At 73.4% G+C, this 55,337-nt stretch carries 53 protein-coding genes and 1 pseudogene (1 of these 54 only partly in view); 33 read left to right on the top strand and 21 right to left on the bottom strand.

Annotated features, from left to right (window positions below):
* Positions 1-1,029, bottom strand: the 5' portion of a protein-coding gene (locus ABZ444_RS25145; RefSeq protein ID WP_358001348.1) for a M14 family zinc carboxypeptidase. The gene continues 303 nt to the left of window position 1, outside the view; only the first 1,029 of its 1,332 coding nucleotides appear in the window; it begins with the start codon at positions 1,027-1,029; its stop codon lies off the left edge, out of view.
* A 69-nt stretch (positions 1,030-1,098) separates the two neighbouring features.
* On the opposite strand from ABZ444_RS25145, the gene ABZ444_RS25140 reads away from it, so the two are divergent.
* The 12 genes from ABZ444_RS25140 to menC all read left to right on the top strand — a co-directional run bounded on the left by ABZ444_RS25140 (position 1,099) and on the right by menC (position 15,990).
* Positions 1,099-1,710: a TetR/AcrR family transcriptional regulator gene (locus ABZ444_RS25140; RefSeq protein ID WP_358001345.1), complete on the top strand. Its 612-nt coding sequence runs from the start codon at positions 1,099-1,101 to the stop codon at positions 1,708-1,710.
* Between the two features lie 63 nt (positions 1,711-1,773).
* A complete protein-coding gene (locus ABZ444_RS25135) occupies positions 1,774-3,207 on the top strand; it encodes an MFS transporter (RefSeq protein ID WP_358001342.1) in 1,434 nt (477 codons plus the stop codon).
* A 2-nt stretch (positions 3,208-3,209) separates the two neighbouring features.
* Positions 3,210-4,064, top strand: coding sequence for a M55 family metallopeptidase (locus ABZ444_RS25130; RefSeq protein ID WP_358001339.1), 855 nt, complete (start codon positions 3,210-3,212; stop codon positions 4,062-4,064).
* A 59-nt stretch (positions 4,065-4,123) separates the two neighbouring features.
* Positions 4,124-5,680, top strand: a complete 1,557-nt coding sequence (locus tag ABZ444_RS25125) for a serine hydrolase domain-containing protein (RefSeq protein WP_358001336.1) — start codon at positions 4,124-4,126, stop codon at positions 5,678-5,680.
* 121 nt (positions 5,681-5,801) lie between these two features.
* On the top strand, positions 5,802-7,361 hold the full coding sequence (locus ABZ444_RS25120) for an ABC transporter substrate-binding protein (protein ID WP_358001333.1): 1,560 nt from the start codon (positions 5,802-5,804) through the stop codon (positions 7,359-7,361).
* Positions 7,361-8,308 carry an ABC transporter permease gene (locus ABZ444_RS25115; RefSeq protein WP_358001330.1) on the top strand — a complete coding sequence of 316 codons (948 nt, stop codon included), beginning with the start codon at positions 7,361-7,363 and terminating at the stop codon, positions 8,306-8,308. The genes ABZ444_RS25120 and ABZ444_RS25115 overlap by 1 nt, the downstream gene beginning before the upstream one ends.
* Positions 8,305-9,162, top strand: a complete 858-nt coding sequence (locus tag ABZ444_RS25110; protein WP_358001327.1) for an ABC transporter permease — start codon at positions 8,305-8,307, stop codon at positions 9,160-9,162. Before ABZ444_RS25115 ends, ABZ444_RS25110 begins: the two co-directional genes overlap by 4 nt.
* A complete protein-coding gene (locus ABZ444_RS25105) occupies positions 9,155-10,867 on the top strand; it encodes an ABC transporter ATP-binding protein (RefSeq protein WP_358001324.1) in 1,713 nt (570 codons plus the stop codon). The genes ABZ444_RS25110 and ABZ444_RS25105 overlap by 8 nt, the downstream gene beginning before the upstream one ends.
* 41 nt (positions 10,868-10,908) lie before the next feature.
* Positions 10,909-12,459 carry an amidohydrolase family protein gene (locus ABZ444_RS25100; RefSeq protein WP_358001321.1) on the top strand — a complete coding sequence of 517 codons (1,551 nt, stop codon included), beginning with the start codon at positions 10,909-10,911 and terminating at the stop codon, positions 12,457-12,459.
* Positions 12,456-14,063: a helix-turn-helix domain-containing protein gene (locus tag ABZ444_RS25095; RefSeq protein ID WP_358001318.1), complete on the top strand. Its 1,608-nt coding sequence runs from the start codon at positions 12,456-12,458 to the stop codon at positions 14,061-14,063. The genes ABZ444_RS25100 and ABZ444_RS25095 overlap by 4 nt, the downstream gene beginning before the upstream one ends.
* Before the next feature lie 53 nt (positions 14,064-14,116).
* On the top strand, positions 14,117-14,875 hold the full coding sequence (locus tag ABZ444_RS25090) for a GNAT family N-acetyltransferase (RefSeq protein WP_358001315.1): 759 nt from the start codon (positions 14,117-14,119) through the stop codon (positions 14,873-14,875).
* Positions 14,872-15,990, top strand: a complete 1,119-nt coding sequence (gene menC / locus ABZ444_RS25085; protein WP_358001312.1) for an o-succinylbenzoate synthase — start codon at positions 14,872-14,874, stop codon at positions 15,988-15,990. The genes ABZ444_RS25090 and menC overlap by 4 nt, the downstream gene beginning before the upstream one ends.
* Before the next feature lie 124 nt (positions 15,991-16,114).
* On the opposite strand, the gene ABZ444_RS25080 is transcribed toward menC, so the two are convergent.
* Entirely contained in the window at positions 16,115-16,570 is a 456-nt protein-coding gene (locus ABZ444_RS25080; protein ID WP_357981653.1) for a MarR family transcriptional regulator, read from the bottom strand.
* An 89-nt stretch (positions 16,571-16,659) separates the two neighbouring features.
* Between ABZ444_RS25080 and ABZ444_RS25075 the strand changes: the two genes are divergently transcribed.
* Positions 16,660-17,205 (top strand): YceI family protein, encoded by a 546-nt coding sequence (locus ABZ444_RS25075; protein ID WP_358001309.1) that lies wholly within the window; start codon positions 16,660-16,662, stop codon positions 17,203-17,205.
* On the opposite strand, the gene ABZ444_RS25070 is transcribed toward ABZ444_RS25075, so the two are convergent.
* A complete protein-coding gene (locus ABZ444_RS25070) occupies positions 17,192-17,965 on the bottom strand; it encodes a hypothetical protein (RefSeq protein ID WP_358001306.1) in 774 nt (257 codons plus the stop codon). The genes ABZ444_RS25075 and ABZ444_RS25070 overlap by 14 nt on opposite strands.
* Before the next feature lie 163 nt (positions 17,966-18,128).
* Entirely contained in the window at positions 18,129-18,482 is a 354-nt protein-coding gene (locus ABZ444_RS25065; protein ID WP_358001303.1) for a helix-turn-helix domain-containing protein, read from the bottom strand.
* A gap of 136 nt (positions 18,483-18,618) precedes the next feature.
* On the opposite strand from ABZ444_RS25065, the gene ABZ444_RS25060 reads away from it, so the two are divergent.
* Positions 18,619-20,055 carry an MFS transporter gene (locus tag ABZ444_RS25060; RefSeq protein WP_358001300.1) on the top strand — a complete coding sequence of 479 codons (1,437 nt, stop codon included), beginning with the start codon at positions 18,619-18,621 and terminating at the stop codon, positions 20,053-20,055.
* A 105-nt stretch (positions 20,056-20,160) separates the two neighbouring features.
* On the opposite strand, the gene ABZ444_RS25055 is transcribed toward ABZ444_RS25060, so the two are convergent.
* Positions 20,161-20,586 carry a MerR family transcriptional regulator gene (locus ABZ444_RS25055; RefSeq protein ID WP_358001297.1) on the bottom strand — a complete coding sequence of 142 codons (426 nt, stop codon included), beginning with the start codon at positions 20,584-20,586 and terminating at the stop codon, positions 20,161-20,163.
* A gap of 177 nt (positions 20,587-20,763) precedes the next feature.
* Between ABZ444_RS25055 and ABZ444_RS25050 the strand changes: the two genes are divergently transcribed.
* Positions 20,764-21,219, top strand: coding sequence for an SgcJ/EcaC family oxidoreductase (locus ABZ444_RS25050; RefSeq protein WP_358001294.1), 456 nt, complete (start codon positions 20,764-20,766; stop codon positions 21,217-21,219).
* Positions 21,220-21,275: 56 nt separating this feature from the next.
* Here the strand turns inward: ABZ444_RS25050 and ABZ444_RS25045 are convergent, their stop codons facing one another.
* A complete protein-coding gene (locus ABZ444_RS25045; RefSeq protein WP_358001291.1) occupies positions 21,276-21,896 on the bottom strand; it encodes a TetR/AcrR family transcriptional regulator in 621 nt (206 codons plus the stop codon).
* A 91-nt stretch (positions 21,897-21,987) separates the two neighbouring features.
* Here ABZ444_RS25045 and ABZ444_RS25040 point away from each other — a divergent pair, with 91 nt between their 5' ends.
* From ABZ444_RS25040 to ABZ444_RS25030, 3 genes are read left to right on the top strand one after another with little or no spacing between them, the layout of a single operon-like run.
* Complete coding sequence (locus ABZ444_RS25040) at positions 21,988-22,644, top strand: CatB-related O-acetyltransferase (protein WP_358001288.1); 657 nt, start codon at positions 21,988-21,990, stop codon at positions 22,642-22,644.
* A gap of 54 nt (positions 22,645-22,698) precedes the next feature.
* Positions 22,699-23,871: a macrolide family glycosyltransferase gene (locus tag ABZ444_RS25035; RefSeq protein WP_358001285.1), complete on the top strand. Its 1,173-nt coding sequence runs from the start codon at positions 22,699-22,701 to the stop codon at positions 23,869-23,871.
* A gap of 41 nt (positions 23,872-23,912) precedes the next feature.
* Positions 23,913-24,479 carry a YciI family protein gene (locus ABZ444_RS25030; RefSeq protein WP_358001282.1) on the top strand — a complete coding sequence of 189 codons (567 nt, stop codon included), beginning with the start codon at positions 23,913-23,915 and terminating at the stop codon, positions 24,477-24,479.
* 21 nt (positions 24,480-24,500) lie between these two features.
* Here the strand turns inward: ABZ444_RS25030 and ABZ444_RS25025 are convergent, their stop codons facing one another.
* Both ABZ444_RS25025 and ABZ444_RS25020 read right to left on the bottom strand, forming a co-directional pair.
* On the bottom strand, positions 24,501-24,896 hold the full coding sequence (locus ABZ444_RS25025; RefSeq protein WP_358001279.1) for an STAS domain-containing protein: 396 nt from the start codon (positions 24,894-24,896) through the stop codon (positions 24,501-24,503).
* Positions 24,896-25,279, bottom strand: coding sequence for an STAS domain-containing protein (locus tag ABZ444_RS25020; protein WP_358001276.1), 384 nt, complete (start codon positions 25,277-25,279; stop codon positions 24,896-24,898). Before ABZ444_RS25020 ends, ABZ444_RS25025 begins: the two co-directional genes overlap by 1 nt.
* Before the next feature lie 229 nt (positions 25,280-25,508).
* Here ABZ444_RS25020 and ABZ444_RS25015 point away from each other — a divergent pair, with 229 nt between their 5' ends.
* Genes ABZ444_RS25015 through ABZ444_RS25005 form a run of 3 tightly spaced genes read left to right on the top strand, consistent with a single transcriptional unit; the run spans position 25,509 to position 26,624 of the window.
* Entirely contained in the window at positions 25,509-25,826 is a 318-nt protein-coding gene (locus ABZ444_RS25015) for a winged helix-turn-helix domain-containing protein (RefSeq protein WP_358001273.1), read from the top strand.
* 51 nt (positions 25,827-25,877) lie between these two features.
* The gene (locus tag ABZ444_RS25010) at positions 25,878-26,450 is read left to right on the top strand and encodes a dienelactone hydrolase family protein (RefSeq protein WP_358001270.1); all 573 of its coding nucleotides are present in this window, start codon (positions 25,878-25,880) and stop codon (positions 26,448-26,450) included.
* A gap of 51 nt (positions 26,451-26,501) precedes the next feature.
* On the top strand, positions 26,502-26,624 hold the full coding sequence (locus ABZ444_RS25005; protein ID WP_357981576.1) for a hypothetical protein: 123 nt from the start codon (positions 26,502-26,504) through the stop codon (positions 26,622-26,624).
* A gap of 19 nt (positions 26,625-26,643) precedes the next feature.
* Here the strand turns inward: ABZ444_RS25005 and ABZ444_RS25000 are convergent, their stop codons facing one another.
* A complete protein-coding gene (locus ABZ444_RS25000) occupies positions 26,644-27,066 on the bottom strand; it encodes a DUF4232 domain-containing protein (RefSeq protein WP_358001267.1) in 423 nt (140 codons plus the stop codon).
* Between the two features lie 170 nt (positions 27,067-27,236).
* A complete protein-coding gene (locus ABZ444_RS24995) occupies positions 27,237-30,242 on the bottom strand; it encodes a M4 family metallopeptidase (protein WP_358001264.1) in 3,006 nt (1,001 codons plus the stop codon).
* 232 nt (positions 30,243-30,474) lie between these two features.
* Here ABZ444_RS24995 and ABZ444_RS24990 point away from each other — a divergent pair, with 232 nt between their 5' ends.
* Both ABZ444_RS24990 and ABZ444_RS24985 read left to right on the top strand, forming a co-directional pair.
* Positions 30,475-31,536, top strand: a complete 1,062-nt coding sequence (locus tag ABZ444_RS24990) for a protein phosphatase 2C domain-containing protein (protein WP_358001261.1) — start codon at positions 30,475-30,477, stop codon at positions 31,534-31,536.
* Positions 31,536-33,674 carry a hypothetical protein gene (locus ABZ444_RS24985; protein WP_358001258.1) on the top strand — a complete coding sequence of 713 codons (2,139 nt, stop codon included), beginning with the start codon at positions 31,536-31,538 and terminating at the stop codon, positions 33,672-33,674. The genes ABZ444_RS24990 and ABZ444_RS24985 overlap by 1 nt, the downstream gene beginning before the upstream one ends.
* 15 nt (positions 33,675-33,689) lie before the next feature.
* On the opposite strand, the gene ABZ444_RS24980 is transcribed toward ABZ444_RS24985, so the two are convergent.
* Positions 33,690-35,105 carry an amino acid permease gene (locus tag ABZ444_RS24980; protein WP_358001255.1) on the bottom strand — a complete coding sequence of 472 codons (1,416 nt, stop codon included), beginning with the start codon at positions 35,103-35,105 and terminating at the stop codon, positions 33,690-33,692.
* Between the two features lie 89 nt (positions 35,106-35,194).
* Positions 35,195-38,485 (bottom strand): PDZ domain-containing protein, encoded by a 3,291-nt coding sequence (locus tag ABZ444_RS24975; RefSeq protein WP_358001252.1) that lies wholly within the window; start codon positions 38,483-38,485, stop codon positions 35,195-35,197.
* Positions 38,486-38,771: 286 nt separating this feature from the next.
* Here ABZ444_RS24975 and ABZ444_RS24970 point away from each other — a divergent pair, with 286 nt between their 5' ends.
* The gene (locus tag ABZ444_RS24970; RefSeq protein WP_358001249.1) at positions 38,772-38,999 is read left to right on the top strand and encodes a hypothetical protein; all 228 of its coding nucleotides are present in this window, start codon (positions 38,772-38,774) and stop codon (positions 38,997-38,999) included.
* Positions 38,996-42,112 carry a tetratricopeptide repeat protein gene (locus ABZ444_RS24965; protein WP_358001246.1) on the top strand — a complete coding sequence of 1,039 codons (3,117 nt, stop codon included), beginning with the start codon at positions 38,996-38,998 and terminating at the stop codon, positions 42,110-42,112. Before ABZ444_RS24970 ends, ABZ444_RS24965 begins: the two co-directional genes overlap by 4 nt.
* Positions 42,113-42,228: 116 nt before the next feature.
* Here ABZ444_RS24965 and ABZ444_RS24960 read toward each other — a convergent pair whose 3' ends face one another.
* The 4 genes from ABZ444_RS24960 to ABZ444_RS24945 form a co-directional block, all read right to left on the bottom strand.
* Positions 42,229-43,227, bottom strand: coding sequence for a CU044_5270 family protein (locus ABZ444_RS24960; protein ID WP_358001243.1), 999 nt, complete (start codon positions 43,225-43,227; stop codon positions 42,229-42,231).
* Positions 43,220-43,810: an RNA polymerase sigma factor gene (locus ABZ444_RS24955; protein ID WP_358001240.1), complete on the bottom strand. Its 591-nt coding sequence runs from the start codon at positions 43,808-43,810 to the stop codon at positions 43,220-43,222. Before ABZ444_RS24955 ends, ABZ444_RS24960 begins: the two co-directional genes overlap by 8 nt.
* Positions 43,811-43,985: 175 nt before the next feature.
* Complete coding sequence (locus ABZ444_RS24950) at positions 43,986-44,411, bottom strand: hypothetical protein (RefSeq protein WP_358001237.1); 426 nt, start codon at positions 44,409-44,411, stop codon at positions 43,986-43,988.
* A gap of 95 nt (positions 44,412-44,506) precedes the next feature.
* Positions 44,507-44,737, bottom strand: coding sequence for a hypothetical protein (locus ABZ444_RS24945; RefSeq protein WP_358001409.1), 231 nt, complete (start codon positions 44,735-44,737; stop codon positions 44,507-44,509).
* Between ABZ444_RS24945 and ABZ444_RS24940 the strand changes: the two are divergent.
* The 7 genes and pseudogenes from ABZ444_RS24940 to ABZ444_RS24910 form a co-directional block, all read left to right on the top strand.
* Positions 44,682-44,879: pseudogene (locus ABZ444_RS24940) on the top strand (DUF998 domain-containing protein); the annotation flags it as partial. The gene ABZ444_RS24945 and the pseudogene ABZ444_RS24940 sit on opposite strands and share 56 nt — an antisense overlap.
* A gap of 115 nt (positions 44,880-44,994) precedes the next feature.
* The gene (locus tag ABZ444_RS24935; RefSeq protein WP_358001406.1) at positions 44,995-45,210 is read left to right on the top strand and encodes a hypothetical protein; all 216 of its coding nucleotides are present in this window, start codon (positions 44,995-44,997) and stop codon (positions 45,208-45,210) included.
* 40 nt (positions 45,211-45,250) lie between these two features.
* Positions 45,251-45,622 (top strand): YciI family protein, encoded by a 372-nt coding sequence (locus ABZ444_RS24930; RefSeq protein ID WP_358001234.1) that lies wholly within the window; start codon positions 45,251-45,253, stop codon positions 45,620-45,622.
* The gene (locus tag ABZ444_RS24925) at positions 45,619-46,857 is read left to right on the top strand and encodes a DUF6596 domain-containing protein (protein WP_358001231.1); all 1,239 of its coding nucleotides are present in this window, start codon (positions 45,619-45,621) and stop codon (positions 46,855-46,857) included. Before ABZ444_RS24930 ends, ABZ444_RS24925 begins: the two co-directional genes overlap by 4 nt.
* Positions 46,858-47,079: 222 nt before the next feature.
* Positions 47,080-48,204: a winged helix DNA-binding domain-containing protein gene (locus tag ABZ444_RS24920; RefSeq protein ID WP_358001229.1), complete on the top strand. Its 1,125-nt coding sequence runs from the start codon at positions 47,080-47,082 to the stop codon at positions 48,202-48,204.
* Positions 48,205-48,318: 114 nt separating this feature from the next.
* Complete coding sequence (locus ABZ444_RS24915) at positions 48,319-48,945, top strand: PAS domain-containing protein (protein ID WP_358001226.1); 627 nt, start codon at positions 48,319-48,321, stop codon at positions 48,943-48,945.
* Entirely contained in the window at positions 48,942-50,072 is a 1,131-nt protein-coding gene (locus ABZ444_RS24910; protein ID WP_358001223.1) for a pyridoxal phosphate-dependent aminotransferase, read from the top strand. The genes ABZ444_RS24915 and ABZ444_RS24910 overlap by 4 nt, the downstream gene beginning before the upstream one ends.
* Here the strand turns inward: ABZ444_RS24910 and ABZ444_RS24905 are convergent.
* From ABZ444_RS24905 to ABZ444_RS24890, 4 genes are all read right to left on the bottom strand, one after another.
* The gene (locus ABZ444_RS24905; RefSeq protein ID WP_358001220.1) at positions 50,059-50,868 is read right to left on the bottom strand and encodes a TetR/AcrR family transcriptional regulator C-terminal domain-containing protein; all 810 of its coding nucleotides are present in this window, start codon (positions 50,866-50,868) and stop codon (positions 50,059-50,061) included. The genes ABZ444_RS24910 and ABZ444_RS24905 overlap by 14 nt on opposite strands.
* 132 nt (positions 50,869-51,000) lie before the next feature.
* On the bottom strand, positions 51,001-51,351 hold the full coding sequence (locus ABZ444_RS24900; protein ID WP_358001217.1) for a hypothetical protein: 351 nt from the start codon (positions 51,349-51,351) through the stop codon (positions 51,001-51,003).
* A gap of 168 nt (positions 51,352-51,519) precedes the next feature.
* Positions 51,520-52,155, bottom strand: coding sequence for a GNAT family N-acetyltransferase (locus ABZ444_RS24895; RefSeq protein WP_358001214.1), 636 nt, complete (start codon positions 52,153-52,155; stop codon positions 51,520-51,522).
* A gap of 66 nt (positions 52,156-52,221) precedes the next feature.
* Positions 52,222-52,611 carry a MerR family transcriptional regulator gene (locus ABZ444_RS24890; protein ID WP_358001211.1) on the bottom strand — a complete coding sequence of 130 codons (390 nt, stop codon included), beginning with the start codon at positions 52,609-52,611 and terminating at the stop codon, positions 52,222-52,224.
* A 55-nt stretch (positions 52,612-52,666) separates the two neighbouring features.
* On the opposite strand from ABZ444_RS24890, the gene ABZ444_RS24885 reads away from it, so the two are divergent.
* Positions 52,667-53,926, top strand: coding sequence for an MFS transporter (locus tag ABZ444_RS24885; protein ID WP_358001208.1), 1,260 nt, complete (start codon positions 52,667-52,669; stop codon positions 53,924-53,926).
* On the opposite strand, the gene ABZ444_RS24880 is transcribed toward ABZ444_RS24885, so the two are convergent.
* Positions 53,850-55,301 (bottom strand): LLM class flavin-dependent oxidoreductase, encoded by a 1,452-nt coding sequence (locus ABZ444_RS24880; protein ID WP_358001205.1) that lies wholly within the window; start codon positions 55,299-55,301, stop codon positions 53,850-53,852. The genes ABZ444_RS24885 and ABZ444_RS24880 overlap by 77 nt on opposite strands.
* Positions 55,302-55,337 lie beyond the last annotated feature (36 nt).

The raw sequence follows: 55,337 nt of genomic DNA, 5'->3' as shown, positions 1-55,337 counted from the left end.
GTCGGTGCCGGCCAGGCCCTCCCACTCCCCGATGAACTCGTCGTGGGTGCCGACGAAGTCCTCCAGCGCCCGGCGGAAGGGGGAGGACACGGTCAGGTCGCCCTTGACGCGGGCGAGCGAGGCGGCCAGCTCGCCGATCAGGTCGCGCTGCCCGGCCAGGCAGTCGCGGATCGTCTCGTGGTACTTCTGCCCCGTCGGGGTCTCGTCGGCGACGCGGGGGTCGGCCCAGTAGGGCAGCTCGGCGACCAGGTGCAGGGCGCCGAAGCGCTCGGCGTAGTCGACGCTGCCGCCGCCGATGCCGTACGTCGCGGCGATGTCGGCGCCCCGCGGGGTCAGGTAGGCCGCCGGCGCGATCTGGACGGCGCCGGGCAGCTCCGGCGGGCCCATGTGCAGGGGCAGGCCCTCGGCCGTGGCGACGGCGGTCAGGCGGGCGGCGAGCGCGGGGTCGTTCCGGCTGAGGTAGTAGAAGGCGCCCTGGAGCTCGCCGTTGTGCAGGGAGTAGACGAGGGCGGGCCGGACCTCGTCCATCAGCCGCATCAGCGCCTCGGTCTCCGGCAGCGTGCGGTCGAAGAAGTAGTCCTCGCCGGTCAGCGGGAAGGTCCATTCGACCTGGTCGGCCTCGGCCGGGCGGTAGAAGTGCTCGGCGTAGGCGCGGCGGTCGCTCGGGCGGGCGTACCAGCCCTCGTTGAGCCGGGCGCCGTCGGGGTCGACGCAGGGGATGAGGTGCCAGCGGAAGCCGAAGTCCTCCCGCAGCGCGGCGTCCTCGACGAGCTGACGCAGCAGCGTGCTGACGGTGAGGGCGCCGATGGGCTCGTTGGGGTGGGGGCCGCCGATGATCACGGCGTCGTGGGGGCCCGCGCCGATGGTGGCCACGCGCAGCGGCTCGCCGAGGCGGGAGGTGCCGATGCGGCGCAGGCGCACCAGGTCGGGGTGGGCGGCGGCGAGGTCGTCGAGCTCGGCGTGCATCTGGTCCACCGTCGGGAACGCGGTGAAGTCGGGCACGCGGCTCATGTGGGGGGCGACGTCCATTTTCGGGCCTCCTGATAATCTGGATTATTCTAGTAAATCAGATTATCGTTACGGCATGCAGGAGATGTCATGCGGCTGACCAGAGCGGAAAGCAAGGCCGCCAACAGGCGCGCGCTGATCGAGGCCGCCCGCGAGATCGTCGGCAGGGACGGCTCGAAGGCCAAGCTGGAGGACATCACCGAGCTGGCCGGCCTGACCACGGGCGCGGTCTACTCGTTGTTCGGCGGCAAGAACGGGCTGATGGCCGCCATGGTCGACGACTACGTCGGCCCGCTCGACCTGCGCGCGGCCGAGCCCGGGGGGTTCGGCACGCGGCTGGCGGAGGTCGTGGCCGAGATGGCCCGCCGCTTCCTGCGCATGTCGGCCGACCCACAGGCCGCCGGCCGGATGTTGTTCGAGACCCGGGTGCTCGACCTCGTGCTCAACGACCCCGACCTGCACCGCAGGCTCAACACCTCGATCAGGTCGACCGAGGTCGAGCTCGCCGCGCTGTTCACCGGCCGCGAGCACGGCGGCACCGCCGTCACCGCGGAACAGGCGCGCCGCCTGGCCCGCGCGCTGAAGGCGCTGCTGTCAGGGCTCGGCCAGAACGTCGTGCTGGGCGCCCACGAGGCCGACGAGGAGTTCTTCGTCGAGACCGCCCTGGCGCTGATCACGCCGAAGGTGCTCGGACCGGCCTAGATCACGGCCTGGGTTCGGGGGGACCACACGGCCGCACGTCACCCCACCCCGAAAGGCAGAACCATGTCCAGATCCGGCTTCGGCGTCATCGGCGCACCGGTGTTGTTCATCGGCGTCCTCCAGACCATGGAGATGACGCTCTCTCCCGCGCTCCCGCTCGTCCAGCAGGACCTGGGGGCCTCGCCCGGCGCGCTCGCCTGGATCTTCACCGGCTCGCTCATCAGCTCGGCGATCGCCACTCCCATCGTCGGCCGCCTGGCCGACATGTACGACAAGCGGCGCGTGCTGCTCGCGCTGATGGCGATCAGCGGCGCCGGGGTCCTGCTCGCCGCCCTGGCGCCGAACATCACCCTGATGATCACGGGCATGGCGATCGAGGGCGTCTGGCTGGGCGTGCTGCCCCTGACCGTGGGGCTGTTCCGCGACACCCTCACGCCCGAGCGCGCCGCCACCGGCAACGGCCTGATGGTCGGCGTCGCCGCGCTGGCCAGCGCACTCGGACTCATCCTGGCCGGGCCGATCACCTCGGCCCTCGGCTACCGGTCGCTGTTCCTGCTGGCCGCGGCCGGCGTGGCGGCGGCCGCCCTGCTGGCCTGGTTCACCGTGCCGTCCACCCCGCGCGCGGCCGGCGGCCGCGTCGACTGGGCGGGCGGGCTGCTGCTCGGCGGTGGCGTGGCCCTGCTCATGCTGGCCCTGACCGCCGCCTCCAGCTGGGGCTGGACGGCCCCGGCCACCCTCGCGCTGTTCGCCGCCGCCGTGCTGACGCTGGGCCCGTGGGCGGTCGTCGAGCTGCGCGTCGCCGACCCGCTCGTGGACCTGCGGCTGCTGGCCGGACGCACCCCGGCCGGGGTGACCGCCATGGGGGTGCTGCTCGGGTTCGCCTCCTTCGGTCTCGTCGTCGCGCTGCCGATGATGCTGGCCGCGCCCGCCGGCACCGGGTACGGTCAGGGCGCCGACACCCTGTGGATCGGCATCTACATGTTCCCCATGGGCGTCGCGGGCACCGTGATCGCGCCGCTGGTCGGGCCGATGACCAGGCTGCTCGGCCGGCGCGCGGTGCTGGTGCTGGGCAGCGTGCTCGTCTGCGCCGGGACCGGCGGCCTGGCCCTGTGGCACTCCTCGGCGTGGCAGGTCATGGCCGCGGTGACGGTCATCGGGCTGGGCGCCTCCATCGGCCTCACCGCCGGGCTCAACGCCGTGGCCGCCGACGTGCCCGGCGACCGCGCGGCCGGGGTCAGCGGCGTGGTCTTCGTCGCCAAGAGCATCGGCGGCACGTTCGGGGCGCAGTTCGGCGCCATGGTGCTGGCCTCCGGCGCCGTCGCCGGGGTGCCCACCGAGCAGAGCTTCGTCGACACGTACCTGCTGTCGGCGGCGCTCGGCCTGCTGGCCGTCGCCGCGGCCTTCGTCATCCCCGCCACTGTGCGGAAGACGCAAGAGGGGGAGGCGGTTTCTGCCCTGGCGACGAAGCCGTCCGTCCTCCCCGGTGAAAGCCTGTGACGATGACGAACGTCTACATCTCCATCGACATGGAAGGCGTGGCGGGCATCGCCACCATGGACCAGGTCTCCCGCGCCGGCCACGGCTATCCGCGGGCGCAGCGCCTGATGACCGCCGAGGCCAACGCCGCCATCGAGGGCGCGTTCGCGGCCGGGGCCGCCGGCGTCCTGGTCAACGACAGCCACGGCACCATGGACAACCTGCTGCACGAGGAGCTCGACCCGCGTGCCCGGCTGATCTTCGGCACGCCCAAGCTCGACTGCATGGCCGAGGGCATCTCGGCCGAGCACGACGTGGCCATGTTCCTCGGCTACCACGCCGCCGCCGGCTCGCCCGGCGTGCTCGCCCACACCTACTCCTCGCACTTCTACGAGGTGCGGCTCAACGGCGCGATCGTCTCGGAGGCCGAGGTCAACGCCCTTCAGGCGGCCGCCGTCGGCGTCCCGGTGGGGCTGCTCACCGGCGACGACGTCATCTGCGACGTCGCCGGCAAGGCGTTCCCCGGGGTGCGCACGGTCGCCGTGAAGATCGCTCACGGGCACACCGCGGCCGACAGCCTCTCGCCGGCCGAGGCGCGGCGGCTGATCAAGGAGGCGGCCGCGGAGACCGTGCGCTCGGCCGGGGAGCTGCGGCCGGTCGAGCTGCCCGGCGTGCTGGAGCTGGAGATCGACATGCCCACCACGCCCGCCGCCGAGCTGGGCGAGCTGGTGCCGGGCGTGCGCCGGATCGCCGACAAGACGCTCGCGGCCACCTTCACCACCCCGAGGGAGGTGCTCGGATGCGTGACGACCTGCTACCACCTGGCGGCGGACGCCATGATCGCCAGGATGGCTCTGTACGGCAGACCAACCAGGTAGCCTCCAGGTTTGCCGCTCCGGACAAGCGTTTCGAACCAGGACATCCAGATACTTGAACGATGGAATTTGAGCAGGTAGAACGCGCGCTCGACGCCCTTCCCGGCCTCCGCCCCGGCGGGCCGGGTCTGGCGGTCGGGGTCTACGCCGACGGCAAGGTGCTGCACACCGCGGCGAGAGGCATGGCCACCGTCGAGTTCGGCGTCCCGATCGACTCCCGTACCCGCTTCGACATCGCCTCCATCAGCAAGCAGTTCACCGCCGCGTGCCTGCTGCTGCTGGCCCGCGACGGCAGGCTGAGCCTGTCGGACGACGTCCGCGAACACGTCCCCGAGCTGCGGCTCGGCGTGCCCGTCACGCTCGACCAGTGCCTGCGGCACACCGGCGGCCTGCCGGAGTGGTACGGCCTGCAGGCCGTCACCGGCGTCCCGTTCACCCTGATGGACGAGGAACGCCTGATGAAGCTCGTGGCGGGCATGCGCCGGACCACGTTCGAGCCCGGCACCCGCTTCTCCTACTCCAACACCGGCTACGTCCTGGCCGCCGTCGTGATCCGGCGGCTCACCGGCCGGTCGCTGGCCGACTTCGCCCGCGAGCGGCTCTTCGCCCCCCTCGGCATGGACGACACCGCCTTCCGCGACGACGCCTCCGTCCCGCTGCCGCGGATGGCCTATGGCTACGACGGCGCCGGCGCGCGGGCCGACACGCAGGAGAGCGCGGTCGGCGACGGCGGCCTGGTGACCAGCGTCGCCGACCTCGCCCCCTGGTTCGGCTTCCTGGCCGACGGCCGGGTGCTGGGCGCCGACGTGCGCGCCGCGCTGCTGGAGCGGACCACGCTCGCCGACGGCGCCGTCCTGCGGTACGCCCGCGGCATCTGCCACCTGACCGTCGGCGAGTCGGCCGGGTACGGCCACGCCGGCGGCATGCACGGCTACGTCGGCAACCTGCTCCACCTGACGGAGTCCGGGCTCGGCGTGGCCGTGCTGACCAACCACAGCGGCCTGGACCCGGTCGGCCTCAGCCTCGGCCTGGCCCGCGCCCTCACCGGCCAGGACCCGGCCCCCCGTCCCGCCCCCGCCCGCCCGGCCGACGCCGAGGCGGCCCGGCCCGCCCTGCTGGGGCACTGGCACGACCCGGAGACCGACGCCACGCTCACGCTCGAACCCGCCGGCGACGGCCGGATCTCCGCGACCGGCGCCATCGACATCGAGCTCGCCCTCGACGACGACGGCCGCTGGTACGCGCAGGTTCCGGGCGGCCGGATCTGGCTCGTGCCGGAGGACGGGCGGCTGCTGTTCGGCCACGACGGGTCGATCCGGTGGCCGCACGTGTACGAGCCGTGCGACCCGCCGGGGGAGGAGCCCGCCCCTCGGGGCGCCTGGCTCAACGACGAGACGGGTGTGCTCGCCGTGATCGACGAGGGGACGCTGCGCGTCGGCCTGACCTTCCAGGCCCCCGTCGGCCCCGCACCCGCCGGGACGTGGCGGGCCGGCCCGTTCACCCTGCGCCTCGACGGGGACGGCGACCTGCTGCTCAGCGGCTTCGGCCTGCTCGGCCTGCGCTTCGCCGCCCAGCCCGAGGGCACCGCGCCCGTCGGCGTCCCTCCTGGTCTGGTCTAGGACCGTGTTGGCCTGCAGCACGAGCCGGGGCGCGCAGAGTTTGGCTGCCGGGTCAGTGAACGAGGGGGGCCGGGCTTCTAGCGTCCGACTATTCCCCCCGCTCACTCCCCGAGGTGGTTCCATGACATCCGCAACCGCGCTCGCCAGGCTTGCCACGGGCGCCCTGCTCCTGCTGGCGGCGGGCTGTGCCGGAGCGCAGAGCTCCGGCGCGGCCCCCGACACCCTCCGCTGGGCGACGGGGTTCGCCCCCAACAGCCTCGACATCGCCCACGGTTTCAACGACGCCTCCACGACCGTGCAGTTCGCCGTCCTGGACACGATGGTGAGCATCGGCCCCGACGGCCGGGTCGTTCCGCGCATCGCCGCCTCCTGGACGCACCCCGACCCGCGCACGTACGTCTTCACGATGCGCGAGGGCCCGAGGTTCAGCGACGGCACGCCGGTCACCGCCGAGGACGCCGCCTACTCCCTCACCCGCCACCTCGACCCCGCCGTGACCTCCCAGGCCGCCAGCTACGTCACGCAGGTCAAGAAGGTCGAGGTCACCGGCCCGCGCACGGTGAAGGTCACCCTGAGCAAGCCCAGCCCCACCTTCCTGGCCACCGCCGCGCTGGCCTGGCAGATCGTCCCGAAGAAGCTGGCCGCCGCGCACCCCAAGGACCTCGGCTCGCCCGAGGTCGGCACCCTCGGCTCCGGCCCGTTCAAGGTCACGAAGTTCTCGCTCACGTCGGGGGTGACGCTGGAGCGCAACGAGCTGTACTGGGGGCCGAAGCCGGCGCTGCGCAGGATCGAGCTCAAGGCGATCGGCGACCCCGAGACGCTGCGCCTGGCCGTCTCCTCCGGCGAGGTGGACGGCACCAACGACATCCAGGCCAGCGAGGCGCGCAAGTGGAGCGCCCTGCCCGGCGTCACGACCGCCTTCTACCCGGCCAACAACATCGCCTACCTGTCGCTCGGCGTGCGCGAGGGCCCGCTCAAGGACGTGCACGTACGCCGCGCCATCGCCCACGCCCTCGACCGGGACGCGCTGGCCACGCTCATGACCAGCGGCCACGGCGGCATCGCCGAGCTGATGCTGCCCAAGCCGCAGATCGCCGCCCTGTACGGCGGCACGCCGCCCAAGCTGCCCGCCTACCCCCACGACGTGAACGCCGCCAAGGCCGAGCTGGCCAAGTCGGCCCACCCCGAGGGCTTCACCCTGACCGCGCCGTACGACAGCGGCAGCGACGACGTCAAGGCGCTCCAGGCCATCGCCGCCGACCTGGCGGTGATCGGCATCAAGCTCGACCTCCAGCCGCTGCCCACCGAGCAGTACCGGCAGCGCATGTTCAGCCACCAGGACACCCCGCTGCAACTCGTCGACCTGCTCTACGGCACCCCCGACCCCGGCGAGGTGCTGCCCGACCTGGTCAGCCGCGCCTCGGCCGGCCCCCAGGGCTTCAACTTCAGCGGCTACGGCTCGCCCGAGATGGACGCCCGGCTCGACGACCTCGGCAAGCACGAGGGCGCCGCCCGCGCCGCCGCCGTCACCGAGGTGCTGGCCGAGATCGCCGACCAGGTGCCGTACGTGCCGCTCTACACCAAGGAGGCCGCCGTCGCGCTGCGCAAGCGGTTCACCGGCCAGTTCGGCACGTGGACCGCCGACGTCTTCAGCTCCATCCGCCCGGCGGCCGGTGTCTGATGGCCTTCGTCGCCCGCCGCCTGGCCGCCGCGCTGCTCCTGCTCGGCGTGCTGTCCGTGCTCACCTACGCGCTGCTGGCGCTCGCCCCGGGGGATCCGGAGCAGGTCCTGCTCGGGCCGCGGCCCTCCACCGCGGAGTCGCGCGCCGCCGTCCGCGCGCAGTACCACCTCGACGACCCGCTGCCGGTCCGCTACGCCACCTGGCTCGGCGACGCCGTGCGCGGCGACTTCGGCGCCTCCCTCTACAGCCGCGAACCCGTCACCAGCGTCATCGCCGACCGCCTGCCGGTCACCGCCGGCCTGGCCGCCTACGCGATCATCCTCACCCTCGCCGTCGGCCTGCCCGCCGGGCTGGCCGCCGCCATGCGCAGGGGCGGCCCGCTCGACCGGGGCATCACGCTCTCCGCGCTGGTCGGCCTCGCGATCCCGCCGTTCGCGATGAGCATCCTGCTGCTGTACGGCTTCGCCGTCACCCTCGGCTGGTTCCCCGTCTTCGGCGCGGGCGAGACGTTCGCCGAGCGGGTCGCGCACCTGACGCTGCCCGCGATCGCGCTGGCCACCGGGCAGGCGGCGGTCGTCATCCGGCAGATGCGGGCCGCCGCGCTCGACCTGGCCGGGCAGGACTACATGACCTTCGCCCGGGCGCGCGGGGTCGGCCGCGCCCGCTACTGGATCGGGTACGCGCTGCGCAACACCGCGCTGCCCGTCCTCACGGTCGGCGGCCTGCTGCTGGCCGCCAACCTCACCGGCGCGCTGTTCGTCGAACGGGCCTTCGGGCTGCACGGCGTCGGCGAGCTGCTCGTCAGCGCCGTCGGGCAGAAGGACCTGCCCGTCGTCCAGGCGCTCGTCCTGATGGGAGGCGCCGTGGTGGTCGCCGTCAACCTGCTGATCGACCTGGCCTACCTCGCGGTGGACCCGCGGGTGCGCCACGGGGCGGTGGCCGCGTGAGCGTCGTGACGGGGACCGTGCGCCTCGGCGGACGGGCGCGGCGGCTGCGCCGGGCCAGGCCGGGGCCGCTGACGCTGCTGTCGGGCGGGATCCTCGCCCTGATGGCGTTCGCCGCCCTGTTCGGAACGTGGATCGCGCCCTACGACCCGGCCGCGCAGGACCTCGCGCTCGGCGCGACGATGCCCAGCTGGGCCCACTGGGCGGGCACCGACGAGCTGGGCCGGGACGTGTTGTCGCGCTGCCTGGCCGGCGCCCGCTCGGCGCTGCTGTGGCCGCTCGTCGTCGCGCTGGGCACGTGCGCGATGAGCACCTCGCTCGGGCTGCTGGCCGGCTACCGCCGCGGCTGGATCGACGCCGTCATGATGCGCGTGGTCGACCTGCTCATCGCGATGCCGGGGCTGCTCATGCTGATCGTCCTGGTGGGCGTGCTGGGCGGCGGCATCGGCTGGGCGGTGCTGGCGATGGCGGTGCTGTTCACGCCCGGCGACATCCGGGTGGTGCGCAGCCTCACCATGGCCCAGCGCGAGCTGGCCTACGCCGAGGCGGCCCGCACGCTCGGGCTCAGCCGTACCCGGATCATGTTCAGGCACCTGCTGCCCAACATCGCGCCCACGGTCGTCGCGGGCGCGCTGCTCAGCTTCGTCGCCGCGCTGGTCGCGCTGTCCGGTCTGTCCTTCCTGGGCATCGGCCTGCCGGCCGGCACGCCCGACTGGGGGCTGATGATCGAGGAGAACCGCGGCCTGCTCGACCTCAACCCGTGGGCAGCGGTGGTGCCCGCCGCGCTGGTCACCGTCGCCGCCACCGCCGCCACCCTGCTGGGCGACCAGCTCTTCGAGAGGCTCTCCGATGCTTGAGACACGCGGCCTGCGGGTCGTCGGCGACCGGGTGCTCGTGGACGGCGTGGACCTGACGGTCGCCGCGGGCGAGACCGTCGGGCTGGTCGGCGAGTCCGGCAGCGGCAAGTCCCTGACCGCCCGCGCCCTCGTCGGCCTGCTCCCGCGTGGCCTGCGCGCCGAGGGGTCGGTCGAGGTCGGCGGCGCGCAGCTCGTCGGCGCGTCCGAGCGGCTGCTGCGCGGCGTGCGCGGACGGCGGATCTCGCTGCTCATGCAGGACCCCTTCGCCATGCTCAACCCGCTGTGCACGGCCGGCGCGCACATCGCCGAGACCCTGCGCGGGCGTACGTCCCGGCAGGAGATCGCCCGCAGGCTGGCCGAGGTCGGCATCGACGACCCCGCCGTGGCCGGGCGCTACCCGTTCCAGCTCTCGGGCGGCATGCGGCAGCGCGTCGCCCTGGCCGCCGCGCTGGCCGGCGACCCCGAGCTGCTCGTCGCCGACGAGCCCACCACCGCGCTGGACGCCACCACCCAGCACGAGATCCTGGCGCTGCTGCGCCGCGTGCAGGAGGCACGGGGCATGGGCGTGCTGCTCATCACCCACGACCTGCGCGTGGCGTTCGCCGTCTGCGACCGGGTCGCCGTGATGTACGCCGGGCGCGTCGTCGAACAGGGGCCGGGCCCTGAGCTGGCCGCCACGCCCGCGCACCCGTACACCGCGGGGCTGCTGGGCGCGCTGCCCTCGGCGGAACGCACGCTGGAGCGCCTGGTGGGCATCCCGGGCGCCGTGCCGCGGGCGGACGCGGTGGCCGGCGTCTGCGCCTTCGCCACCCGCTGCGACCGCGTCGCCGACGCCTGCACCGCGGCCCGGCCGCCGTTGCGCCCGATCGGCGGTGACCGGCTGACCGCCTGCGTGCACGACACCGCCGGGGCTGCCCGTCCGGCGCTGCGCGAGGCCGCGCTCCCCGCCGCCCCGGCCGCCGGCGAACCGCTGCTGCACATCGAGGACCTGCGCAAACGGTACGGCGCCCACACCGCCCTCGGCGGCGTCAGCCTGCACGTGAACCCGGGCGAGACCGTCGGCCTGGTGGGGGAGTCGGGCTCGGGGAAGACCACGCTGGCCCGCTCGGTGCTCGGCCTGCTCACCCCCGACGGCGGCCGGATCCGGCTCGCCGGCCTCGACGTCACCGACCGCGCCGCCCTGGACCCGCGCGAGCGGGCCCGCGTGCACCGGCTCGTCCAGTGCGTCTTCCAGGACCCCTCCACCTCGCTCAACCCCGCCATGACCGTCGGCGCGACGCTGGCCGAGGCGATCGCCAGGGCCGCGCCCGCCGACCGGATGGGCGTGGGAGAGCTGCTGGAGCTGGTGGGCCTGCCCGCCGCGTACGCCGCCCGCCGCCCCAAGGCGCTGTCCGGCGGCGAACGCCAGCGTGTGGCCATCGCCCGGGCCCTGGCCGTCCGGCCCGCGCTGCTGATCTGCGACGAACCGGTCGCCTCCCTGGACGTGTCGGTCCAGGCGCACGTGCTCGAACTGCTGCGCGGCATCGGCCGGGAGCTGGGCACCGGGATGTTGTTCATCACCCACGACCTGGCGGTCGTCCGCCAGGTCGCCGCCAGGACCGTGGTGCTGTTCAAGGGCGCGGTCGTGGAGGAGGGGACGACCTCGGCCGTCCTGGACGCTCCGGGCCACGACTACACCAGGCGCCTGGTGGCGGCCGTCCCCTGACATGACCGACGAATCTCGTACCCGGGAAAGGTAAGACCTTCATGCACGACCTCATCCTGCGCGGCGGCACCCTGCACGACGGGTTCGGCTCGCCCGGCCGTACCGCGGACGTGGCGATCGGCGGCGGACGCGTCACCGCGACCGGCCGCGACCTCGGCCGGGCGGCCCGCGTGGTGGACGTGGACGGCATGGTCGTCGCGCCCGGATTCGTCGACCCGCACAGCCATTCCGACACCGTGCCGTTCATGGCCGAGGCGCAGCCGTTCAAGCTGTGGCAGGGCGTCACCACCGAGATCATCGGGAACTGCGGTTTCTCCTGCGGGCCGGACAATCCGGAGTCGGCGGACTTCACCCCCGGGATCTTCGGCGAGCACGCCTTCACCACCTTCGGCGGCTACCTCGACGCCGTGGAGCGGGAGGGCACGACCAACAACCTGGCCGCGCTCGTCGGCCACAACACGCTGCGGACGGCCGTCTGCGGCATGGACGCCGCGCCGCCGCCCGGCGCGCTGGAACGGATGACCGAGCTGGCCGAGGAGGCGTTCGCCGCGGGCGCGTGCGGGCTGTCCAGCGGCCTGGAGTACGTGCCGGGCGCCTACGCCGGCACCGGCGAGCTGATCGCGCTGGCCCGCGCGGCCCGGCGCTGGAACCTCGTCTACGCCACCCACCTGCGCAGCGAGAGCGAGGGGCTGGCCGGCGCGCTGGACGAGGCCGTCGAGGTGGCGGCGGCGGCCGGGGTGCGGCTGCAGGTCTCCCACTGCAAGGCGTCGGGCCGGGCCGTGCACGGCTCGTCGGCCATGCTGCTGGACAAGCTGACCGCCGCCCGGGCCAACGGGGTGGACGTGCGGGCCGACGTCTACCCGTACCGGGCGTTCTGCACCGGGCTGGTCGCGCTGCTGCCACCCGCGGCGTGTGAAGGCGGCGAGCCGGAGCTGCTCAGGAGGCTGGCCGACCCCGAGGACCGGCGGGCGCTGCGCGCGCTGGCCGAGGACCCGGAGCGCACGACCGGCGTCGGCCTGTGGCGGGAGACGCACCCCGAGGACGTGCGGCTGCTGCGGCACGCCTCCGCCGGCGTCACCGGCCGCTCGCTGGCCGACCTGCTGGACGGCCGCGAGCCCTGGGACGCGCTGTGCGACCTGCTCATGGCCGACCCGCACGCCGACGGCGTCTTCCACACCATGCACGACGACGACGTCACCCGGATCATGCGGCACCCCCTCGTGTCGATCGGCTCGGACGGCGGGCCGCCCGACGGGCCGAGCCATCCGCGCACGTACGGCACCTTCCCCACCTTCCTCGGCGAGTACGTGCGCGAGCGCGGGCTCGTGCCGATGGCCGAGGCGATCAGGAAGGTCGGCTCGGCCACCGCGGCCCAGTTCGGCCTGGCCGACCGGGGCTGGCTGGGCAGGGGAGCGGTGGCCGACGTGTGCGTGTTCGACCCGGCGGCCATCCGCCACGACGGCACCTACGACGAGCCCGACACCCGCCCGGCCGGCGTCACCCACGTGCTGCTGGGCGGCCGCATGGTGATCGACGACGGCGAGTTCACCGGCGGCCGGCACGGACGCCTCCTGCGCGGGGGGCGGGCGTGAGCGGCCAGGGCCGGGTGACGCTCGGCGTGCTGCTCGACAGCCTCGGCGCGGAGACGGTGAGCGCGCTGTGCCTGCCGGCCGGCCGCCAGGCCATGGTGGGCGCGCCGGTCATCCACGGCTCCGACGAGCCGATGGCCGCCTACGCCGGAGCGCTGCTGCTGGCCACCGGCCGGCCGGAGCCGTCCCTGCTGGAGAGCGCGGCCGGGGCGGGCGTGAGCGCGGTCGTCGTGCGGGCCGGGATCGGCGACGCCGCCGCGCTGACCGAGGCGGCCCGCGGCGCGGGCGTGGCGCTGCTGGCCGCGGCGCCCGGCCTGGCCTGGGGTCAGCTCTACGCCCTGGTGGACGCCCTGCTCGCGCTCGTCGCCCCGGCCGGGGACCTGGGCGGCGGCCAGGCGGGCGACCTGTTCGCGCTGGCCAACCAGGTCGCCGCCCGCGTCGGGGGCGCGGTGGCCATCGAGGACCTGGCCATGCGCGTCCTGGCCTACTCCACGATCGGCCAGCCGATCGACGACCTGCGCAGGGAGGGCATCCTCGGCCGGCGCGTGCCCGAGCACCCGACGAACGCCGAGGAGTACGCCGCCGTCCTGCGCTGCGAGGAGGCCGTGTGGAGCCACGAGCCGCGCGAGTACCTGCCCCGGCTGGCCATCGCGGTCCGCGCCAGGGGTGAGGCGCTCGGCACGATCTGGGCCATCCAGGCGGACGAGCCGCTCGTGCCCGACGCCGCCGCCGTGCTCGCCGAGGCCGCCAGGACCGCCGCCCCGCACCTGGCCCGTCTCAGCCTGGCCGCCGACGAGGCCCGCCGGGCCAGGGACGAGTGGGTGGGCCGGCTGGTGCGCGGCGTCGGCCCGGCCGGCGAGCTGGCCGCCTCCTTCGGCCTGCGCCCGGACGAGCCGATCAGGGTCGTGGCCACCGGGGATCCGGCCGGGCGGACCGACGTCTTCGCCGCCACGCACGCCGCCGACCTGCTGCGCACCGCCTACGCCGTCTACCGGATCAGGGCCGCCGTCGGCGCCGTGGACGGCCGGACGTACGCGATCGTGGCGGCCGGCGCCGGGACCGCGCTGCTGCGGCGCGTCACCGCCGAGACCCTCGGCCGGATCACCGACCGGCTCGGCGGGCACTGGCGGGCGGGCGTCGGACGGGTCGCCGCTTCGCTCGGGCAGATCCCCGCCGCCGCCCGGCAGGCCGACGAGGCGCTGCGCGCGATGGGCGGCCCGTTCGCGGGCGGCGAGGTGGGCCTGCACGAGGAGCTGGCCGCCGCGCTGTTCCTGATGGACGCGGCGGCCTCGATGCGGTCCGGTCCGGCGCCGGCGGGCGAGCCGCTGTCCCTGGTGGCCGAGCACGACGCCGGGCACGGCACCGACTACGTCCGCAGCCTGCGGGCCTGGCTGGCCGCCCACTACGACGTGCCCAGGGCGGCGGAGGCGTTGTCGCTGCACCCCAACACGCTCAGGTACCGGCTGCGCCGCATCGGCGAGCTGATCGCGCTCGACGACCCCGACGTCCGGCTGGTGCTGGGCCTTCAGCTGCGGCTGGCCGAGATCGGGGCGTCCGGTACGAGCAGCGGCCGGAGCCCGGCGTCCGGCACAAACGGCGGCGGCTGAAGTTGGGCTTGCGCGCCAACGATCCGGCGGCGGTCCGGCGGAATGCTGGTGCCATGCTCGAAATCCGCATCCTTCACGGGACCTCCGAGTTCCAGGCCGCCGACCAGCTGCTGCGCCGCGTCTGGAACACCAGGGCGGGCGACGACCCGCCGGTGGCCGTCGACCTCATGTGCGCCCTTGAGCACACCGGCGGCTACGTCGGCGGCGCCTTCCTCGACGGCTCGCTCGTCGCCGCCGCCTCCGGGTTCCTCGCCGAGGGGGGCAGCCTGCACTCGCACGTCGTGGGCGTGGCCGCCGAGGCGCGGGGCCGGGGGATCGGCCAGGCGATCAAGGCGCACCAGCGCGCGTGGGCCGCCGAACGCGGCCTGAACTCCATCTCCTGGACCTTCGACCCGCTCGTACGCCGCAACGCCTTCTTCAACCTCGCCAGGCTCGGCGCGCGGGCCGAGCGGTACGTGCCCGACTTCTACGGGCCGATGAACGACGGCATCAACGGCGGCGACGTCACCGACCGCCTGTTCGCCCACTGGCCCGTGCACCCGGCCCCGGCCCCGGAGTCGTACGCCCCTGGCGGGACGGAGAAGGCCGAGGTGATCCTCGACGAGACCGGGGCGCCGCGCGAGCCGGGCGGCGCGTCCGTGCTGCGCTGCGCCACGCCCGCCGACGCCGAGCGGCTGCGGCGCGAGCAGCCCGGGGAGGCCGCGCGGTGGCGGACCGCCCAGCGGGCCGCCCTGGGCGGCGCGCTCGGCCGCGGCTACCGGATCGCCGCCTTCACCAGGGACGGCTGGTACGTGCTGGAGCGCGCGGCATGAGGATCGCCGAAGCCGAGCTGCGCACGGTCGCGCTGCCCCTGATCACCCCGTTCCGCACCTCGCTCGGCACGCAGACCGTGCGCAGGGCGCTGCTGGTGCGCGTGCGCGGCGCCGAGGGGGAGGAGGGCTGGAGCGAGTGCGTGGCCGACGACGAGCCCACCTACAGCCCCGAGTACCTGGCGGGCGCGGCCGACCTCATCAGCCGCTTCCTGCTGCCCGCCCTGTTCGCGGTGCCGAGTCTCGACCCGGCCGGCGTCGCGCCCGCGCTGGCGCACCTGCGCGGCCATCCGATGGCCAAGGCCGCCGTCGAGACGGCCGTCCTGGACGCCGTGCTCAAGGCGCGCGGCCTGTCGCTCGCCGCCCACCTGGGAGGGGTACGGTCCAGCGTGCGCGTCGGCGTGTCCGTCGGCATCGCCGCCAGCCTCGACGACCTGCTCGACACCGTGGACCGGCACATCGGCGCCGGGTACGCCCGGATCAAGCTCAAGATCGAGCCCGGCTGGGACCTGGAGCCGGTGCGGCTGGTGCGCGAGACGTTCGGCCCCGGCCTGATGCTCACCGCCGACGCCAACACCGCCTACACCCCCGCCGACGCCCGCCACCTGGCCCGCCTGGACGCCTACGGCCTGGCCCTGCTGGAGCAGCCCTACGCCCCGGACGACCTGGACGGCCACGCCCGGCTCGCCGCCCGCATGGACACCCCCATCTGCCTGGACGAGTCGATCACCTCGGCCCGCGCCGCCACCGCCGCGATCAGGGCGCGCGCCTGCTCGATCATCAACATCAAGCCCGGCCGGGTCGGCGGCTACCTGGAGGCCCGCCGGATCCACGACCTGGCCCTGGCCGCGGACGTGCCGGTGTGGTGCGGCGGGATGCTGGAGACGGGGCTCGGCCGGACGGCGAACCTGGCGCTGGCCAGCCTGCCCGGCTTCACGCTGCCGGGCGACATCTCGGCGACCGCCCGCTACTACGAGCGTGACATCACCGCGCCGATCGAGCTGACCGGCGACTCCATCACGGTGCCCGACGGCCCCGGCGTCGGCGTCACGCCGGACCCGGACGCGCTGGCGGCCTTCACCACCGACCCGCCCGTCCGCGTCACCCCCGCCCGGTGAGGTGACCGAGCAGGAACCGGCCGGACGCTTTGCTCCCGCCTGGTGAGGTGACGGAGCAAGGACCCGGCCGGACGTGTCACCCCCCGCCCGGCGAGAGGGTCGGGCGCGGGCTGACCGGACGCTCTCACTCCTGCTCGGTGAGGTGATCGAGCAGGACCTGGCTGATGTCGGCGAGTTGCCGCAGTTGCTCCTCGGTGAGCAGGTCGACCAGGTGCTCGCGGACGCTGGCCACGTGCTTCGGGGCGGCCGCCCGGAGCGCGGCGAGCCCGTCGTCGGTGAGCACGGCCAGCCACCCGCGCCGGTCGCCGGCGTAGTGCTCCCGGCGCACCCAGCCCTTCTGCTCCAGCTTGTTGACCGCGTGCGAGATGCGGCTCGGCTTGGAGTTGGTCCACTGCGCCAGTTCGCTCATGCGCATCGTGCGCCCAGGGGCCTCAGACAGCAGGACGAGCAGCTCGTAGTAGGTGGGCGGCATGTCGGCGGCCGCCATCAGGTCGCGCTCCAGGCGGTCGGTCAGCAGGCGGGTGGCCAGCCCGAACCTGCGCCACGCCTGCTGTTCGTCGTCGTTGAGCCAGCGGGTCATGCTCTGATCGTACTGGAAGGTTGCGTGCTGAAATAAGTCTATGTACTGTCGTGCCGAATATTCCAGTGCTGAACTAATTGGAGCGCGACATGTACCCCAGCGAGCTGAGCGGCGACTACACCTTCGACCCGGCCCACAGCCGGTTCGGGTTCGTCGCCCGCCACGCCATGGTGACCAAGGTGCGCGGCAGCATCCCCCTCCAGGAGGCCACCGCCCGCCTGGACGCGGCGAACCCCGCGGCCTCCGCCGTCCGCGTGGTGCTCGACGTGGCCGGCATCCAGACCGGCAACCAGATGCGCGACGGCCACCTGCGCACCGGCGACTTCCTCGACGCCGCCGTCCACCCGCACATCACCTTCGAGTCCACGTCCGTCAAGCACACGGGCGGCGACACCTTCGAGGTCACCGGCGACCTGACGATCCGCGGGGTGACCCGGCAGGTCACCGTCCCGCTCGACCACACCGGCACCGCCGTCGACGCCCAGGGCGTGACCAGGGTGGGCTTCGAGGGCGGCACGGCGATCAACCGCAAGGACTTCGGCATGACGTACAACGCCGCGCTGGAGACCGGCGGCGTGATGATCTCCGACCGGATCACCCTGGAGTTCGACATCTCCGCCGTCAGATCCGCCTGACCGCGCGCCGGAGGTTGCTCAGCGTCCCAGCCAGGCGTCCAGGCGGGACGGCAACTCCGCCGTGGGGATCCTGGTGCCCGTCGATCCGGCGTACACGGCCCGGCAGGGCGCGCGCCAGACCCGCACCTCGGCGATCGCGCCGGTGGTGTCGCCTGCCCACACCATGTCGAGGGCGGCCGGGCGACACGGGCGCCGGCCGCGCCTCCAGTTGCGCCCGGTAACGGCGGAGGAAGGCGTCGCTCGGATCGCCGAACCGCGTCCGGCCCGCGTACCGGGCGGTGCCGCAGTTGCGGTCGACCAGCACGACGGCGGGCCGGCGCACGTCCCCGTACTGCACGACGAAGGACAGGCTCGTGCCGTGGCCGACCAGGGTGCAGACCTCGCCGAGGTGGAGGTCGTCGCCCAGGACGCGCCCCTTGGCCGACTCGCGCCGGCGCAGCTCGGCCTCCAGCACGTCGCGCGTGGGCAACGCGTTGAGCTCGGAGACCATCGCGCCGACCCCGGCGGTGAGCCTCCTGACCGGCACTGCCGCCTGCCCTTGTGACGACGGCAGGGGCAGCTCGCACATCGTCACCGACACCGCGCCGTCGGCGGGCACCAGCTCCCCGGGCCGGTCACCGCGCTCCCACCCGCCGGCGGCCGAGATCGGGCAACCGCCGGCTCCGAGCCGCGGCCCCAGGGCGTTCACCGGAAAGGCGGCGGAAGCCGCCAGCACCAGCGCGACCACACCCGCGACCACCCGGCCGACGCGCAGCAACATGCCAGCAATGTACGCGCCGGAACCCGGTCGCACCGCCCCTCCGGAGGACTGCTCCCCGGTAGGGCTGCTCCCCGGTAGGGCTGCTCCCCAAGCGCGCGTCCGCCGGCCGCGGTGACACCTCCGGCCGCCCGGCCGGTGCGAACGCGCGGGCAGGGTCGGTGGGTCAGGTGGCCGGGGCGGTGTTGTCGTGCTGCTGGGCGGCGGCGTCGGTGCGGGCGCCGGACAGGATGGCGTCGAGCAGGCCGGGGTAGCGGGCGTCCAGGTCCTCGCGCCGCAGGACGAGCAGGTTCTCCCGGCCCGACGGCTGCTGCCAGATCACTCCGCTGTCGCGCAACACCCGCCAATGGTGGGTCATGGTCGACTTCGCGGTGATCCCCAGCGTGTTGAGCACGCTGGTGCAGTTGTGCTCACCCCCGGCGTCGAGGATGCGGACGACGGACAGCCGCACGCCGTTCCCCAGCGCCGACAGCACGTCTTCGACCCGGATCTGATCACGGTCGGGATGACGGAAAGCCATGGTCCAACTGTACCGCGACTGTCGAACAATCCTCTTCCGGTCTGGCATAGTACGACCGTACGTTAATCCTCGTACGATCGTTTCGTGCGACGGGCTTCCGCGTGCCCGCTCACCGGCTCCCTCCGAAGGGCGTTCCATGTCCACACCATCCACGCTGCCCGCGTCCGTCGCGGACGGCGTCAAGCCTCGGCTCGGCTGGACCCTGGCGCTGCTCGCCCTGGCCCAGCTCATCTACGCGCTCGACCTCAACATCGTCTTCGTCGCGCTCCCGCGGATCGGCGCCGACCTGGGCTTCCCCGGTCAGACCCAGCAGCTCGTGGTCAGCGCGTACGTCGTCTTCGCCGGCGGCTTCCTGCTGTTCGGCGGCCGGGCGGCCGACCTGCTCGGCCGCCGCCGCGTCTTCGTGCTCGCCCTGGCCCTCTACGCGTTGTCCTCGCTGGCGGGCGGGCTGGCCACGGGCCCCGTCGTCATCATCGTCGCCCGCGCGGTGCAGGGCGTCGGCGGGGCGCTGCTGCTGCCCTCGACGCTGGCGCTGCTCAACAGCCTGTTCGCCGAGGGGCGGCAGCGCAACCGGGCGCTGGCCGTCTGGGGCGGCGCGGGTGCCAGCGGGCTGACGATCGGCGCGCTGCTCGGCGGCGTCCTCACCGAGAACTTCGGCTGGCCCGCCGTCTTCTTCGTCAACGTCCCCCTGGCCGGGCTGGTCGCGCTGGCCGCCCTGGCCGTCGTCCCGCGTGACCCGGCCAGGCGGGAGCGGCGCAGGTTCGACATGCCGGGGGCGCTCACCGTGACCGGCGGGTCCACGCTGCTGGTCTTCGCCCTGGTCGAGGGGCCCGAGCTGGGCTGGAGCAGCCCCCTGGTCGCGGGCACCTTCGCGGTGGCCGCCGTGCTGCTGGTGATCTTCGCGCTGGTCGAGGCCCGCAGCGCGGATCCGCTCATGCCGTTCCGGCTGTTCCGCAACCGCAGCCTGACCGTCGGCATGCTGGTCACCTTCGTCTACATGGCCACGTTCGGCGTCCTGCCGTACTTTCTCACCGTGCTGCTGCAGAGCGTCCACGGCTACAGCGCCCTGCAGAGCGGGCTGGCCTTCCTCGTCCCGTCGCTGGCCATCGCCGCCGGCACCCAGGGCGGCGAACGCCTGGCCACCCGGATCGGCACCCGAGCCACGCTGCTGATCGGCTTCGCCGTCGGCGTCGCCGGGACCGCCGTCCTGGCCCTCGGCTTCGACGCCGACGCCGGGTACGGCCTGCTGATCCCCGGTCTCGTCGTCTCCGGCCTGGGTCAGGGCGTCGTCTGGACCGCCATGTGGATCGCCGCCGCCACCGGCACCCCCGCCCACGAGCAGGGCGTCGCCAACGGCATCGCCTCCACCGCGCTCAACATCGGCAACGCCATCGGCCTGGCCGTCTTCACCGTCATCGCCGACCTCGGGACCGCGGGCCGGACCGGCCAGGCTCTGCGCGCCGCCACGGCGGACGGCGAGTTCCTGGTCGTCCTGCTCACCGCGGCGGTGATGATCGCCGGCCTCCTGGTCACCCTCACCCTGCCCCGCTGCACCCCCGACCCGACCCCCTGACGGTCCGCCCCCTTACCCCCTGCCCCCTGACACGGGCCTGGGCCGCCGCGAGCCCCCCTTGGGTGCGTGCGGCGGTCACGGCGTCCGCGCCCGCAGGGCCGCCGTTCAGTGCTGGTGCGCCTCTTCCAGGGACGCCCCCGCCAGCCGCGCCCTGACCGCTCCGGTGAAGACGGGACACTCGAAGACGTTCTCGTGCGGGCAGGCCATGCCGTGCGCGATGGCGGTGCGCGCCACCTGGGCGCGGGCGATGCGCTCGTCCAGCTCGGCGAGTTTGCGCCCGTACAGCTCCCGCCATCCGTCGCCCGGCTCGGACCGGGCCGCGATGAACGTCCTGATCTCGCGCAACGTGAGGCCGACCTCGCGCAGCAGCAGGATCACCGCGACCAGCTCGGCCGCCGACGGCGGATACCGCCGCTGCCCCGAGACGCGCTCGGGCTCCGGGATCAGCCCGAGCTCCTCCCAGTAGCGCAGCGCGGAGGTGGCGACCCCGGTGCGTTCGGCCAGCTCGCCGATCGTCAACTGCTCACTCATGGGACCGCAAGCATACGTGAGCCCGCCGTCCTGGATCATGCCCCGGCAGGCGGCGCGGCGATTGGCGGCACCCCGTGTTGACAGTGGCCGACCCCTCTCCTAATCTCTTCTTCGGAGAAGATAAATCTTCACAGAAGAAACTGCTTCCGTGAAGTTACCTGGGGAAGGGCAACGACCATGAGCGACACCCTCACCGCCGCCGACGCCGCCGCCATCACCTCCGTGCTCGACCGTCTCGCCGACGCCTGGAACCGGGCCGACGGCGGCGCGTACGGCGACCTGTTCACCGAGGACGCCACCTACATCACCTACGTCGGCACCCTCTACACCGGCGCCCGCGAGATCGGCGACGCCCACCAGGTGCTGTTCGGCAGCTTCGTCAAGGGCACCAGGCTGGCCAGTGAGACCGTCGGCATCCGTCTCGCCGGCCCCGACACCGCCCTCGTCATCACCCGCGGCGACACCTACAAGGGCAGGCCCGGTAGGCTGCACAAGATCCAGACCTACACGATGGTCCGGCGGGCGGACGGCGACTGGAAGATCGCCGCCTTCCAGAACACCAAGCACCAGGCCCTCATGGAAGCCGTCTCCTTCAGGTTCCAGCCGGCCAGCAAGCCCGCCGCCCACGCCTGAACCCTCGCCCGCACCTTCACCCATACTGCCCGGCTTGTCCTGACCGCGACCCGACCTCACTGCCCCGGCGGAGGGGCGAAGGCGCCGGCCGTGGCGGCGAGCGCCGCCGTCCGTGCCGCCTGGTCCGGCAGGTCCGGGTCGGGGGGCGTGCGGAGGAGCACCAGGTGGTGGTAGAGCGGCGCGGTCGCGGCGACGAGCAGCCGCCGCGCGTCGGTGCCGGCCGGCAGCTCGCCCCGCTCGACCGCCCGCCTGACGATGACCTCGCAGCGGGTGTACCGGTCCTCCCAGAGCCGCCGCAAGCCACGAGCGGCCTCCTCCGAGCGGAACGAGGCGGCGATCAGCGCCGCCGCGATCGACGGCTGCGCGGTCATGGCCGCCTGGTTCTCGTGGTTGAGCGCCGCCAGGTCGCCCAGCAGGGAGCCGGTGTCCTGGGGCTCCCAGTCGTCGTCGCCCGTCGCCTCCAGGACGTCGGCGAGCAGGCCGCCGACGTCCCGCCAGCGCCGGTAGACCGTCGCGCGGTGCACGCCCGCGCGGGCCGCGACGGCGTCGAGGGTCAGCCCGTCGAAGCCGCGCTCCCCGAGCTCGGCGCGGACCGCGTCGAGAACCTGCGCGCGGGTGCGGCCGGTACGGCCACCCGGACGGCGGCGCGGGCCGGGCGACGGGCTCTCGGGCGTCATCGGTCCCTTTCCCGTTTGCGGGGCGGACGGCGGCATGCCACCATCTTAATGTACAAGTTGTCGCATTAGCAGTGGCGGAAGGAAGAGATCCATGAACGCCCGCGTCCCCGCCGACCCCACCGTCCTGCACCCGATGCCCGCCCAGCCACGGGTGGTGCTGCTGCGGCCGCTGGTCACGTCCCCGCTGATCGAGGTGGGGGAGTTCTCCTACTACGACGACCCCGACGACCCGGCCGCGTTCGAGACCCGCAACGTGCTCTACCACTACGGCCCGGAGAAGCTGGTCATCGGCAGGTTCTGCGCCCTGGGCACCGGGGTGCGGTTCATCATGAACGGCGCCAACCACCGCATGGACGGCCCCTCGACCTTCCCCTTCCCCACCATGGGCGGCTCGTGGTCCGACCACTTCGACCTGCTCACCGGTCTGCCGAACCGCGGTGACACCGTCGTCGGCAACGACGTCTGGTTCGGCCACGGCGCGACGGTGCTGCCCGGCGTGCGCATCGGGCACGGCGCGATCATCGGCGCCGGCTCCGTGGTCACCTCCGACGTGCCCGACTACGGGATCGTCGGCGGCAACCCGGCCCGCCTCATCCGCACCCGCTACCCGGCCGACGACGTCGCCCGCCTGCTCGCGGTGGCCTGGTGGGACTGGCCCGCCGAGCACATCACCGAACACGTGCGCACGATCATGTCGGGCAGCGTCGCCGACCTGGAGGCCGCCGCCCCGGGCGCGCGTCGCGCCTGAGCCGCCGTCCAGCACCCGTCCCGCCGCGCAGAACCCGAAATGAGTGATTCGCCCATGTCTCGCCGCCGCGCCCACATCGCCATGGTCGGCATCCCCGCCGTCAGCCACGTCCTGCCGAGCCTGGAGATCGTCCGTGAGCTGGTGGCCCGCGGCCACCGGGTGACGTACGCCAACGACCCGGCGGTCGGCGACCTGGTCGCGGGCACCGGCGCCGAACTGGTCCCGTGCTCCTCGACGCTGCCGGTCGCCGACAACGACTGGCCCGACGACCCCATCGCGGCGATGAGCCTCTTCCTGGACGACGCCGTCCAGGCGCTCCCGCAGCTGCGCGCCGCCTACGACCACGACCCCGCCGACCTCTACCTGTACGACATCGGCGCCTACGCCGCGCGGGCCATGGCCGAGGCGCAGGGCCGTCCCCTGCTGCAGCTGTCGCCGACGTTCGTGGCCTGGAAGGGCTACCAGGAGGAGGTGGCGGCGCAGCTGTGGCGGCTGCCGGGAGCCGACGCCTACCGGGCCAGGTTCGCCGGCTGGCTCGCCGGATCCGGCGCCACCACCACCGAGGTCGACGCCTTCTCCGGCCGTCCGCCCCGCGCGCTGGCCCTGATCCCGCGGGCGATGCAGCCGCATGCCGACCAGGTCGACACCGCCACCGTGACCTTCGTCGGCCCCTGCCACGACCTGCGCGGGCAGGGCGGCTGGACCCGTCCCGGCGACGCCGGGAACGTCCTGCTGATCTCCCTGGGGTCGGCCTACACCCGTCAGCCGGAGTTCTACCGCCGGTGCCTGGCGGCCTTCGGCGACCTGCCCGGCTGGCACGTCGTGCTGCAGATCGGCAAGTACACCGACGTGGGGGAGCTGGGCGAGATCCCGTCCAACGTCGAGGTGCATCCGTGGGTGCCGCAGCGGGCGATCCTCGACCAGGCCGACGCGTTCGTCACCCACGCGGGCATGGGCGGCTGCTGCGAAGGGCTGCTGGCGGGCGTGCCGATGATCGCCGTCCCGCAGGGCGCCGAACAGTTCGCCAACGCCGACCGGCTCGTGGAGCTGGGCGTGGCCCGCCGCATCGACACCCCCGACGCCACGGCCGAGGCCCTGCGCGCCGCGCTGGCCGAGCTGACCGGCGACCCGGAGGTGGCCCGCCGCCTGACGCGCCTGCGGGCCGAGGCGCGGGCCGAGGGCGGCACCACCCGCGCCGCCGACCTCGTCGAGCAGATGCTCGGCTGAGCCGCCGGGCCGTGCGACGGTTGTGACCGGGAGGAGGTCACGTGGTAGGTACTCTCGGCATGGAGTTCTTCTGCTACCACCGTGACCGTCCCGGATCGGGCCCCCTGCGCGGGGAGTTGCTGGAAGCGCACTGGTCCTACATGGACCGGTACGAAGCGGAGCTGATCGCCCGCGGCCCGACCTTCGACCGCGACACCGACGCGGCCACCGGCAGCGTGCACGTCGTCGACCTGCCCGACCTCGCCGCCGCTCGGGCGTTCGCCTTCGACGAGCCCAACTACCAGGCCGGGGTCTACCGCGACGTGCTGCTCCGCCGCTGGCGCAACGTGCTGGGGCGCACCATGTGGGAGTTCCCCGGCGGCCGGCAGGGCGGCAACCGGTACCTGGTGCTGGGCCTCGGCTCCGGGCAGCCCGCCGACCTCGTCCCGCCGGCCGACGGCGACGAGCTGATCGCGTACGGGCCGCTGCTGTCCGACGACGGCGCCACCTGGGTCGGCACCGCGCTGCTGGTCCGGGCGCCGGACGCGGACGCGGCCCGCGCGGTCCTCACCGCCGACCGGTACGCCGGGATCGAGGTGCACGACTGGGAGTTCGGCGGCCGTCGATGACGACCGGCGGCCACGCGACGATCAGACGGCCTCGGAAGGCTCGGCGGGCTCGCCGGGATCACCGGACCCGGCGTCCCGGAGCGCCTCCACCGCGGTGACGGCCTGGGAGACGCGGTCGTGGATCGTCACGAGCTCGACGGTGCCGGTGATCTCCAGCAGCCGGGCCACCGTGGCCTGGAGACCGGCCAGGTGCACGTCGACGCCGTGCGCGCGGGCCAGCGTGGCGGCCGCGAGCAGGACGGACAGGCCGGAGCTGTCGAGGAACGTCAGCCGGTGCGCGTCGATGATCAGGTGCTCGTCCAGGCTGCGGCGCACCTGGTCGAGGTAGGTCTCCAGGTGGCCGGAGGCGGTGGCGTCCACCTCGCCGGCCACCGTGATCACGGTGATTCCCGGCAGGTAGCTGCTGGCCAGGTGCATCACAACCGCTCCACATCATCCGGCAGCAGGTCAGGCTGGGCGTCCGCGGCCGCTCCGACGGCTTCCTCCACAACGGCGTGGATGTGCAGTCTGTCCCACACCCCGGTGATCTGCAGGATCCGGGCCGGGATGTCCCGCACGGCGGCCAGGCGCAGGCTCCCGCCCGCGTCGCGGACGTCGTCGTGCGCCCGCAGCAGCACGTGCAGGCCGCTGCTGTCCATGAAGGTCAGCTCGCCCAGGTCGAGGACCACGGAGCGGCCGGGGCGATGGGCGTCGCGAATGGCGGACTCCAGGCGGTCGGCGTTGGTGGCGTCGAGCTCACCGGAAACCGTGACCAGCACGCCGGCCGGAACCGGCCGGCAGCTCATGTTGAGCACTGACATGGCGGCCTGGTGGTGGCGCTCGACGTGGCGGCAAGGTGCGTCTGGGTGGCGGACATCTGTTGTTCCCCAAGTGGGCCTGGCCGGTCGGGACGGCGTCGGGGCCGCCCCACGCCCCAAGGTTAGGGGCGAAGAGGGTTACAGGAAAGAGGTTTCGTCATAGGATCTTCACGTAAGCATTCTCGTCCCGCCCCGCGGATCCGGGACGTCCAGGCAGAAAGCGTCAGAGGCTGTGCCCGACCCTGAAGACCATCCGGCGACGTGGACGTTCCTGACCCATCACGCCCGCGTGCTGGTGGAGATCGCCCGTGACCCCGACGTGCGGCTGCGCGACATCGCCACCCGCATCGGCGTCACCGAACGCACCGCCCAGAACATCGTCTCCGACCTCTACCAGGCCGGCTACCTGACCCGCGAGCGGATCGGCCGCCGCAACCGCTACAGCCTCGACCTCGACCGGCAGTTCCGCTACCCGACCGAGGCCGGGCTGCCCGTCCGCCTGCTGATCGACATGTTCACCGCCCACGACCTGCCCGCCCAGGACGGCTGACCCGCCGCGGCCGGGCCGGGCGCACTCGCCCACGGCCGCTAAGCTGCGCGTATGGCGCGGATTCTCCTCCTGCACTCGATGTACGGCCTGCGGCCCGCCGTCCACCAGGCCGCCGACAGGCTCCGGGGGGCGGGGCACGAGGTGCACGTCCCCGACCTCTACGACGGCCGCGTCGTCGACACGCCCGAGGACGGCATCGCGATCAAGGAGGAGATCGGCAGCGAGGAGCTGCTGAAGCGGGCCATCACCGCGGCGGCCCCGCTGTCCGGCGACGGCCTGGTCTACGCGGGCTTCTCCCTCGGCGCGGCCATCGCCCAGAACCTCGCGCTGGGCGACGAGCGTTCCCAGGGGCTGCTGCTCATGCACGGCACCTCCGACATGGCCGAGAGCGCCGCCGCCGACGACCTGCCGGTGCAGCTGCACGTCGCCGACCCCGACTTCTACGAGCCGGTCGACTGGCTCAACGCCTGGTACCTCCAGATGCGCCGGGCGCGGGCCGACGTGGAGGTGTTCCGCTACCCGGGGGTCGGCCACCTGTTCACCGACCCGGGCCTGCCCGACTACGACGCCCCGGCCGCCGAACGCGCCTGGGCGGTCGCCCTCGACTTCGTCGCGGGCCTCTGACGCCTGCCCCGGCCCGGGTACGACCCCGGCCGCCCCGGGTAGGGGCCGGGGATGAGGTTCGGGAACTGGGACGTGCGACCGCTGGGCGGCTGGCCGGGCTGCCTGGCGATGATCCTGATCTCGCTGCTGCTGTCGGCCGTGCTCACGGTCGTCGTCAACGTGCTGCTGCGCTGACCTGCCCCCCGCGAGGGGGTCAGGCCAGCGGGGTGACGTCGAGCCGTCCGCCGTCGCACACCCGGCCGGCGTCGAAGGGCACGTTCAGGTACGACCGCTCGTCCGGCGGGATGACCAGCAGCCGGGTGGGGCTCGGGCAGGCGGTCTCGTCGCCGGTCTCGACGACCGTCCAGTGCAGCGTCGCACGGGCGCTGCCGCCCGGCCGGACCGTCACCCGGTGCTTGGGGCCGGCGGCGCGGCAGCCCTGCACCGCGCCGACCAGCACCAGCATCGGCACCATCCACCACGAGGCGGCCGGGGCCGGCCCCCACCAGCGGACGACGGCGAACCAGAGCAGGGACACCTCGCCGGTGACCAGCGCGAAGACCCCGAGGCCGGCGACGAGGGCCACGTAGGCCACCGCGACGGGCATCGCGACCAGGCCGAAACGGTAGCGGCGCACGGGCACTCCCACCCAGAACAGGCGACCGAGGCGCTCACCCTACTGAAGGGCCGCGAACATGATCAAACCATGCCGGAGCGTCCGGAAACCAGAACGGAGGGGGTCCGGTGGGACCCCCTCCGCTCCGGCCCTCAGTCACCCCCCGGGTACGTGGGGCACCGGGCGGACCGTCATCCGATCCGCTGCCACAGAGCCGGTACGACGTCGGGCGTCCAGTCCGGCTGAGAGGTGTGGGCGATCACGCAGCGATAGCGGACACCCTGGTAGGTGACCTCGTCGCCGGCGTTGTAGGCGTGCCATTCCTGCCAGGTGTCACCGCCGCCGCCACCGTTCACCGTCAGCGAGAACGACGTGCCGTGGCTGGCGGCGCCGTTCGCGTTGAGGGTGATCGTGTACGTCTGCGCCGGCGTGCTCGACGACGTGGTCACCGTCACCGTGGACGACTCGCCCGAGTTGATGGACGACGGGCTGAAGGTCACGGTCGCGCCCGGCGGCACGCCGTCGGCCGCCAGCGTGAGCGGGATCGGCCGGCCGGTGGTGACCTGCGTCTTCAGCGTGGTGGTCCCCGTCGCGCCCGCCGTGACGGTGGCCGACGACGGGTCGGCGGCGACGGTGAAGTCGCCCGCCGGCGTGCCGCCGGTGACCGTGAGCGCGTAGCTCACCGTCTGCGTCTGCGCCGTGCCGGTGGCCGTCACCGTGATCGGGTACGTGCCGTTCTTCGCCGTCGAGGCCACCGTGAAGGTCAGCCTGGACGACTGGCCCGACTGGATCGTGGCCGGGTCGAAGGCCACGGTGACGCCGTTCGGCAGCTTGGCCGCCGACAGCGTGACCTGCTGGGGCTGCCCGCCGGTCGTCGCCGTGTTCACCGTGGTGGCCACGGTGCCCCCGGCCGTCGCGGTGCCCGCCTCCGGGTCGAGCCGGACGGAGAACGAGTCCGGGTCACCGGGCCGGGAGACGGTCAGGGTGTAGTTCTGCGTCTGCGTCTGGGCCGTGCCCTGGGCGATCACCTGGACGGTGTACGTCCCGGCCGGCACGGAGGACGCCGTCGCGAGCGTCAGCGCCGACGACTGGCCCGACTGGATGGTGGCCGGGTTGAACTGGGCGGTCACGCCCGCCGGGAGCGTGCCCGTCCTGAGCTGGATCTGCTGGGCGTTGCCGCTCGTGGTCGTGGTGGTCAGCGTCGAGGCGGTGCTGCCACCCGCGTCCACGGACCCCGACGTGGGGCTGAGCGTCAGCGAGAACTGGTCGGGGATCGGCCGGTTGACGGTGAGCGAGTAGTTCTGCGTCTGCGTCTGGGCCGTGCCCTGCGCGATCACCTGGACGGTGTACGTCCCGGGAGCCGCGTTCGCCGCCACGTTGAGGGTCAGCGTGGACGACTGGCCCGACTGGATGGTGGCCGGGTTGAACTGGGCGGTCACGCCCGCCGGGAGCGTGCCCGTCCTGAGCTGGATCTGCTGGGCGTTGCCGCCGGTCGTCACCGTGCTCAGGGTCGTGGCGGCCGAGCCGCCCGGGTCGGCCGCGCCGGAACCGGGGCTCACCTGCAGCGAGAAGGTGTCCGGGTTGGCCACGCAGGTCGGGTCGCTGGTGCCCCGGACGCTCACGGCGTCCCAGGCGGACTTGACCGTGTTGAACTCCACGCAGCTGTTCGGGAACAGCGCCTTGGCGGCGTTGAGCGAGGCCACCCGCGCCTTGGCGTGGGTCCACGGCTGCGTCTTGGCCTGCAGCGTGCCCATGAAGATCTTGCCGGCCTTCTGGATGCCGACGCCGGTCACCGAGGACGGTCCGCCCTGGCAGATCGGGCTGCTCGGCTTGCCGCCGCCGGGGTTGTTGCCCTCGGCCAGCAGGTAGAACCAGTGGTTCTGGGGCCCGGCCGCCGCGTGCACCTCGGTGGTGGGGATCGCGGTGCTGTAGCAGTTGGGGTCGCCGACCTGGGACGGGTTGTACATGTACCGGATCGGGCCGTTCCCGACGAGGTTGACCTCTTCGCCCACCTGGTAGTCCGGCGGGTCGTTCGGGTTGTTGGCGTAGGCCTCGGTCAGTGCGCCGAAGATGTCGCCCGTGGACTCGTTCAGGCCGCCGACCTCGTTGTTGCCGTTGTCGCCGCCGGGGGTGTTGGTGAAGACGGAGTGGCCGAACTCGTGGCCGACGACGTCCATCGGGGTGGCCTGCTGGTTGCCGGCCTGGTTGTGGCCGAAGGTGGTGTACGAGCCGTTCCAGAACGCGTTGACGTCGTTCAGCCCGACCCGGATGGGGAACGAGCGGCCCGTCCCGCTGTGGCCGTTGCGGCCCAGCCAGTCGCGCAGCATGTTCCATTCCATCTGGGCGGCGTACAGCGCGTCCACGCAGGCCGTCTCCAGGTCGGTGCCCGAGCCGTTGCCCCAGGAGTCGCTGCTCTTGGTGTAGGCCGACCCGTTCTGGCCGCCGCACTGCAGGCCCGGCCTGGTGGTGTCCACCATCCGGTACGAGCCGGCGGAGCCGCTGGTGTCGATCGTCACCGTGCCGTTGTAGAAGCCGCGGCCGGTGCCCTCGTGCACCTTGTCGAACTTGTCGATCAGCGAGCCGGAGCGCGCGTCCACGAACACGTCGAGGACGCTGGGCCTGCCGGTGGCCGTCCGCCCGGCGACCTGGACCCGCCAGGCCAGCTTGGGGGTGGCGCTGGTGGCGTGCACGACCAGCTTCGCCGTGGTCACCTCGTCCACCTGCGGCAGGAGGGCTCTGGCGGTGGCCGCCGCCTGCCGGCCCGTGACCGAGGGCTCGGTGCCGACCTTGATCTTCGCGGTCTGGCCGGTGACCACCTGCTGGATCACCTGGCCGGCCCGGTCGGTGCCCACGACGACCTCGCCGCCGTAGACGGGCAGGCCCTTGTAGGTGCGTTCGTAGGTCAGATATTGCAGGCCGTAGGTTCCGGCGACGTTGGACGAGAGAGTGAAGGCGTCGCCGGAGCCCTTGTGCAGGCGTTCGGCGCCGGCGGCGAGTGCCGCGTCGGCGTTCACTTTCGCGCGGTCGCGCGATTTGGGGTCCGCCGGCGCGAACGCCGGGGGTTCGGTCCTGGCGACGGTGGTCGCCGCGGTGGATAAGTGCGCCTTCGAGGTGGCGCCGGCGGCGCCTGTCATCGAGGCGGTAAGGGCCGCCGCCGCTAATACGGCGATCGTGCCCGACTTGAACGTGCTGTTCACTCTGGGTGACTCCTCTCACATGTCCCCGGGGGTGTGGGGATCGAAGGAGCCCTTTGGCTGGGGCTTGCTTAAAGTTGTCACCCAGGGTGGTCAGGCGAACAGCTCACAAATTTCCATAACGCCACGGTATGCCGGGGGAACCGGCACATCCGGGTCCACAAGTCCTTGATCTTCAGCAAATGGACGCTGATATCCTCCGAAAAAGGGCGGGCTCGAAGGGCGGGGAGCGTACGTGCGGCACGCACCGGAGCAGGCAGGCCGGATCCGCGCCTGGGAGCGGGTCGTGCTCGACGCGCCCGGCCTGGAGTTCGAGCCGGCGCGCCCGGAGTTCGAGCCGGCGCCGCCGCGCCCGCAGGGAGGCACGTGTCCCGACGCCGAGTGCGACGGGTGGTCCACCCCGCAGGTGACGCTGCGGTCGGCCTCGGTCCGGGGCGAACGGCACCGCCACCACCGTCGTCCCCGCCAGGACGCCAGCTGCGCCGTGCTCCACGAGGGGACCGGCACCGTGGTGTTCGCCGTGGCCGACGGGCTGTCCGGCGCCTCCGCCTCGACGGTCGGGGCCTCGGAGGCGTGCCGCGCGGCGGTGTGGGCCGTCCATGCCCAGCTCGACGAGGGCGGTTCGGCGCCCGACCTCGTCGCGGCCCTCCGGCACGCGGCCGGGACGCTGCACCGGCAGGCCGCGGCGATGCTGCGGCGCGAGCCCGGCGCGGCGGAGGTCGAGGAGCTGCTGGCCACCACGCTCGTGATCGGCACGGCCGGGGCCGGTGCGCGCGGGGTGGAGGTCTCGCTGGCCCGCGTCGGCGACTCGGGCGCCTGGACGCTCGACCTGGCCGGGCCCCGGTTCCTCCCGCTGTTCGACCTGAAGGCGGACGACGCCGCGGCCCCCGCTTCTGTTCCTGCCGCGGCCTCTGCATCGGCCCCTGCCGCGGCCTCTGCATCGGCCCCTGCCGCGGCCTCTGCATCGGCCCCTGCCGCGGCCTCTGCATCGGCCCCTGCCGCGGTCTCCGCTTCGGCCCCTGCCGCTGTCTCCGCATCGGTGGCTGCGCTGCCGGGTGTGCCCGAGCGGCCCGAGCGGTGGTCCGGCACGCTGACGACCGGGCAGGTCCTGCTGGTGGGCACCGACGGCTTCGGTGATCCGCTGGGCGACGGGGACGGCCGGGTCGGCGCGCTGTTCGCCGAGCACCTGGCCGCGCCGCCGTCCCCGCTGTGGCTGGCGCACCTGCTCGACTTCTCCGGGGAGGCGTTCGACGGCGACCGCACGCTGCTGGCCCTGTGGCCGAGGGACGCGGCCTGATGAGCGACCCGATGAGCGACCCGACGAGCGGCACTGAGCGGGCGGACCTCGTCCTCGGCCGGCTTCTCGGGCAGGGTGGCAGGGGCGCGGTCCACGAGGTGCCCGGCCGCCGGATCAACGGCCAGTTCGAGGTCGCGTACAAGGAGTACGACCCCGCCGTGCTGCCTGGCATCGACGTCGGCGTCCTCACCGAGATGGCCGGGCTGATCGGCCGGCTCCCCGGATGGGACGCGGCCTGGTTGTGCGACAAGGCCGCCTGGCCCGCCGAGATCGTCGTGTCCGGCGGCGCGGTCCGCGGCTTCCTCATGCGGTCGGTGCCCCACCGGTTCTCCTTCGACCTGCGGACGCCTGCAGGAACCGAACGCCGACCAGCCACGATGGAGCTCCTGCTCAACGACGACGCCCACGACGACGCCCACGACCACGCTCATGACGGCGCTCATGACGGCGCTCATGACGGCGCTCATGACGGCGCTCATGACGGCGCTCGTGACGGCGCTCACGTCGGTGGCGTCGGCCGGCGGGTCGGCGATCGCGACCGCCTGCTGCTGCTGGCCGACCTGGCCGACACGCTCGCCCGCCTGCACACGATGGACGTCGTCGTCGGCGACCTGTCGCCCGAGCGCCTGCTGTTCGCCACGGAGGGCTCGCCGGAGTGCTTCCTCATCGGCTGCGACGCGATGCGGCTCGCCGGGGCGGCGGCGTTACCCCAGGTGGAGGCGTCCGGCCGGGAGATCCCCGCCGACGAGCCCGAGGGCACCCCGCAGGGCGACGCCTACGGGTTCGCACTGCTGGCCGTCCGGCTCCTGGCCCGCGACCGGACCTCCACGGACCCCGGCCGGCTGGCCGCCGTCGCCCCGGCGGCGGCCGACCTCGCGGCGGCGGCGCTGCACGGGCCCGCGGACGAGCGGCCGCGTCCGGAGCGGTGGGCGGAGGAACTGCGGCAGGCCGCCTCGTCGGCCACGACCACGCCCACCCAGGCAGCGCTCCCACCACCCCCACCCCTGCCACCGCCACCTCCGCCGTCGCCGCCACTGGTGCCATCGCCGTCATCCCCACCACCGTCACCCTCTCTGCTGCCACCGTCCCCTTCACTTCTGCCACCGCAGGGGCCGCCGCTCCTGCCGCCACCCTCACCACCGCAGGGGCCGTCGCTTCTGCCACCGCCGTCACCACCGCAGGGGCCGCCGCTTCTGCCAACGCCGTCACACTCACCGCTGCCACCGCCAGCGCCACCACCCCAGGGGCCTTCGAGGCCGCCCTTTCCCGGGCCCGCGGGGCCGCCCCCATCCGGGGCGGGCCTCAGCACGGGGATGAAGGTCGCCTTGGGGGCCGGCGTGGGAGTGATCGGCGTGGCGCTCGCCGTGGCGGCCGCGGTGTTCGTGGTCTCGGTGGTGAAGGATCTCGGCCCGGATCGCGGGGACAGCAGGCTGACGGCCGCGTCCGGCTCGCCGGACGCCGTCGCCCCCACGCCGTCGCCGTCGCCGTCGCCGTCCTCGGCCACCCCGTGGCCCAGCGCACAGCCCACCGAGACGCCCACCGAGACGCCCACGCTCGAACCGCCCACCGAGGAGCCGTTCGACCCGGGCGACCTCGACCGCCAGGACACCGACCCGACCCCGCTCACGCCGGGCGCCCTGCTGCCCAGCTCCTTCACCACGGCCAAGGGCGTGCGCTACACCCTCCGGTCCAGCGGCGTGGACAAGTGCCCGGACGCCTACCACGCGGCCAACGTCCGCTCGGTCCTGCGCAAGGCACGCTGCTCCAAGATGGTCAAGGGCTCGTACGTGAACCCCGGAGCCCCCGGGAACAAGCGCATCATGGTCTCGGTGTGGGTCGTGCCGCTGAAGAACGACGGCCGGGCCGACACCGCGTACGCGCGGCTCGACGACGCCTACGCCGACGCCTGGGGGATCGTCTGCCCCAGGAAGGGCCCCGGCTCAGGGCTGTGCCACTCGACGAGCTGGAGCCGGGCCCAGACCTGGGGATGGGTCGGGTACACCCACCGCTACCTGCTGCACACCATGGCCGTCTACACCAACCGCGCCAACTCCACCAGCACCCGGCCGTGGCTCAAGGACGCCTCCAAGGCGGCGTACAAGGCGATCGGCCCCAAGGTCTACCAGGACACGAACTGACCCCGCCGCCGGGCGTCAGTCGCGGCGGTTCAGCAACGAGTGGCGGCGCCCGTAGGCGAAGTAGATCACCAGCCCGATCAGGAACCACACGACGAACCTGAGCCAGGTCAGCGGCTCCAGGAACGTGATCAGCCAGAGGGAGAAGAGCACCCCGATCGCCGGCACCACCGGCATGCCCGGCATGCGGAAGCCGCGCGGCAGGTCGGGACGCCGGTAGCGGAGCACGATCACCGCCGCGCAGACCACCACGAAGGCCAGCAGGATGCCGATGTTGGTCAGCTCCGCCGCCTCCCTGATCGGCAGGAACCCGGCGATGAGCGCGGAGCCGACGCCGACGATCCAGGTCACCCTGGTCGGCACGTGCCGTACGGGGTGGAGCTTGGCGAACCAGGCGGGCAGCAGCCCGTCCCGGCTCATCGCGAACCACACGCGGGTGACGCCCAGCATGAACGTGAACATGACGGTCATGATGCCGACGATGGCGCCGACCGCGATGACGCTGGCCAGCCCGGACAGCCCGACGGAGGCGAACGCCGAGGAGAAGCCGCTCTCGGGGTCGATGTCCTGGTAGTTCTGCATGCCGGTGAGCACGAGGCAGGCAAGCACGTACAGGACCATCGAGATGGCCAGGGAGTAGAGGATGGCCTTGGGCATGTGCCGCTGGGCGTCCTTCGACTCCTCGGCCGCCGTGCTCATGGCGTCGTAGCCGAAGACGGCGAAGAACACGGTGGCCGCGCCGGTCACCGCCCCGCCGAACCCGTAGGGGAAGAACGGCGTGTAGTTGGCGGTCTTGATGTAGAAGAAGCCGACCACGATCACCAGCAGCACCACCGCGACCTTGATCGCGACGACGAACGTCTCGAACCGGGCGGCCGACCGCATCCCGAGGTTGAGCAGGAACGCGATGAACAGGCACAGGATCCCCGCGAACAGGTCCACGACGTGTCCGGGCCCGGTGCCGGGCGCGCCGAGCATCCAGGCGGGCAGGTCGATGCCGAACTGGCCGAGGAGGAAGCCGAAGTAGCCCGAGATGCCGATCGCCACGACCGCGACGATGGCGGTGTACTCCAGCAGCAGGTCCCAGCCGATGAACCAGCCGACGATCTCGCCGAGCACCGCGTAGCCGTACGTGTACGCCGATCCGGCCTTCGGGATCATGCCGGTGAACTCCGCGTAGGAGAACGCGGCGGCGGCGCTGGCGATGCCGGCGATCAGGAAGGAGATCACGACGGCGGGCCCGGCGGTCTGGTTGGCGACGGCGCCGGCCAGCGCGAAGATGCCGGCGCCGATGATGCCACCCACCCCGATCGCGGTGAGCTGCCAGAGCCCGAGCACGCGGTTGAGCTCGCCCTCGTGCTCGGTGGCGATCTGTTCTACCGGTTTGCGGCGGAATATCCCGGACCCGCCGCCGAAGCCTCGCGCAGACGTCATGGCGGGGTCCTGCCCTGACAGCAAGCCCGCCATGCGCATGACTGCAGAAGTCGGACAGACCGGCTCGAAGAAGCCGGTCTGTCCGCGACCTATCCGGCGCGTCCCACGGTGACCTGGGCGCGGGTCTCGGTGGTGTTGCCCGCGCGGTCCACCGCCCGGTACGTGATCGTGTAAATCCGGTCCTGGCCGCCGTCCCGTTCGGCGCGCAGGGCGAAGGAGGTGTCGGCGGTGCCGGTGGCGGCCTCGCGCACGTCGTCCCGGGACTCGCCCTGGGAGCTGGTGATCGAGACCAGGGTGACGGTGACGGGCCCGGCGTCGGACGCCTTCAGCGCCACCTTCACCGGCACCAGCCTGCGGTTCGGCGGCCACAGCCGGGCGGGGTCCGGCCTGACGGTCAGGGTGGGGGCCGTCGCGTCGATCCGGACGGTGACCGACTTCGGCTCCTCGACGTTGCCCGCCTGGTCGGCGCTGCGGAAGGCCAGCACGCTCTCCCCTTCACGGTCCACCCGTACCGGGGCCGTGTAGGGCTGCCAGGGGCCGTCACCGAGCCGGTACTCGGTGCGCGCCACGCCGGAGCCCGCGTCGGCGGCGGTCAGGACCACCTCCACGGGCCCGTCCGACCAGCCGGCGGGCACGCCGGACGCGGTCGTCACCGGAGGCTCGCCGTCCTCGCTCGGCGGGGCGGAGTGGATCTTGAAGCCGTCCACGATGAAGTACGAGCCGTCCTTCTTGACGCCCTTGAGCGTGTGCGGGCCCGGCGCCAGCCCGGTCCTGGTGTAGACGACCTTCTGGTACTCCCGGGTCGGGTTGCTGTTGTCGATGGTGGCGTCGAGCTTGCCGTCCAGGTAGAGGTCGACCTTGCCCTCGTCGGAGTTGACCTGGGCGATGTACTCCACGCCGGTGCCGTGGAAGGCCAGCTCGAAGGAGTCGCCGTCGGTCTGGGTGGCGTGCAGGTCGTCCAGGGTCGAGCCGCCGCCGCCGCGCCGGTCGTTCTTCCAGTCCCAGCCCTGGCCGGTGTAGGTGACGCCGGAGACGTTGTCGATGGTCTCCACGCCGTACGCCTTGGTCAGGCTCAGCTCCGTCAGCGCCTGCGCGCGCCAGACCTTCAGCGGCACCGGACGCCCGGCGGGCGTGCGGTTGTAGACCTGCCAGAAGCTGTCGCGGCCGGTGACCTTGGTCCCGGCGATCTCCCTGATCACGTCGCCGGTGCGCAGCCCCTGCCCGTGGGCGTGGGACCCGGCGGGGACGGCGGCCAGGAACAGGCCGTCATAGTCGGTGAGCCCGACCGAGGACTTCACCTCGTCGCTGTGGATCTCGGTGGCCGTCGCGCCCATGAGCGGCTCGGCCAGGTTGCCGATCGTCATGCCGGTCTCGGGCTCGCGCCAGGTGAGCGGCGGCGGCGTGGGCGCGCCGGGCTTGCCGAACCCGGTCATCGGGAACGGCTGGAAGCCCAGCGCGAGGGCGGGGGAGCCGGCCTTGAGCGTGTAGTCGAGCTTGGCCGGGTCGGCGTACGGGCTCTGCCCCTCGAACAGCGGGTCGGCGACCACCGAGCGGGTGTCCAGCCCGCGGGCCCGCCAGGCGGCGGTGATGTCGGTGACCGGCCTGCCGTTGTTCCAGAACAGGTTGTCGTCGTAGACGGTCCCGGAGGTGGACGGGTCGCTCTGGATGAAGTCGTAGGGGTCGTCGGTGACGAAGATGTTCTTCTCGACGACGTCGCCGTTGCCGGCGTAGGAGACGTGGAAGTGGCCGCCGCCGTTGACGAAGATGTTGCCGCGCACGGTCCTGAAGAAGCCCTCACGCAGCTTCACCCCGCCGTTGAGCAGCAGGTTCCCGGTGACCTCGTAGTTGGAGGAGCCGTCGTCGAGGTCGACGTCCCAGTGGGAGGAGTGCCGGATCCGGTTGTGCCGGATCTTCGTCGTCTCCATCGCGTCGAGCTTGGCGTACGCCTTCTTCCGGGCGTCGTCGGCGGTCAGCGGCCAGAAGCGGTCGCGGCCCCAGCTGTTGATCGGCCCGTGGTCGGAGGTCTCCTTCACGCAGTCGAAGATGTCGTTGTCCTCGATGACGTGGCCGCCCCAGGTGCCGTCGTTGATGTCGACGCAGGCGCGCGGGCCGTCGTGCACGGTGTTGCCGGACACCGTCACCCGGCGGCTCATCGAGATCTGCACGCCCGAGCTCTGCTTCTCGAACCGGCCGTTGCGGGTCATGTGGTTGCCGCTGACGGTGATGTCGCGCGGGTAGTCCTCGGTCTTCGGGCCCGGCGTGGTGTCGGTGATCGTGCGCCGCATGTCGTCCCAGGTGGAGGGCTCGCGGACGGCCGCCGGCGAGCCGACGACCGCGACGTCGCTGGCCCCGGACTCGCGGAACTCGCCGCCGGAGACGACGTTGCCGTCGGCGTACCCGTCCATGAAGACGGCGTTGCCGCCGACCTGGTCGAACCGGGCGTCGCGGATGGTGATCCGCTGGGTGTTCCGCAGGTAGACCGCGCCGGCGCGGACGATGGCCCAGTCGCCGAGCTGCAGTTTCTCGTACGGGCGGCTGAACAGCGTGCGGTGGGTCTGGGTGAAGGTGAACCCGGTGAAGGTGAGGTCGCGCACCGGCGCGGAGGGCGAGTCGCCGACGACCCGTACGAGCTCCTCGCGCTCGGCGGTCTCGACGCGGGCCTTGGCCGGGTCGAGGCCCGCGGGCGGCTGGAGGTAGAGGCGGCCGGCGTCCTTGTCGTAGAACCACTCGCCGGGGGCGTCCAGCTCCTCCAGGACGTTCTCGACCATGCGCTTCTGCGGATGCAGGCCGTCGCCCCGGTTGTTGTCGCCGACCCACTTCAGGATCGGGGCGCCGCCGGCCCCGACGCCGGTCACCTTGAACGAGTTCCCGCCCCATTCGCCCTGGTGCAGCCCGCGGACCAGCGCGGTCGTGGGGTTCTTCCAGCGGGCCAGGACCTGCCGGGTACCGTCGAGGAAGAGCTCGTCGAAGTCGAGGCCCGCGCCGATGTCGGCCACCAGGGTCGCGCCCTGGTACGGGGTCCAGGCGGGGGTCAGCCGGCGTCCGCCGCTGAGCACGACCTGCTCGCCGGCGGCCGCCTCGTAGACGGCCCCGGAGTCGGCGGGGGTGAAGGTGAGGGGCTCGGTGAGGTGGTAGACGCCGCCGCGGACCCGTACCCGGGGCGGCTCCGGCGCGGTGGGCAGGACCGCGCGCACGGCGCGCTGGGCGCGCTCGATCGTACGGAACGGCGCCGCCTCGGTGCCGGCGGCGCCGTCGTCCCCGTCGGGGGAGACGTGGAAGACGGTGCCGGCCGCCTGGGCGGAGGCGGGGGTGAGAGCGGTCAGTCCGGTCGCGGCGAGAGATGCCGCGAGGAGCAGCCGCCAGGGCTTGCCATGGCGCACAAGGGCCTCCAGTCGGGGGATGGCCCTCATTGTGGCCAACCCCTCAGGTGAAGACGATCACGCCAAGGTCACGTTTCATCCGATCAATCAAGTCTCTACAGCTCTCGGTGCGCCGAAAATCGCGATTTGTCCTCCAGGTGATCGGATCTATCGGAAGGGCGACTGTCATGGGAACCGCGGTGGCGCACCACTTCGAGCCCCTGGGACGCGCGTACGTCGCCCGCGACGTGTACGTGTCGACGCATTCGCGTTGTGTGATCTTGTTGGCTGCCCGATGATGCCGGATATGCGCGGACGTGTACTGGTGTGGGGCGGGGCCGCGGTCGCGGTGGCGGCCTTGGCAATGCTGGGCGTCTCCTTCTCGAAAGTGGGCCTGGAGGAGGCGGACAAGCCGGCCGGCTTGTCCGTCGCCGTGGCCGGGTCGGGGCCGGCGGTGTACGGGCTGATCGCGGAGCAGAGGGCCACGGGAGACGGTCGGGCGTATCAGGCCGGCCGCGACATCAACCGACGATGAGCGCGGCAGGCGGACCAGGGCGGGTGATCCAGCAGGCCCACGGCGCCGGGCTGGCCCGGATCTACCAGGCCGCCGGCGACCTGATCGTGTACGGGGGTGCGGAGCCGTACCGGTGGGCGCTCTGGCCCGCTCCGGAGCCGCCGCCGGCGGCGGCCAAGGCGCGGGCGCAGCCCAGTGAGCTGCTGCGGGCCTCGCACGCGCTGGTCGACTTCACCGGCCGCGGGGCCCTCCTGGCCGAGTTGGCACGCTGGCGGGACGCAGACCCCCGGCAGGACGTGGCCGTCCGGTTGATCCATGGGCCGGGTGGGCAGGGCAAGACCCGGCTGGCCGGTCACGTGGCGCAGCGGTGGCGGCAGCGGGGCTGGGTGGTGCTCGCCGCCCACCACCGGCGTGACCGCTCCACCCCCGAGGACTTCGAGGTGCCCGCCTTCGACGGGGCGGGCGGGGTGCTGGTGGTGGTGGACTATGCCGAACGGTGGGACACCGCCGACCTGCTCACCCTGCTGCGTGACACCCGCCTGCCCGGCCGGATGCCGGTGCGGGTGCTGTTGCTGGCCCGCCCGGCGGGCACCTGGTGGGACAGCCTGAACGGCCGCATCCAGCGTGACCTGCGTCTGATGCCCAGCCGTACCGCGCTGGAGCCGCTGGAGCAGGAGGCGGGCATCAGCCGCGGGCGGCTGTTCGCCGCGGCCCGTGACCGGTTCGCCGAGCTGCTGCAGGTGCCCGGCGCGGAGGCGGTGCCCGCGCCGTCCGGGCTGGCACGGCATGAGGCCTATCGGCTGGTGCTGACCGTGCACATGGCCGCCCTGGCCGCGGTGCTGGCCCACGACCGTGGCCAGGCCGCTCCCGCCGATCCGGTACAGGTGTCGGAGTTCCTGCTGGCGCGCGAGCGGGATCATTGGGAGGCGATGGCGTCCCCGCACCGGGAGAAACCGTTGGCGACCTCGCCGGACGCGATGGGGCAGATCGTTTACACCGCCACTCTCACCGGCCGGCTCGGCTACGAGGACGGCAGAGCCGCCCTGACCCGCGCCGAGATCGAATCCACGCAGGCGGCCGGGCAGCTGCTCAAGGATCACGCGCTGTGCTACCCGCCCGCCGCGGCTCCCGGGCCCGCGCCGGGGCAGGCGGCATCGGTGGCTCGGGCCGGCGGCATGGTGTTGGAGCCTCTGTACCCCGACCGGCTGGGTGAGGACTTCCTCGCCCTGTCCACGCCCGGCCACGCCTGCGGGTTCCCCGCTGACCCGTGGGCGGAGAAGGCGCCCGCCCGGCTGCTGGCCGGCCTCCCCGACACCGGTGACGGACCGGACGGCAAGGCGCCTGCGTGGGCGCGTCATGGGCTGACCACGTTGATCGAGGCCGCTCGCCGCTGGCCCCACCTGGCACGACTGCAGGTGTATCCGCTGCTGGCCGAGGCCCCGCACCTGGCGGTGCAGGCCGGCGGCGCCGCGTTGGTCGCGCTGGCCGGCCTGGACGACATCGATCCGAGGCTGCTGGAGACCATCGAGTCGACGCTCCCCAAACAGCGGCAGGTCGATCTCGACGTCGGGGCCGCCGCGGTGGCCTCCCGGCTGGCCGAGGCTCGGCTGGCCGCCACCTCCGATCCGGTCGCCCGTGCCCGGATCCACGAGGACCTGGCCTTCCGCCTTTCCTTCGCGGGGTTGCACGCCCGCGCCGTGGCTGAAGGCCATCAGGCCGTCTGGCTCTGGTACAGGCTCGCCGCGCTGGACTGGGACGCCCACCTGCCCGACCTGGCCATGTCGTTGAGCAACCACGCCCCTCGGCTTGCGGACATCGGGCGGCGGGCCGAGGCGGCGGCCGTCTCGCAGACGGCCGTCAGCGTGCGCCGGAAGTTGGTCGCCCTGAACCGGGACGCCTACCTCCCCAACCTGGCCATCTCGCTGAGCAACCACGCCGTCCGGCTGGCCGAGATCGGGCGGCGGGCCGACGCCCTGCTCGTCTCGGAGGAGGCCCTCACCCTGTACCGGGAGCTGGCCGCGCTGGACCGGGACGCCCACCTGCCCAGACTGGCGATGTCGGTGAGCAACCACGCCCAGCTGTCGGCCGAGATGGGGCGGCGGGCCGAGGCGGCGCCCCTCTCGGACGAGGCCGTCCGCCTGCGCCGGGAGCTGGTCGCGCTGGACCGGGGCGCCCACCTGCCCGACCTGGCCATGTCGTTGAGCAATCACGCCATCCGCCTGGCGGAGACGGGGCAGCGGGCGGACGCGTTGCGCATCTCGGAGGAGGCACTCCTCCTGCGCCGGGAGCTGGTCGCGGTGAACCGGCACGCCTACCTGTCCGACCTGGCGATGTCGGTGGACAACCACGCCATGCTGCTGGCCCGGACGGGGCGGCAGGCGGAGGCCGCGTCCCTCTCGCGCGAGGCCGTCAGCCTGTACCGGGAGCTGGCCGCGCGGAACCGGGACGCCCACTTGCCGGGCCTGGCGATGTCATTGATCAATAACGCCGTGCTGCTGGCCGAGACGGGGCGGCGGGCGGACGCCCTGCGCGTCTCGGAGGAGGCCGTCGGCCTGTCCCAGGAGCTGGTCGCGGTGAACCGGGACGCCTACCTGCCCATCCTGGCCACTTCGTTGCTCAACCACGCGAGCCGGCTGAAGGAGACCGGACGGGCGGCCGACGCCCTGCGCGTCTCCGCGGAAGCCGTCAGCCTGTATCGGGAGCTGGCCGCCCTGAACCGAGACGTCTACCTGCCCAACCTGGCAGCCTCGCTGCACAACCACGTTCGGGGATTGGTGCTGGCCGGGCGGTGGGGCGAAGCCGTGCCCCCCGCGCGAGAGGCGGCGCGCCTGCGCCAGGAACTGGCCGCGCTGCACCCGGACGTCTACCTGCCCGATCACGTCCAGAGCCTCACGGTACTCGGGTACGTGCTGGGCGGCGGGACCCTGTTCCGGGAGGCGGTCGTGCCCTTGGCCGAGGCGTTCGCCGCCGGGCGGCGACTGCCCGGCGACGCGCAGGGCGTCATGGACGAGGTCGTCCAGCTGCTGCGCCGTGCCCATGCCGGTGACCCCGTCGGCGCGTGCGAGGAGTTTCGCAAGGTCACCGGCCAGGACATGCCCGATCGGCTGAAGCAACCGCCCGCCGCCGAGGGCTGAGGAAGCCGCGTCGCCGGCCGCCCGGCGGGCCGGTCGAGATCTTCCGTTCGAGCTTGTGCGAGGACGGCAGGGCGGATGTCGACGATCTGTGCGGATGCCGTCCGGCCGGGCGCCGTCTACTCCACGATCGGCGGGCGGTCGGCGACGCTGACCTTCAGCTGCGCGCTCGACGACACCACGCTCCCCACCGGTGCATCGGCCAGCTTCGCGTCCACGACCACCCCCCGGCGGCCGAGGTAGTCATAGGTCTCGGGGTCGAAGATGTACTCCTCCCTGACCCCGTTGGGCGAGACCATCGCCGCGGCTGTGCCCGTGCGCCCAGCGGCGTCCCGAGCTCCCTTCACCGTCACCACCCCGGGGATCGTGGCCGCCGCGCGGAAGAGCGCGGCCCGCTGCGCGGCGGGCAGGTAGGACTCGTCGAGCAACCCGCCGACCCGGTTCCACGCCTGGTAGTCCTGCAGCCCGTCGTCGGGCACCTGCGTGTAGAGGTGCCTGCGCATGCCCTCGGTGTCGGTCGGCAGCTTGCTGACGTAGGCGTAGTCGTTGCGCAGGAACTCGGCCCGGTCGTCGAAGTCGGCCGCCCGCTCCGGACGGCCGGGCTTGCCCGCCAGCGCCTGCTCCGCCCGTGCGGCCGGCGGAAGGGGGTGCCCCGGATACGGCAGCGGCGCCAGAATCTCCTCCTGCAGGACGCCCTCGACCGCGCTGCCCTCGACCGGCAGCCAGATCGTGCGCTTGGAGCGCGACAGCCAGATCCCCCCGTCCCCTTCGGAGGTGTCCATGCTGCGCGACTCGTAGACGAGGAACTGGCCGGGCCCGGGATGCAGCTCCGGACGGCTGCCGGCGCGTTCGGCCGCCCGCGACAGCACCTCCACGGCCGCGACCGTGCGGATCATCGGCGGGGCCGGTGCCGGGACGGGCGGGCTCTGGACGACGAACACCGCCGCCCCCACCGCGGCCGCCAGCCCCCCCGCCACCGCGGCGCGCAGCGCGAGGCGGCGCAGGCCGGGGCGGGCCGGGGCCGACATGCCGGCCATCAGGCGCTCCGCCTCGGCCCGCAGGTCCTCCTGCACGGGGACCTCGGAGCGGAAGTCGTTGAGCTCAGCCAGCTCATCCATGGCGAACCTCCTCGATGACGAGTGCTGTGGGGTCGGTCCCGCCCAGTTCCCGCCGGATCTTCGCGCGGGCCCGGTTGACGCGGGAGCGGACCGTTCCGACGCGGATGCCGAGCGCCTCGGCGGCTTCGGGGTAGCTGAGACCGCCCCAGGTCACCAGGAGCAGCACGTCGCGGTGCCCGGCGGGCAGCGCGGCGAGCGCGGCGGCCAGGCGCTGCCGCACGGCCTGAGCGCTCAGTCGTTCGTCGCTGCGCGCGGTGAAGGGTTCGGTGACCGGGTCCACACCGGTGCGGGCCAGCAGGTTCAGCTGCCTGGCCTCGGTGCGCTTGTGGCGGCCGATGAGGTTGGTCGCGATGCCGTACAACCAGGGCAGGGCGTTGTGCCTGGCCAGGTCGTAGCGGCCACGCTGGCGGAAGGCGGCGAGAAAGGTCTCCGCCACCACGTCCTCGGCGACGCCGGGCCCGAGGCGGCGGACGACGAATCTCTTGATCTCAGGCGCGTGCCTGCGGAAGATCTCCGCGAACGCCTCGGGCTCCTGCCGGGACCGCGCGAGGACGGCGGAATCGGCGGGGCTCGTCTCTGACATGCTCTGGCCTCTCGGCTCACGGATGGGACACCCCCACTTGCCCGCTCGCGGCCGACCGGTTCCCGTCATCAGGCAGCATGCCGGATTTCCTGACGCCACAGCAGCTCACCCCAGGGCGGGGGCGGCGAGCCGTTCAGGACGGCTCGCCGCGGGGCGCGGGGGAGACCCTTCCCGATCAGACGCGCGTCGAGGTGGAGGCGTACCCGCCGCCGCCGGGGTAGACCCACTCGCCGGTGAGCGTGGTGCCGTCGGCGTCGAAGGCGCCCTCGTAGTAGGCCGGGCCGCCCTTGGCCCCGGCCCAGATGGTCAGCCTGTCGCCCGCCGGCTCGTAGACGTAGTCGAAGGTGTTGCCCGCCGAGTCGTAGTAGCGGGACACCACGTCCGTCCCGGCCGGCTCACCGAACGGACGCAGGTTGCCGATGATCTCCATGCCGGTGACCGGCTCGCCGAACTGGGTGAGCTCGACGTGCTGGACGAGGAAGAACCGTCCGGGCAGCCACTCGTAGCGCACGGTCCCCTCCGCGCCGCCGGTGACCTTCCAGGTGCCGACCAGCCGGTCCAGGGCCTTCAGCTCGGGGCTGGGCTGCGGGGTGTCGATCATGTCGTCCTCCTCTGTGGTTGTTTCGCCGGTACCTCGGAGCCCCCTGCCGGGCTTTGACACGAAATCGCTGTGACGTGAATCACACTCGACCGGCGTCAGAAATCCCGACCCGGGTCCGAGGTAGCGAGCGAGAACCCACCGACAAGGAAGGACGTCATGACCGCCACCGCCACCGGCGTTCCCGCCCATCGAACCGCCCGGACGTCCCGACGCCTGCTGCTGGCCGGGGCGCTGGCCGGGCCGATCTTCTTCGCCTCGGCCACCACGCAGATGCTCACCCGTGCGGGCTTCGACATCACCCGGCACCCCATCAGCCAGCTGTCCACCGGCGACCTGGGGTGGATCCAGATCCTCACCTTCGTCCTCGCGGGGACGGGGGCGCTGGCGCTGGCCGTCGGCGTCCGGCGCACGCTCACCGAAGGGGTCGGGCGGCGGGTGCTGCCGATCCTGGTGGGCGTCTTCGGCGCCGGGCTGGTGGCGGCCGGGATCTTCACCATGGACCCCGAGAAGGGCTTTCCGGCCGGGACCCCCGAGGGGCCGGTCGCGCAGATGTCCCGGGATCGCGCACTCCGCCGCCGCCGTCGTGGCCTTCACCGCGCTGGCCGTCGCGGCCGTCGTGATGAGCGTCCGGTGCGCCCGCCGCCGGTCGGCGCCGCCCGCCGTGCTGAGCGCCGTCGCCGGGCTGGTGCTGCTGGTGCCGATGTCGCCCGGCCACATGAGCATCCAGATCGCCGTGAACGGCCTGGTCGCCTTCACCTGGACGACCGTCCTCGCGGTGTCGCTGCGGCGCGCCGCCTGAGGCGGCCGTAAAATCGGCTGCGACGATCAAGGGATTCACCATGAAATACCTGCTGCTCGGCTACACTCCGGCCGCCGCGTGGGACGCCGCCACCGCCGGCGTCCCCTCCGAGGAGGCGCTGGCCGCCTTCGCGACCTACCAGAAGCTGGAGCGGGAGCTGATCGCCTCCGGCGAGCTCGTCACCAGGGAGGGCCTGGGACACCCGGCGGTCAGCACCACCGTCCACCGCGACGGTGACAGGGTGGTCGCCACCGACGGTCCCTTCGCCGAGCTCAAGGAGGTCCTGGCCAGTTTCGCCGTGATCGACGTGACGGGCGAGGAGCGCGCCGTCGAGATCGCCGCGCGCATCGTCGAGGCGCTCGGCGAACCGGTCGAGATCCGCCCGATCATGGGTGCGGACTTCGCGACGTGAACCGCGAGATCGAGCACCTGCTGCGCACCGAGGCGCCGCAGGTGCTCGGCGCGCTGGTCCGCCGCTTCGGCCGGTTCGACGTCGCCGAGGACGCGGTGCAGGAGGCGCTGCTGACCGCCGGCCGGACCTGGCCGATCGAGGGCGTCCCGGAGAACCCGCGTAGCTGGCTGATCCGCGTCGGATACCGGCGCATGGTGGACCTGATCCGCTCCGACCAGGCCCGCCACCGCCGCGAGCTGCGGGCCGGAGTGGCCGACCTGGCCATGCAGGAACCCGAGCGCCGGGCGCACCCCGCAGGCGACAGCGACGACAGCCTGACCCTGCTGCTGCTGTGCTGCCATCCCGCGCTGGACCCCACCTCCCAGGTGGGGCTCACGCTGCGCGCGGTCGGCGGCCTGACCACCGCCGAGATCGCACACGCCCACGGCACGACCGAGCCCACCATGGGCGCCCGGATCAGCCGCGCCAAACAACGGCTGGCCCGCGCCGGAGCCCGCTTCACCCCACCCACCGACGCCGACCGCGACAGCCGCCTGACCGCCGTGATGCGGGTGCTCTATCTGATCTTCAACGAGGGCTACACCGCCACCGCCGGCGACCGCCTCGCCCGCGTCGACCTGACCGGCGAGGCCATCCGGCTGACCCGCATGCTCCACGCCACGCTCGGCGACGACGCCGAGGTCACCGGCCTGCTGGCGCTGATGCTGCTCACCGAGTCCAGGCGCGCCGCCCGCATGGACGGCGGGGACCTGATTCCCCTGGACGAGCAGGACCGCACCCGGTGGGACCACGACCTGATCGACGAGGGCACCGCTCTCATCGACGGCGTCTGGAACCGCGACCGGACGGGCCCCTACCAGCTTCAGGCCGCGATCGCCGCCGTGCACTCCGCGGCCTGCGCACCCGACCGGACCGACTGGGCCCAGATCGCCCTGCTGTACGTGTGGCTCGAACGGCTCACCCCCACCGCACCGGTCCAGCTCAGCCGGGTGGTGGCGGTGGCCCACGCCTACGGACCGGCCCGCGGCCTGGCGCTCCTGGACGACCTCAACCGCCGCCACCACCTGGACCGGCACCCGCTCACCAGGCAGCGGGAGCACGCGGTCCGCGCCCACCTGCTCCAGATGACCGGCGACACCACGCGGGCAGCCGCGCTCTACCGCCGGGCCGCCGGCCTGACCGCGAACCAGGTCGAGCAGCGCTACCTGCTCGGCAAGGCCGGCGATCTCAGCTGACCAGCCTCGGCGTGCCTCGTCGGTGTGGTGGAGCAGTCTCCTGCCCTGGTCGAACAGGGTGACGTAACCCAGGGAGTCGTTCAGCCGGCTGATGGCGAACGACGCGTTGTAGCGCGGTTCAGGGTTCGACCGGCGGAGGCGCCGCCTTGGCGGGGTCATGCAGCGGAACGAACCTTTCCGCTTGTCCTTCTACGGTAAGGGGAACGCACCGAGGAGGAATTCGTGATCGAACTGTCGTGGCCGCAGGTCAGCGCGCGGCGTCTGGAGCGGGCGCATCTGGCCGCCCCCGCCGCCGACAAGGACCAGGCCGCCGTCGTGGCCGCCATGTGCGGGGCGCAGGCCCAGGTCATGTCCGCGGCCGAGCTCTCGATCGGCCTGCGGTTCGACGGTGTCACCCGCGCCCACGTACGCGAGGCGTTGTGGGACGAGGGGACCCTGGTCAAGACGCACGGGCCGCGCGGAACCGTGCACCTGCTGCCGGCGGGCGACCTGCCCATGTGGCTGGGCGCCCTGTCGTCGCTGCCCGCGGGGCCCGGCGGGGCCGAGGGCGTCCGGCTGACGGCGGAGCAGACCGACCAGGTCGTCCAGGCCGTCCGCGACGTGTTGTCCGGGGCCGACATGACGATCGACGAGCTGAGCGACGCGGTCGTCGCGGCCACCGGGCCGTGGGCGGGCGACCTGGTCATGCCCGCGTTCCAGGGCATGTGGCCGCGCTGGCGGCAGGCGATGGCCACGGCGGCGCACCGCGGCGCGTTCGTGTTCGGGCCGGTCCGAGGGCGCAAGGTCACCTACCGCGCCGCGCCGGACGCCCCCGTGCCGCCGGACGGGCGGGCCGGCCTGGTCAGGGCCTACCTGGCCGCGTACGGGCCGGCCACCCCGGCGCAGTTCGCCCAGTGGATCGGGGCGCCGGCGCGGTGGGCGGCGGAGGCGTTCGCGGCGGTGGAGACCGAGGAGGTGTCGTTCGACGGGCGTCCGGCCCGGGTGCTGGCGGGGGACACGGCGGTGCCGGACGGGCCGCCGCGCGGCGTGCGCCTGCTGCCGTACTTCGACGCCTACCTGATCGCGGGCCGGCCGCGCGAGCTGCTCTATCCGGGACCGGCCTGGCAGCGGGCGTTGTCCGGCGGGCAGGCGGGCAACTTCCCCGTGCTGCTCGTGGACGGCGAGGTGCGCGGGGTCTGGCACCAGCGGCGCTCCGGCAGCCGGATCGACGTCACGGTCGAACTGCTGTCCGGCCTGACCGCCGCCCAGCGCGGCGAGCTCGACGAGCAGGTGGAGCGGGTGGGGGAGATCCTGGAGGGCAGGCCACGCCTGACCCTCGGCCCGGTCACCGTAGGGGCGCACGCCTGACCGAGTGCCCGGGGCACGGTAGGTGCGCGCGCCTGACCGCCGGCCCGGTGGCCGCGGGGCGCACGCCGGGTCGCGGCTGGACATAGTGTCCGAACTGGACATAGCATCCGAGGTGTGACAGAGACGGATGACCGCGTGCGGCTGTGGTCGCCGGTGTGCGAGGCGGTGGCCGCGCTGCTGGCCCCGTACGCCGAGGTGGTCCTGCACGACGTCCGCGGCGACCAGGTCCTGGGCGTGTGGAACCCGATGTCCGGGCGCGGCCCCGGCACCCCGTCGCTGCTCGGCGAGCTCGACCGGCTCGACCCCTCGCCCAACGGCGTCTACGGACCCTACGAGAAGCTGCTGGCCGACGGGCGGCGGCTGTCGTCGGTGAGCGCCGTGCTGCGCGACCCCGGCGGCGAGCCGTCCGCCGTGCTCTGCGTGAACCTCGACCGCACCCCGCTGGAGCAGGCCGCGGCGCTGCTGGCCGCGTTCGCCGCGCCGTCGGCGTCCCGTCCCGAGGCGCTGTTCGAGCACGACTGGACCGAGCGCGTACAGCAGATCGTCGGCGCCTACGTCCGCGAGCACGGCCGGCCGGTGGAGCGGCTGACCCGCGAGGACCGCCTCGCCGTGCTGGCCGAGCTGGACCAGGCCGGGATCTTCACCGTCCGGCGGGCGCCGTCCGTCGTCGCGGGGGCGTTGCGGACTTCCCGCTCCACCCTCTACGCCCTGCTCGCCGAGCTCAGGAGGAGCCGACCGTGACCCCGCTTCCCGACTTCCGGCTGGAGGTCTACTTCTCCCGCTGGGAGTTCACCGCCCGCCACCACCTGGCCGCCTCCGACGCGCAGACCATGACCATGGCCGAGCTGCTCGCCCTGGCCGGCGACGACGACAGGCACGCCTGGGAGACGCTCTCCCTCGGCTACACCGAGACCTTCGGCGACCCGGGGCTGCGCCAGGCGGTCGCGGACACCTACGAGCGCGTCGGCGCGGACGACGTGCTCGTCTTCGCGGGCGCCCAGGAAGCCCTGTACCTGGCCATGCAGGTGCTGCTCGGCCCCGGCGACCACGCCGTGGTGGTCACGCCCTGCTACCAGTCCGCCGAGACGGTGCCGATGGCGTTGTGCGAGGTCACCGGCGTCGCGCTCGCCCCCGCCCGCGACTGGGCGCTCGACCTCGACGCCGTGGAGGCCGCGATCCGGCCGAACACCCGCGTGGTGTCGGTCAACTTCCCCAACAACCCGACGGGCAAGGTCATCGGCGCGGCCGACCTCGCCCGGCTGGCCACGCTGTGCGAGGAGCGCGGCATCCACCTGTTCAGCGACGAGGTCTACCGCGGCCTGGAGCTCGACCCCGCCCGTACGCTGCCGCAGGCCGCCGACCTGTCGCCGGCGGCGCTCTCGCTGAACGTCACCTCCAAGTCCCTCGGCATGCCCGGCCTGCGCATCGGCTGGATCGCCTGCCGCGACCGCGAGCTGCGCGCCCGCCTCGAACGCGCCAAGCACTACACGACCATCTGCAACTCCGCGCCCAGCGAGATCCTCGCCCGCATCGCGATCAGGGCACGGGACCGCATCCTGGAGCGCAACCGCGGGATCATCGCCGCCAACCTGCCGCGTTTCGAGGCGTTCTTCGGCGAGTTCGGCGACCTGTTCGAGTGGCGGGCGCCGGACGGCGGCTGCGTCACCTTCCCCCGCTACCTGGGCCCGGACGGCGTCGAGGCGTTCTGCGCCGAGCTGGTCGAACGGGCCGGCGTGCTGCTGCTCCCCGCGGGCGTCTACCGCTCGGAGCTCACGTCCACGCCGGACGACCGGTTCCGCCTCGGTGTGGGCCGCGCCGACCCGGAGCCGGGCCTGGCGGCCTGGGCGTCCTTCCTCAAGGGGCGCTGACCGGCCCGGCGTGCGGATCGGTCCGCTCGACGGCGGCCTGCACGCCGTCGAGCAGCACGGTGAGCCCGACCGTGAACGCCTCGTTCACCTGGTGCTCCAGGTATGGCGCGCCCTCGCCGGGGACATTGGGCTCGCTCTCGACCCAGGCCACCATGGGGAAGCGGGCCGCGAAGCCCGGCGCGACCTCCTCCAGCAGGTGGGAACGGGTGTGCCACCACTCCTCGTCCGACACGCCGGTGGCCGACGGGGCCTGCCGGGACTCGGCGACCGTCCGGGCCGCGCCGCGGACGAAGTCGAACAGCAGCGACACCACGCCGCGCAGCGCGGGCGGGCGCAGGCCGGTCTCGCGCAGGATCGCGACCAGGCTCTCCAGCAGCGCGAACTCGTTGGGGCCCAGCACCGGCCGGGCCTGCGACACCTGGAGCACCCAGGGGTGGCGCTGGTAGAACTCCCACAGGTGCCCGGCCCACGCGGTGACCGCCGGCCGCCAGCCCCCGGCCAGGTCGTAGGCGGTGGGCAGCTCGCCCAGGGCCTTGTCGTACATGAGGTCCACCAGCTCGCCCTTGCTGGGGACGTAGGTGTAGAGGGCCATGCCGGTGCGGCCCAGCCGTTCGCCGACCTTGCGCATGGACAGCGCGGCCATGCCCTCGGCGTCGGCGACGGCGATGGCGGCGTCGACGATCAGGTCCACGCTCAGGCCCGGCTTGGGGCCGGGACGCGACTCGCCCGGCTCCTCGGTCCGCCACAGCAACGCCATCGAACGGCGCGCGTCCCCCTGCCCGGCGAAGACGACCACGGTACGACTCTCCTCTGCCCCGGAACTCTTTACGGCAGAAGATATCAGCGCTCTGAGTGGTGGAAGGGGGGCGTGCGTCGATCCCGGCGCTCCGCGGGGGCGCCGGGATCGAGGTGGGTGAGGGCGCCGGCCCTAGCCGCCGACCCCCACGCCCGCGCCGGGGCCGTAGCCGTGGCCGATCCAGTTGCCGTTGCCGCTGCCCGGCCAGTTGTGGCGGCCGTGGTCGTTCCTCCAGCCCCAGCCGTCGTCGGAGTCGTGCCCGTGCTCGCCGCCCTTGCAGGCGTCGGCGTCACGGGTGCCGGCGAACCGGCCGTACTTCGTGACGTGGTGGTACGTGGAGTCGTCGTTCGTTCCGAGGCTGCAGTTGTCCGGGTGCCAGTGCCTCTCGTCGGACCAGGCGTCCGCGGCGGCCACGCCGGCCATGCTGAACACCGCGGCCGCGACGAGCAGTGCACCGCCGGCGGCGATGAGGTTACCTCTCATGAGCTCCCCCTGTAATCACGAAGTGACATCGGCCATCACTATACGTAGCGATCTTGGACGCCCTCCGCAGCGCCACACCCGGTTTCCCCCAACAGCGGGCCCCCTACCAGCAAACTCCCGGACACCCGCTACCCCGGCCTGGCAAGGGCGCACTGGCCTTCCCGCGAGTCATCCGTTCTCCGGGACGAGCAGCACCTCGGCCCCCATCGGCAGGTAACCGGCGGCGAGGAAGGCCCGTACGCTCGCGGCGTTGCCCGGCGCGATCTGCGCCCACAGCGGGCCGGGCGTCAGATGCCGGGCCGCCGCGGCCAGCGCCCTGCCGAGCCCGCGCCCGCGGTGCTCGGGCTCCACCTCGACGGCCGCCTCCCAGCGGCCCGCCACGCCGCGGCCCAGCGTGACCAGGCCGGCGCCGTCGCCGGTGACCCACACGCGCACGGCGTCCCGGTAGCGGCGGGCCCGGACGACGCGCGGATGGTCGCCGGCGGCGAGCTCCTCCAGCGGGAGCGGGGGCGGCCCGGGGGCAGGTGCGGCCAGCGCGAGCAGGTCGAGATTGCCGGTCCGCCTGCCGGTCGCGGCCTCCATCGCCGTCAGGAACGCCGGCATGAGCGGCGCCGACAGGTCCCCGGCGGGCAGCAGCGCGTGCACCCGAGCCGGGTCGACGTCGGCGAAGACCACCGTGTGGGCGGTGAAGGCGATGATCCCCGCGTCGCGCTCCGACGGCTGGGGGAGGACGGTCACGCTGCCGTCGGGGGCGGGCGGGCGGCCCGCCGCCGCGTCCGAGAGAAGGTCGGCCAAGGTCTCCATGCCCTCATTCCAGCAGAACGAGTTCCAGCAGAACGAGTTCCAGCGGAACTAGTTCCAGGGGGACGATCAGGCCGAGGAGACGCCCCCGTCGGCCGCGGACCGTACGGCGGCCAGGTAGGCGTGGATGGCGTCCCGGTTGCGGGACAGGCAGTCGATGCGCTGCTGGATGCGGCCCGCCTCCGCCCGCAGCAGCTCGGCCAGTTCGGGCGTCAGGCACTCCGGATGCAGGTGGATCTCGTCCGGCCTGGTCAGGAACGGCAGGATGCGGCGGATGATCTCCGTGGTGAGCCCGGAGTCGAGCAGGCCGCGGATCTGCTGGACCCGGTACACCGCGGACTCGGGATAGTCCCGGTAGCCGTTGACGGCGCGGTCGGGGTGCAGCAGGTCCTGCTCCTCGTAGTAGCGGAGCATGCGCGTCGGCACGCCCGTACGCTGGGACAACTGTCCGATTTTCATGCTTTCCTCGGGAGATTTGCCTTCACACTGATGTGAAGGTTTCAGCATAGACGGCATGTCTCCTGCGAAACTCCCGTGGGCGGGGCTGCTCGCGCTGTTCACGGCGGCGTTCACGGCCGTCATGACCGAACTCCTCCCGGCGGGCCTGCTGCCGCAGCTCGCCGTCGCCCTCGGCGTGCCGGAGGGAACGGCCGGGTTCCTCGTGACCGCCTACGCGGTCGCCTCCTTCCTGGCCGCGATCCCGCTGACCGCGATGCTGCGCGGGCTGCCCAGGCGGCAGGTGCTGGTGGCCGCGCTGCTCGGGTTCGCGCTGCTCAACGCGGTCACGGCGGTGTCGTCGTCGTACGCGGTGACGTTCGCGGCGCGGGTGGGCGCAGGGGCGATGGGCGGCATCCTGTGGGCCATGCTCGTCGGGTACGCCGCCCGCATGGTCCCCGCCGAGCGCCGCGGCAGGGCCATCGCGATCGTCTCGGCCGGGATCACGGTGGCGCTGTGCGTCGGCATCCCGGCGGGGACGCAGCTCGCGGCGGCCGTCGGATGGCGCGCGGCGTTCGGGTCGCTGTCGGCGGTGGCGGTGGTCCTGGTGGGCTGGGTCCTGTGGAAGGTGCCGCCCTTCCCCGGCGAGCCGGCGGCGCGGCGGGTGCCGTTGCGGCGGGTCGCGGTCGTCCCTGGCGTCAGGACCGTGTTGTCGGTGACGGCGCTGGTGCTGCTGGGGCACCAGGCGATGTACACGTACCTGGCGCTGTTCGCGGAGCGGGCGGGGTTCGACCGGCCGGGGACCGTGCTGCTGGTGTTCGGCGTGGCCACGGTGGCGGGCATCTGGGTGGTCGGCGCGGTGATCGACAGGCGCCCGCGGGCGACCCTGCTCGCGGTGCTGGCCGCGGTGGCCGCGTCCATGACGGCCCTCGGTCTGTCCGCCGGGTCCGCCGGGGTGCTGCTGGGCGCGGTCGCGTTGTGGGGGGCGGCGTTCGGGGGAGCGCCGACGCTGCTGCAGACCGCGCTGGTCACGGCCTCCGGCCCGGAGAACGCCGACGTGGCCACGTCGATGCAGACCACCGTCTACAACGCGGGCATCGCGGCCGGGTCGCTCGCCGGAGGGCTGGTGCTGGAGGGCGCGGGGGCGGGCGCGCTGCCGTGGACCGCCCTCCCGGTGGCGGTCGCCGCCCTCGCGGTCGTGGCCGCCGCCCGCCGGCACGCCTTCCCGGCCCCCCGTCACCTCGTTGCTGGAAGCCGTGCCGTCAGAAGCCGTGCCTCGACAGCGGCGGCACCAGCTCCCGCTCCTCGTACGACAGGTGGGACAGCAGCGCGTCGCTGAGCAGGTCGACGGCGGCCCGCAGGTCGCCCAGGCCGCCGGGCTCGCCGACGAAGGCGACCAGCGTCCGGTCCACCCGTTCGATGATCTTGTGGATCGCCTCGTGCTCCTCCTGCAGCCGGTCCAGGACGGGGGCGAGCCCCGGCTCGGCGCGGCGCAGCTTCGGGAAGACCATGCTGTCCTCGCCGGTGTGGTGCATGGTGACGAGCCTGCAGTACGACTCGCAGTACGCCCCCAGCGTCCAGTTGTTCTGCCGCATCGTCATGGTCGCGATCTGCGAACGGGCCGCCCCCGCGTCGATCGTGCCCGCGGCCACCTGCTCGACGAGGTCGCGGAGCTGGGCCAGCTCGGCGCGCAGGTGGTCGTGCACGTCCACGAGGTGCTGCCCGGCGGCCTGCTCCTGGGGGGTGTACCGGCGGCCGGGGTCGGGGTCGGGCGCGGTGGGCCTGGTGGCCTCGTCCCAGACCTGGATCGCGGCGCGGGTTCCGGTGGGGGGTTCCGGTTCCGGTGAGTGCCCGCGTCCGGCGGCGACCAGCTCCCGTACGGCCGGGGCGGTCTCGGCGGCGAAGCGCTCGATCTCCCGCGGATCGCCGGACATGAGGATGAAGACGCTCACCCCGTGGACGAGCGCGAGCTCGGCGAGCTGCGCGGCGGGCAGCGGGCCGCCCAGGTTGAGCAGCCGCCGCACGTCGGACGGCGACCGCCCGGCCTCCAGCGCGGCCTCGTCGATGACGGCGTTGCCCTCGCCGAGGGCGGCGACGTCCTGGAAGCGGGGGAGCGAGGGCAGCCAGCCGTCGGCCAGCCGTCCGGTGAGCCGGAGCATGCGCGGCTTGTAGGCCCCGAGCCAGATCCCGATGTCGTGGGCCGGTCGCGGGCCGCGCTTGAGCCCGTCCACCCGGTAGTGCTCGCCGCGGTGGTGGATGCCGCCGCGGGTGCCGGTGTCCCAGACCGCGCGGATGATCCCGATGCCCTCCTCCAGCGCGGCCACGGCCTCGGACGGGGTGTGCCGGGGGCCGCCCATGGCCTCGATGGCGTCCCGGTAGCCGCCCGCGCCGAGCGCCAGCTCGAACCGGCCGTGGCTGAGCAGGTCGAGGCTGGCCGCCGCCTGGGCGAGCACGGCCGGCGGGCGCAGCGGCAGCGGGTGCACGTTGCCGGCCAGCCGGATGCGCTCGGTGCGCGCGGCGACGAAGCTGAGCAGCGTCCAGGTGTCGAGGAGGGCGGGCTGGTAGGGGTGGTCCTGGAAGGTCACCAGGTCCAGCCCGGCGCGCTCGGCGAGCTGGGCGAGGGCCACGACCTCGTCCGCCTGCCCGGCGGCCGGGACGAGGTTGGCGCTGAACTGCAGGTCGTGACCGTAGTCGGGCATGAGGGGCTCACCCATTGGTTGGTTGTACGAACTGTTGGCGTCGCGAAGTAA

The organism is Nonomuraea sp. NPDC005730 (genome assembly GCF_040630865.1).
Classification (GTDB): Bacteria; Actinomycetota; Actinomycetes; order Streptosporangiales; family Streptosporangiaceae; genus Nonomuraea.
Note: the sequence above shows the minus strand (reverse complement) of the source record. Positions and strands in the feature narration are given on the sequence as shown.

What these genes read in the sequence shown, in the direction of transcription:
- ABZ444_RS25140 (WP_358001345.1), top strand. Translation starts at nt 1,099, where the DNA reads ATGCGGCTGACCAGAGCGGAAAGCAAGGCCGCCAACAGGCGCGCGCTG.
- ABZ444_RS25135 (WP_358001342.1), top strand. Translation starts at nt 1,774, where the DNA reads ATGTCCAGATCCGGCTTCGGCGTCATCGGCGCACCGGTGTTGTTCATC.
- ABZ444_RS25130 (WP_358001339.1), top strand. Translation starts at nt 3,210, where the DNA reads ATGACGAACGTCTACATCTCCATCGACATGGAAGGCGTGGCGGGCATC.
- ABZ444_RS25125 (WP_358001336.1), top strand. Translation starts at nt 4,124, where the DNA reads ATGGAATTTGAGCAGGTAGAACGCGCGCTCGACGCCCTTCCCGGCCTC.
- ABZ444_RS25120 (WP_358001333.1), top strand. Translation starts at nt 5,802, where the DNA reads ATGACATCCGCAACCGCGCTCGCCAGGCTTGCCACGGGCGCCCTGCTC.
- ABZ444_RS25115 (WP_358001330.1), top strand. Translation starts at nt 7,361, where the DNA reads ATGGCCTTCGTCGCCCGCCGCCTGGCCGCCGCGCTGCTCCTGCTCGGC.
- ABZ444_RS25105 (WP_358001324.1), top strand. Translation starts at nt 9,155, where the DNA reads ATGCTTGAGACACGCGGCCTGCGGGTCGTCGGCGACCGGGTGCTCGTG.
- ABZ444_RS25100 (WP_358001321.1), top strand. Translation starts at nt 10,909, where the DNA reads ATGCACGACCTCATCCTGCGCGGCGGCACCCTGCACGACGGGTTCGGC.
- ABZ444_RS25090 (WP_358001315.1), top strand. Translation starts at nt 14,117, where the DNA reads ATGCTCGAAATCCGCATCCTTCACGGGACCTCCGAGTTCCAGGCCGCC.
- menC (WP_358001312.1), top strand. Translation starts at nt 14,872, where the DNA reads ATGAGGATCGCCGAAGCCGAGCTGCGCACGGTCGCGCTGCCCCTGATC.
- ABZ444_RS25080 (WP_357981653.1), bottom strand. Translation starts at nt 16,570, where the DNA reads ATGACCCGCTGGCTCAACGACGACGAACAGCAGGCGTGGCGCAGGTTC.
- ABZ444_RS25075 (WP_358001309.1), top strand. Translation starts at nt 16,660, where the DNA reads ATGTACCCCAGCGAGCTGAGCGGCGACTACACCTTCGACCCGGCCCAC.
- ABZ444_RS25070 (WP_358001306.1), bottom strand. Translation starts at nt 17,965, where the DNA reads ATGTTGCTGCGCGTCGGCCGGGTGGTCGCGGGTGTGGTCGCGCTGGTG.
- ABZ444_RS25065 (WP_358001303.1), bottom strand. Translation starts at nt 18,482, where the DNA reads ATGGCTTTCCGTCATCCCGACCGTGATCAGATCCGGGTCGAAGACGTG.
- ABZ444_RS25060 (WP_358001300.1), top strand. Translation starts at nt 18,619, where the DNA reads ATGTCCACACCATCCACGCTGCCCGCGTCCGTCGCGGACGGCGTCAAG.
- ABZ444_RS25055 (WP_358001297.1), bottom strand. Translation starts at nt 20,586, where the DNA reads ATGAGTGAGCAGTTGACGATCGGCGAGCTGGCCGAACGCACCGGGGTC.
- ABZ444_RS25050 (WP_358001294.1), top strand. Translation starts at nt 20,764, where the DNA reads ATGAGCGACACCCTCACCGCCGCCGACGCCGCCGCCATCACCTCCGTG.
- ABZ444_RS25045 (WP_358001291.1), bottom strand. Translation starts at nt 21,896, where the DNA reads ATGACGCCCGAGAGCCCGTCGCCCGGCCCGCGCCGCCGTCCGGGTGGC.
- ABZ444_RS25040 (WP_358001288.1), top strand. Translation starts at nt 21,988, where the DNA reads ATGAACGCCCGCGTCCCCGCCGACCCCACCGTCCTGCACCCGATGCCC.
- ABZ444_RS25035 (WP_358001285.1), top strand. Translation starts at nt 22,699, where the DNA reads ATGTCTCGCCGCCGCGCCCACATCGCCATGGTCGGCATCCCCGCCGTC.
- ABZ444_RS25025 (WP_358001279.1), bottom strand. Translation starts at nt 24,896, where the DNA reads ATGCACCTGGCCAGCAGCTACCTGCCGGGAATCACCGTGATCACGGTG.
- ABZ444_RS25020 (WP_358001276.1), bottom strand. Translation starts at nt 25,279, where the DNA reads ATGTCAGTGCTCAACATGAGCTGCCGGCCGGTTCCGGCCGGCGTGCTG.
- ABZ444_RS25010 (WP_358001270.1), top strand. Translation starts at nt 25,878, where the DNA reads ATGGCGCGGATTCTCCTCCTGCACTCGATGTACGGCCTGCGGCCCGCC.
- ABZ444_RS25005 (WP_357981576.1), top strand. Translation starts at nt 26,502, where the DNA reads ATGAGGTTCGGGAACTGGGACGTGCGACCGCTGGGCGGCTGGCCGGGC.
- ABZ444_RS24985 (WP_358001258.1), top strand. Translation starts at nt 31,536, where the DNA reads ATGAGCGACCCGATGAGCGACCCGACGAGCGGCACTGAGCGGGCGGAC.
- ABZ444_RS24980 (WP_358001255.1), bottom strand. Translation starts at nt 35,105, where the DNA reads ATGACGTCTGCGCGAGGCTTCGGCGGCGGGTCCGGGATATTCCGCCGC.
- ABZ444_RS24970 (WP_358001249.1), top strand. Translation starts at nt 38,772, where the DNA reads ATGCGCGGACGTGTACTGGTGTGGGGCGGGGCCGCGGTCGCGGTGGCG.
- ABZ444_RS24965 (WP_358001246.1), top strand. Translation starts at nt 38,996, where the DNA reads ATGAGCGCGGCAGGCGGACCAGGGCGGGTGATCCAGCAGGCCCACGGC.
- ABZ444_RS24960 (WP_358001243.1), bottom strand. Translation starts at nt 43,227, where the DNA reads ATGGATGAGCTGGCTGAGCTCAACGACTTCCGCTCCGAGGTCCCCGTG.
- ABZ444_RS24955 (WP_358001240.1), bottom strand. Translation starts at nt 43,810, where the DNA reads ATGTCAGAGACGAGCCCCGCCGATTCCGCCGTCCTCGCGCGGTCCCGG.
- ABZ444_RS24950 (WP_358001237.1), bottom strand. Translation starts at nt 44,411, where the DNA reads ATGATCGACACCCCGCAGCCCAGCCCCGAGCTGAAGGCCCTGGACCGG.
- ABZ444_RS24930 (WP_358001234.1), top strand. Translation starts at nt 45,251, where the DNA reads ATGAAATACCTGCTGCTCGGCTACACTCCGGCCGCCGCGTGGGACGCC.
- ABZ444_RS24900 (WP_358001217.1), bottom strand. Translation starts at nt 51,351, where the DNA reads ATGAGAGGTAACCTCATCGCCGCCGGCGGTGCACTGCTCGTCGCGGCC.
- ABZ444_RS24895 (WP_358001214.1), bottom strand. Translation starts at nt 52,155, where the DNA reads ATGGAGACCTTGGCCGACCTTCTCTCGGACGCGGCGGCGGGCCGCCCG.
- ABZ444_RS24890 (WP_358001211.1), bottom strand. Translation starts at nt 52,611, where the DNA reads ATGAAAATCGGACAGTTGTCCCAGCGTACGGGCGTGCCGACGCGCATG.
- ABZ444_RS24885 (WP_358001208.1), top strand. Translation starts at nt 52,667, where the DNA reads ATGTCTCCTGCGAAACTCCCGTGGGCGGGGCTGCTCGCGCTGTTCACG.
- ABZ444_RS24880 (WP_358001205.1), bottom strand. Translation starts at nt 55,301, where the DNA reads ATGGGTGAGCCCCTCATGCCCGACTACGGTCACGACCTGCAGTTCAGC.